The 56,570-nt window shown below is 58.7% G+C and carries 52 protein-coding genes, 2 tRNA genes and 3 rRNA genes (2 of these 57 only partly in view); 28 read left to right on the plus strand and 29 right to left on the minus strand.

Features of this window, described 5'->3' with window-relative positions:
* Window positions 1-57, minus strand: partial view of a hypothetical protein gene (locus LIX15_RS12995; RefSeq protein WP_227773608.1) — the start only. The gene continues 144 nt to the left of window position 1, outside the view; only the first 57 of its 201 coding nucleotides appear in the window; its start codon is at window positions 55-57; the stop codon falls past the left edge of the window.
* A gap of 137 nt (window positions 58-194) precedes the next feature.
* On the opposite strand from LIX15_RS12995, the gene LIX15_RS13000 reads away from it, so the two are divergent.
* The gene (locus tag LIX15_RS13000) at window positions 195-425 is read left to right on the plus strand and encodes a hypothetical protein (protein WP_227773609.1); all 231 of its coding nucleotides are present in this window, start codon (window positions 195-197) and stop codon (window positions 423-425) included.
* A gap of 27 nt (window positions 426-452) precedes the next feature.
* Here the strand turns inward: LIX15_RS13000 and LIX15_RS13005 are convergent, their stop codons facing one another.
* Complete coding sequence (locus LIX15_RS13005) at window positions 453-728, minus strand: helix-turn-helix domain-containing protein (protein WP_227773610.1); 276 nt, start codon at window positions 726-728, stop codon at window positions 453-455.
* Between the two features lie 119 nt (window positions 729-847).
* On the opposite strand from LIX15_RS13005, the gene LIX15_RS13010 reads away from it, so the two are divergent.
* Both LIX15_RS13010 and LIX15_RS13015 read left to right on the plus strand, forming a co-directional pair.
* Window positions 848-1,045: an HVO_2901 family zinc finger protein gene (locus LIX15_RS13010; RefSeq protein ID WP_227773611.1), complete on the plus strand. Its 198-nt coding sequence runs from the start codon at window positions 848-850 to the stop codon at window positions 1,043-1,045.
* A gap of 120 nt (window positions 1,046-1,165) precedes the next feature.
* Complete coding sequence (locus LIX15_RS13015) at window positions 1,166-1,606, plus strand: DUF7979 domain-containing protein (protein WP_227773612.1); 441 nt, start codon at window positions 1,166-1,168, stop codon at window positions 1,604-1,606.
* 19 nt (window positions 1,607-1,625) lie between these two features.
* Here LIX15_RS13015 and LIX15_RS13020 read toward each other — a convergent pair whose 3' ends face one another.
* Window positions 1,626-2,696, minus strand: coding sequence for a glutamate-cysteine ligase family protein (locus tag LIX15_RS13020; protein WP_227773613.1), 1,071 nt, complete (start codon window positions 2,694-2,696; stop codon window positions 1,626-1,628).
* Window positions 2,697-2,868: 172 nt separating this feature from the next.
* Window positions 2,869-4,701: an SLC13 family permease gene (locus LIX15_RS13025; protein ID WP_227773614.1), complete on the minus strand. Its 1,833-nt coding sequence runs from the start codon at window positions 4,699-4,701 to the stop codon at window positions 2,869-2,871.
* A gap of 360 nt (window positions 4,702-5,061) precedes the next feature.
* Between LIX15_RS13025 and LIX15_RS13030 the strand changes: the two genes are divergently transcribed.
* A complete protein-coding gene (locus tag LIX15_RS13030) occupies window positions 5,062-5,475 on the plus strand; it encodes a VOC family protein (protein WP_227773615.1) in 414 nt (137 codons plus the stop codon).
* Between the two features lie 151 nt (window positions 5,476-5,626).
* On the opposite strand, the gene LIX15_RS13035 is transcribed toward LIX15_RS13030, so the two are convergent.
* The 4 genes from LIX15_RS13035 to LIX15_RS13050 form a co-directional block, all read right to left on the minus strand.
* Complete coding sequence (locus tag LIX15_RS13035) at window positions 5,627-8,017, minus strand: Eco57I restriction-modification methylase domain-containing protein (RefSeq protein ID WP_227773616.1); 2,391 nt, start codon at window positions 8,015-8,017, stop codon at window positions 5,627-5,629.
* 94 nt (window positions 8,018-8,111) lie between these two features.
* Complete coding sequence (locus tag LIX15_RS13040) at window positions 8,112-8,384, minus strand: DUF7521 family protein (RefSeq protein WP_227773617.1); 273 nt, start codon at window positions 8,382-8,384, stop codon at window positions 8,112-8,114.
* Window positions 8,381-8,752, minus strand: a complete 372-nt coding sequence (locus LIX15_RS13045; protein WP_227773618.1) for a winged helix-turn-helix domain-containing protein — start codon at window positions 8,750-8,752, stop codon at window positions 8,381-8,383. The genes LIX15_RS13040 and LIX15_RS13045 overlap by 4 nt, the downstream gene beginning before the upstream one ends.
* A 120-nt stretch (window positions 8,753-8,872) precedes the next feature.
* Complete coding sequence (locus LIX15_RS13050) at window positions 8,873-11,548, minus strand: heavy metal translocating P-type ATPase (protein WP_227773619.1); 2,676 nt, start codon at window positions 11,546-11,548, stop codon at window positions 8,873-8,875.
* A gap of 170 nt (window positions 11,549-11,718) precedes the next feature.
* On the opposite strand from LIX15_RS13050, the gene LIX15_RS13055 reads away from it, so the two are divergent.
* The gene (locus LIX15_RS13055) at window positions 11,719-12,552 is read left to right on the plus strand and encodes a DUF7537 family lipoprotein (RefSeq protein WP_227773620.1); all 834 of its coding nucleotides are present in this window, start codon (window positions 11,719-11,721) and stop codon (window positions 12,550-12,552) included.
* 11 nt (window positions 12,553-12,563) lie between these two features.
* On the opposite strand, the gene LIX15_RS13060 is transcribed toward LIX15_RS13055, so the two are convergent.
* Window positions 12,564-12,956 carry an SPW repeat domain-containing protein gene (locus LIX15_RS13060; RefSeq protein ID WP_227773621.1) on the minus strand — a complete coding sequence of 131 codons (393 nt, stop codon included), beginning with the start codon at window positions 12,954-12,956 and terminating at the stop codon, window positions 12,564-12,566.
* Between the two features lie 133 nt (window positions 12,957-13,089).
* Here LIX15_RS13060 and LIX15_RS13065 point away from each other — a divergent pair, with 133 nt between their 5' ends.
* The gene (locus tag LIX15_RS13065) at window positions 13,090-13,584 is read left to right on the plus strand and encodes an acyl-CoA thioesterase (RefSeq protein ID WP_227773622.1); all 495 of its coding nucleotides are present in this window, start codon (window positions 13,090-13,092) and stop codon (window positions 13,582-13,584) included.
* A 36-nt stretch (window positions 13,585-13,620) separates the two neighbouring features.
* Here the strand turns inward: LIX15_RS13065 and LIX15_RS13070 are convergent, their stop codons facing one another.
* From LIX15_RS13070 to LIX15_RS13095, 6 genes are all read right to left on the minus strand, one after another.
* Window positions 13,621-14,616, minus strand: a complete 996-nt coding sequence (locus LIX15_RS13070) for a ribonucleotide-diphosphate reductase subunit beta (protein WP_227773623.1) — start codon at window positions 14,614-14,616, stop codon at window positions 13,621-13,623.
* Between the two features lie 30 nt (window positions 14,617-14,646).
* Window positions 14,647-17,148 carry a ribonucleoside-diphosphate reductase subunit alpha gene (locus LIX15_RS13075; RefSeq protein ID WP_227773624.1) on the minus strand — a complete coding sequence of 834 codons (2,502 nt, stop codon included), beginning with the start codon at window positions 17,146-17,148 and terminating at the stop codon, window positions 14,647-14,649.
* Complete coding sequence (nrdR, locus tag LIX15_RS13080) at window positions 17,145-17,639, minus strand: transcriptional regulator NrdR (protein WP_227776887.1); 495 nt, start codon at window positions 17,637-17,639, stop codon at window positions 17,145-17,147. The genes LIX15_RS13075 and nrdR overlap by 4 nt, the downstream gene beginning before the upstream one ends.
* 329 nt (window positions 17,640-17,968) lie before the next feature.
* Window positions 17,969-18,583, minus strand: a complete 615-nt coding sequence (locus LIX15_RS13085; RefSeq protein ID WP_227773625.1) for an SAM-dependent methyltransferase — start codon at window positions 18,581-18,583, stop codon at window positions 17,969-17,971.
* 189 nt (window positions 18,584-18,772) lie between these two features.
* Window positions 18,773-20,575, minus strand: coding sequence for a Rieske (2Fe-2S) protein (locus tag LIX15_RS13090; protein WP_227773626.1), 1,803 nt, complete (start codon window positions 20,573-20,575; stop codon window positions 18,773-18,775).
* A 63-nt stretch (window positions 20,576-20,638) separates the two neighbouring features.
* The gene (locus LIX15_RS13095) at window positions 20,639-21,235 is read right to left on the minus strand and encodes an AsnC family transcriptional regulator (RefSeq protein WP_227773627.1); all 597 of its coding nucleotides are present in this window, start codon (window positions 21,233-21,235) and stop codon (window positions 20,639-20,641) included.
* 203 nt (window positions 21,236-21,438) lie between these two features.
* Between LIX15_RS13095 and LIX15_RS13100 the strand changes: the two genes are divergently transcribed.
* Window positions 21,439-21,636, plus strand: coding sequence for a heavy-metal-associated domain-containing protein (locus LIX15_RS13100; protein ID WP_227773628.1), 198 nt, complete (start codon window positions 21,439-21,441; stop codon window positions 21,634-21,636).
* A gap of 66 nt (window positions 21,637-21,702) precedes the next feature.
* Here the strand turns inward: LIX15_RS13100 and LIX15_RS13105 are convergent, their stop codons facing one another.
* Window positions 21,703-22,203, minus strand: a complete 501-nt coding sequence (locus LIX15_RS13105) for a hypothetical protein (RefSeq protein WP_227773629.1) — start codon at window positions 22,201-22,203, stop codon at window positions 21,703-21,705.
* A 119-nt stretch (window positions 22,204-22,322) separates the two neighbouring features.
* Here LIX15_RS13105 and hemE point away from each other — a divergent pair, with 119 nt between their 5' ends.
* Complete coding sequence (hemE, locus tag LIX15_RS13110; protein WP_227773630.1) at window positions 22,323-23,327, plus strand: uroporphyrinogen decarboxylase; 1,005 nt, start codon at window positions 22,323-22,325, stop codon at window positions 23,325-23,327.
* 44 nt (window positions 23,328-23,371) lie between these two features.
* On the opposite strand, the gene LIX15_RS13115 is transcribed toward hemE, so the two are convergent.
* A complete protein-coding gene (locus LIX15_RS13115) occupies window positions 23,372-24,691 on the minus strand; it encodes a cytochrome P450 (protein WP_227773631.1) in 1,320 nt (439 codons plus the stop codon).
* Between the two features lie 84 nt (window positions 24,692-24,775).
* On the opposite strand from LIX15_RS13115, the gene LIX15_RS13120 reads away from it, so the two are divergent.
* Window positions 24,776-25,438, plus strand: coding sequence for a helix-turn-helix domain-containing protein (locus LIX15_RS13120; protein ID WP_227773632.1), 663 nt, complete (start codon window positions 24,776-24,778; stop codon window positions 25,436-25,438).
* Between the two features lie 98 nt (window positions 25,439-25,536).
* Here LIX15_RS13120 and hemG read toward each other — a convergent pair whose 3' ends face one another.
* The 3 genes from hemG to LIX15_RS13135 all read right to left on the minus strand — a co-directional run bounded on the left by hemG (window position 25,537) and on the right by LIX15_RS13135 (window position 28,311).
* Window positions 25,537-26,847, minus strand: a complete 1,311-nt coding sequence (gene hemG, locus LIX15_RS13125) for a protoporphyrinogen oxidase (RefSeq protein ID WP_227773633.1) — start codon at window positions 26,845-26,847, stop codon at window positions 25,537-25,539.
* Window positions 26,820-27,869 carry a ferrochelatase gene (hemH, locus tag LIX15_RS13130; RefSeq protein ID WP_227773634.1) on the minus strand — a complete coding sequence of 350 codons (1,050 nt, stop codon included), beginning with the start codon at window positions 27,867-27,869 and terminating at the stop codon, window positions 26,820-26,822. The genes hemG and hemH overlap by 28 nt, the downstream gene beginning before the upstream one ends.
* A gap of 121 nt (window positions 27,870-27,990) precedes the next feature.
* A complete protein-coding gene (locus LIX15_RS13135) occupies window positions 27,991-28,311 on the minus strand; it encodes a winged helix-turn-helix transcriptional regulator (RefSeq protein WP_227773635.1) in 321 nt (106 codons plus the stop codon).
* Between the two features lie 998 nt (window positions 28,312-29,309).
* Between LIX15_RS13135 and LIX15_RS13140 the strand changes: the two genes are divergently transcribed.
* The 5 genes from LIX15_RS13140 (at window position 29,310) to LIX15_RS13160 (ending at window position 35,947) form a co-directional block, all read left to right on the plus strand.
* Window positions 29,310-30,780: ribosomal RNA gene (locus LIX15_RS13140) — 16S ribosomal RNA — on the plus strand.
* Between the two features lie 437 nt (window positions 30,781-31,217).
* Window positions 31,218-34,135 (plus strand): 23S ribosomal RNA (locus tag LIX15_RS13145).
* 134 nt (window positions 34,136-34,269) lie between these two features.
* Window positions 34,270-34,391: ribosomal RNA gene (rrf, locus tag LIX15_RS13150) — 5S ribosomal RNA — on the plus strand.
* The 16S, 23S and 5S rRNA genes sit together here with 1 tRNA gene alongside, the layout of an rRNA operon.
* A gap of 119 nt (window positions 34,392-34,510) precedes the next feature.
* Window positions 34,511-34,586: transfer RNA gene (locus tag LIX15_RS13155), tRNA-Cys, on the plus strand.
* 539 nt (window positions 34,587-35,125) lie between these two features.
* On the plus strand, window positions 35,126-35,947 hold the full coding sequence (locus LIX15_RS13160; protein ID WP_227773636.1) for a DUF8231 family protein: 822 nt from the start codon (window positions 35,126-35,128) through the stop codon (window positions 35,945-35,947).
* 26 nt (window positions 35,948-35,973) lie between these two features.
* On the opposite strand, the gene LIX15_RS13165 is transcribed toward LIX15_RS13160, so the two are convergent.
* From LIX15_RS13165 to LIX15_RS13175, 3 genes are all read right to left on the minus strand, one after another.
* Entirely contained in the window at window positions 35,974-36,174 is a 201-nt protein-coding gene (locus LIX15_RS13165) for a DUF8123 family protein (RefSeq protein ID WP_227773637.1), read from the minus strand.
* Window positions 36,175-36,308: 134 nt separating this feature from the next.
* The gene (gene eif1A / locus LIX15_RS13170; RefSeq protein WP_049971906.1) at window positions 36,309-36,593 is read right to left on the minus strand and encodes a translation initiation factor eIF-1A; all 285 of its coding nucleotides are present in this window, start codon (window positions 36,591-36,593) and stop codon (window positions 36,309-36,311) included.
* Between the two features lie 363 nt (window positions 36,594-36,956).
* Window positions 36,957-37,030, minus strand: a tRNA-Lys gene (locus tag LIX15_RS13175).
* Between the two features lie 96 nt (window positions 37,031-37,126).
* Here LIX15_RS13175 and LIX15_RS13180 point away from each other — a divergent pair.
* Window positions 37,127-38,416, plus strand: a complete 1,290-nt coding sequence (locus LIX15_RS13180) for a M20/M25/M40 family metallo-hydrolase (RefSeq protein ID WP_227773638.1) — start codon at window positions 37,127-37,129, stop codon at window positions 38,414-38,416.
* 29 nt (window positions 38,417-38,445) lie between these two features.
* On the opposite strand, the gene LIX15_RS13185 is transcribed toward LIX15_RS13180, so the two are convergent.
* Window positions 38,446-39,111 (minus strand): DUF7119 family protein, encoded by a 666-nt coding sequence (locus LIX15_RS13185; RefSeq protein ID WP_227773639.1) that lies wholly within the window; start codon window positions 39,109-39,111, stop codon window positions 38,446-38,448.
* 1,158 nt (window positions 39,112-40,269) lie between these two features.
* On the opposite strand from LIX15_RS13185, the gene LIX15_RS13190 reads away from it, so the two are divergent.
* From LIX15_RS13190 to LIX15_RS13205, 4 genes are all read left to right on the plus strand, one after another.
* A complete protein-coding gene (locus tag LIX15_RS13190) occupies window positions 40,270-41,043 on the plus strand; it encodes a DUF7983 family protein (RefSeq protein ID WP_227773640.1) in 774 nt (257 codons plus the stop codon).
* Between the two features lie 117 nt (window positions 41,044-41,160).
* The gene (locus LIX15_RS13195; protein WP_227773641.1) at window positions 41,161-41,787 is read left to right on the plus strand and encodes a VOC family protein; all 627 of its coding nucleotides are present in this window, start codon (window positions 41,161-41,163) and stop codon (window positions 41,785-41,787) included.
* Between the two features lie 82 nt (window positions 41,788-41,869).
* Complete coding sequence (locus LIX15_RS13200; protein WP_227773642.1) at window positions 41,870-42,832, plus strand: oxidoreductase; 963 nt, start codon at window positions 41,870-41,872, stop codon at window positions 42,830-42,832.
* A 52-nt stretch (window positions 42,833-42,884) separates the two neighbouring features.
* The gene (locus LIX15_RS13205) at window positions 42,885-43,322 is read left to right on the plus strand and encodes a Rieske (2Fe-2S) protein (protein WP_227773643.1); all 438 of its coding nucleotides are present in this window, start codon (window positions 42,885-42,887) and stop codon (window positions 43,320-43,322) included.
* Here LIX15_RS13205 and LIX15_RS13210 read toward each other — a convergent pair.
* Window positions 43,305-44,417, minus strand: a complete 1,113-nt coding sequence (locus tag LIX15_RS13210; protein ID WP_227773644.1) for a M23 family metallopeptidase — start codon at window positions 44,415-44,417, stop codon at window positions 43,305-43,307. The two genes, LIX15_RS13205 and LIX15_RS13210, sit on opposite strands and share 18 nt — an antisense overlap.
* A gap of 64 nt (window positions 44,418-44,481) precedes the next feature.
* Here LIX15_RS13210 and LIX15_RS13215 point away from each other — a divergent pair, with 64 nt between their 5' ends.
* Window positions 44,482-45,018, plus strand: coding sequence for a hypothetical protein (locus LIX15_RS13215; protein ID WP_227773645.1), 537 nt, complete (start codon window positions 44,482-44,484; stop codon window positions 45,016-45,018).
* A 36-nt stretch (window positions 45,019-45,054) separates the two neighbouring features.
* On the opposite strand, the gene LIX15_RS13220 is transcribed toward LIX15_RS13215, so the two are convergent.
* Together LIX15_RS13220 and LIX15_RS13225 are read right to left on the minus strand one after the other, a co-directional pair.
* Window positions 45,055-45,912, minus strand: coding sequence for an RNA ligase family protein (locus LIX15_RS13220; RefSeq protein WP_227773646.1), 858 nt, complete (start codon window positions 45,910-45,912; stop codon window positions 45,055-45,057).
* On the minus strand, window positions 45,909-47,144 hold the full coding sequence (locus LIX15_RS13225) for an MBL fold metallo-hydrolase (RefSeq protein WP_227773647.1): 1,236 nt from the start codon (window positions 47,142-47,144) through the stop codon (window positions 45,909-45,911). The genes LIX15_RS13220 and LIX15_RS13225 overlap by 4 nt, the downstream gene beginning before the upstream one ends.
* A gap of 202 nt (window positions 47,145-47,346) precedes the next feature.
* Between LIX15_RS13225 and LIX15_RS13230 the strand changes: the two genes are divergently transcribed.
* On the plus strand, window positions 47,347-48,819 hold the full coding sequence (locus LIX15_RS13230) for an aldehyde dehydrogenase family protein (RefSeq protein ID WP_227773648.1): 1,473 nt from the start codon (window positions 47,347-47,349) through the stop codon (window positions 48,817-48,819).
* Between the two features lie 387 nt (window positions 48,820-49,206).
* A complete protein-coding gene (locus LIX15_RS13235) occupies window positions 49,207-49,620 on the plus strand; it encodes an RDD family protein (RefSeq protein ID WP_227773649.1) in 414 nt (137 codons plus the stop codon).
* 17 nt (window positions 49,621-49,637) lie between these two features.
* Here the strand turns inward: LIX15_RS13235 and LIX15_RS13240 are convergent, their stop codons facing one another.
* Entirely contained in the window at window positions 49,638-50,963 is a 1,326-nt protein-coding gene (locus tag LIX15_RS13240) for a metallophosphoesterase (protein WP_227776888.1), read from the minus strand.
* A gap of 145 nt (window positions 50,964-51,108) precedes the next feature.
* Here LIX15_RS13240 and LIX15_RS13245 point away from each other — a divergent pair, with 145 nt between their 5' ends.
* From LIX15_RS13245 to LIX15_RS13270, 6 genes are all read left to right on the plus strand, one after another.
* Window positions 51,109-51,513: a 30S ribosomal protein S6e gene (locus LIX15_RS13245; RefSeq protein WP_227773650.1), complete on the plus strand. Its 405-nt coding sequence runs from the start codon at window positions 51,109-51,111 to the stop codon at window positions 51,511-51,513.
* Between the two features lie 42 nt (window positions 51,514-51,555).
* On the plus strand, window positions 51,556-51,993 hold the full coding sequence (locus LIX15_RS13250; protein ID WP_227773651.1) for a DUF7112 family protein: 438 nt from the start codon (window positions 51,556-51,558) through the stop codon (window positions 51,991-51,993).
* Window positions 51,990-52,409 (plus strand): DUF5807 family protein, encoded by a 420-nt coding sequence (locus LIX15_RS13255; RefSeq protein ID WP_227773652.1) that lies wholly within the window; start codon window positions 51,990-51,992, stop codon window positions 52,407-52,409. The genes LIX15_RS13250 and LIX15_RS13255 overlap by 4 nt, the downstream gene beginning before the upstream one ends.
* Window positions 52,410-52,509: 100 nt before the next feature.
* Complete coding sequence (locus LIX15_RS13260) at window positions 52,510-53,934, plus strand: ATP-binding response regulator (protein WP_227773653.1); 1,425 nt, start codon at window positions 52,510-52,512, stop codon at window positions 53,932-53,934.
* A 66-nt stretch (window positions 53,935-54,000) separates the two neighbouring features.
* Window positions 54,001-54,264 (plus strand): hypothetical protein, encoded by a 264-nt coding sequence (locus LIX15_RS13265; protein ID WP_227773654.1) that lies wholly within the window; start codon window positions 54,001-54,003, stop codon window positions 54,262-54,264.
* Between the two features lie 354 nt (window positions 54,265-54,618).
* Complete coding sequence (locus tag LIX15_RS13270) at window positions 54,619-56,193, plus strand: hypothetical protein (protein ID WP_227773655.1); 1,575 nt, start codon at window positions 54,619-54,621, stop codon at window positions 56,191-56,193.
* Between the two features lie 94 nt (window positions 56,194-56,287).
* Here LIX15_RS13270 and LIX15_RS13275 read toward each other — a convergent pair whose 3' ends face one another.
* A protein-coding gene (locus LIX15_RS13275) for a hypothetical protein (protein WP_368410626.1) crosses the window boundary here: on the minus strand, window positions 56,288-56,570 show its 3' portion. Its footprint extends 80 nt past the window's final position; only the last 283 of its 363 coding nucleotides appear in the window; its start codon lies off the right edge, out of view — the gene reads right to left on this strand; the stop codon is at window positions 56,288-56,290.

Genomic DNA, 56,570 nt, shown 5'->3' on the forward strand with positions numbered 1-56,570 from the left:
GACGAACAACGCGCCGAACGCGGCGAAGAGGAGCGTTTTGACCCGCCGTGCGTTCATGTATTCGCGCACTGTCCCCCTTACTTCATTACCGTTTCCCTCCGTCGAACCTCACTCCCCCCAATTTCCCTCCTCGTCAAATACGCAACACACTTAAAATAAGAAATATTTTATAATTATTCTTCGTACCATCCGGTATGCGCTCCCGAACTATCCTTACTCTTGCCCGTGCAGTACTCGTCGGTCTGCTGTTGCTGGCGACGCCGGGTGTCGCGTTCTTCCTCATTGCGAACGCGCTCGCTTCCGAGGCGGGACTCGTCGGGTGGCTTCTCACGGTCGTCCTCCCACTCGCGCTGTTCGGGGTTGGTCTCTATCTGCTAACCGGCGACAGACCGAACTGGCTCTCCTCTGTCGGAAGACGGGCGTAGAAGAACTGTTATCTATCCGATTCGGAATTACACCGGCGTTTTTTCCAGACAGCTCACCTGTTCCCAATCGCGGCTGTCGTCCAATCGGTAGAGTCGCTGGCGAGCGTCCGGAATGTACACTTCTTCAGTGACGGCACCGACTTCCGTCAGATTTTCCAACGCGCTTCTGACCGTCCGCGCCGATAACCGCGACCGCTGGACGATTTCTTTCTGTGTGTGGGCACCGCTGTACTCTAACACTTTGAACACGAGCTTCGCGCTCGGCGGTAGGTCACACAGGCTTGTCAGGGTCTGCTTTTCCATGAATTGGACGACGAACGCCATCCACTAAACGGCTCGCTAACGCACAGGTAACCCGGTGTCACGAATGTCACCCGCCAAAAAGCGTAGGTTCTATCATTGAGGACTGTGAATGGGTAAGTATGCAGCCTGAACTTGCAAGTCGGGAGCACACAACTGACATCGACCGACTGTTCTGCCGCGAGTGTGGGGAGCGGTTCGAAGCGGATACGGCGACCGACGACGGCTGGCGGTATCGATGCCCGAACGAGGATTGTGACGGCTCTGGCATCCGTGAAGACCTCTATCCCGTAGAGGACGTACTGCCGTCGCACCGATAATCAATCGACTTTTCGTTTTCACGCTCCCGCGTTTTTGCCATCTATTTTCCTCCCGTTTCTTTCTCCGGCGGACGGATGGAAACCCTTTAAGTCACCGCACTGCACGAAAACGAACATCAGATGCGGTCCGACGGACTCGTCATTCAATTGCTCGCGACGCTCCTGCTCGTTGCCGGTTTCGTCCTCACCGGTTACGCACTCCTCCAGCCGCCGCAAAGCGCCACGACGTACACTCTCACCGTCGAACAGGTGAGCGAAAACGAACCGGGCGTGCGCTCTTCGTCGGTGCAGTACGGCGACCTTTCCGACGAGGCGCGGCTCGCGTTCGGACGCGCGAAGCTACAAGAGTCCTACGAGATGGAAGAAGAACTGCCCGACCAACTGCGAAACTCGTTCGTCATCGCCAGCGACCTCGTGTACCGAATCGAAATCGGCGAACGCGAACACATTACCGAGCGGATGGCGAGCCTATTCGGGGGAACCACGACCGCCCTCATCGGCGCGTTCGTCTTCGTTTCGTGGCTCGACGTGGTCAGCGGCTTCCGGTCGGAGTCGAACTGAGGCGGTTTCGGGGGATTTTTCACGTGCCGCCGGTCAGCATTTCCACATCGTTTTTGAACTCGTTCGCGTACTCGCGTCGGAGTCGAAGCGCCTCTTCGCGGGGAAGCGTCCATCCGTTTTCGATACGCTGTGAAATCGGATAGTAGCGCGACACGTCGAATCCCATGGTAGTCAGATAGTCCTGCACGCGGAGCGATGCGACGCCCTCCTTGATGGCTTCCTCACTGAGTTCGCGCAGTTCTGAGAACGGCGGTATCCCGATTTGCTCGGTTCGAACGCCGGTTTCCCCGATGGTTACGTCCTTGTACTCCGTCTGTTGGAGGAGGTTCGACATTTCGCTCACGAGCCGAATGATTTGGCTCGGAAGCGCGGTGTCCGGTGCACGCCATTCCACCGTAGGCGATTTGTGACGAAGTCGAACCGGAGTTAGCACCGTATCGTCGCGGTGGAAGTAGTTCCCGAACGTTTCCGGATCGATGCCGCTCTCCCGCGCGAGAACTTGTAGAGTGTGATACTGCTCGTCGATGCGGGCTTCCCACTGGTCTTCGTTTTCGACGTAGTCCCACAGGTCACGGTAGCGGGCGAACGTCGTGTGCGATTCGTAGCGATACACCGCGGCGCGGGACGAACATGCCACCCTGTTTCCGCTGATGTACGGCGAGGAACAGACGAGGGCGAGCGCCGGATCGAGTGCGGTGAGCAGATTCAGTTGCCGAACTACGTTGCCGCGGTCGAAATGGACGTGCGTGCCCGCACAGTTCATCGCGTACTCCATGTCGTCGCCGTACATACTCTTCAGTAATCGTCCGCGTTCGCTCGTAATTTCGAGCGATTCCCGTGTAAGTGGTGTTCCGAGTGGAACCAGTGACTGTCCCTTGTCTTCCGCCGCATCGGAGACGGTTCGAAGCGTTCGTCCGAACTCGCGGCGTAGTTCCTCCGTCCCCGAAACGGGCGGCGTCTGTATCTCTATCAACGGTGCGACGAACTCGGGTACGATGTACTCGCTTACGTCGAACAGTTCGTCCGTTTCGGTCGCCAGCTCACCCGATTCATCGATTACCCAGTATTCCGCTTCGACTCCGATTTTCATTTCCCAACCCCCGGTCGGTGACCGATAACCCATTCCCCCGCAACGCAAATCGAATGCCACCGAACGTTGTGCATAGTACGTCAGCCGAGGGCAAATAACTTACGCGAATTATTTCATCACGGATTCGGTTGCACGCTCTTCGACAAAATAATTTCTTTCCACCGGATTCGATTCAGAGCGGCCAAAACGCGGCGATACCGAGAACCGTCACGACCGACAGGAGCAGTTGGAGCGGCGCACCGATTCGAAAGTAATCCGTGAACTTGTACCCGCCCGGGCCGTAGACGAAGAGGTTCGTCTGGTAGCCGACCGGCCCGAGGAACGACGTCGAGGCGGCGAACGTCACCGCGAGGACGAACGCGAAGGGATTGGCGTCTATTCGGAGCGCCGCCTCGACGGCGACAGGAATCATCACGACGACGCTGGCGTTGTTGCTGATGACTTCGGTGATGAGACCGGTAGCAATGTAAAACACCCAGAGGACGACGATAACGGGGAGGAAATCCGCGCTGCTGGCGACGAGTCCGCCGAGGAGTTCCGCACCGCCCGACGCTTCGAGGGCGATGCCGAGCGGAATGACCCCCGCGAGCAGGAAGATGACGTTCCACTCCACCGAGTCGTACAGCTCGTGGGCTTTCAGCACGCCGGTTGCGACCATGGCCACCACGCCCGCCAGGGCGGTCACGAGAACCGGGTAGACGCCGAGCGCGGCGAGGAGGACAACGCCAGCGATGATGGCGAGAGCCGCGGGAATCTTCTCCGTTCGGTAGTCCGGGTCGGCGACTTCGTGTGCGACGATAAAATCCCGGTTCGCGGCGAGGCGGTCGATATTATCCGCCGATGCCTGCATGAGCAGCGTATCGCCGACGCGAATCCGAACCCGATCGAGCCGCTCGTGGATGAGTTCGCCGTGACTCCGGAAGGCGAGAACCGTCGCGCTGTAGTTTTGGCGGAACGTCGAACTCGAAAGCGTTTCCCCGACGAGTTCGGAACCGGACGGAATGACGACTTCGACGAGCGTTTGTTCTTCGCCGGGGTCGAACGTTTCGTCCGTCGGCGTGCCGACCAGCGTTAAATCATCGAGCGTCACGAGCGACCGAAGCGTCGAACGGTCGGTTCGAAGTTTCAGCACGTCGCCCGCGCGAATCGTTTTCTGGCCGATGGGTTCGATGAACGTCTCGTCGTCGCGGACGATTTGGACGATGTCGGCGTCGAAAATCGCCGCATCGATGGCTTCATCGGCGGTTTTCCCGACGAGCGCCGACCCCTCGTTGACGACGATTTCGGTCAGGTACTCTCCCATCTCGTACTCCTCGATGTAATCTTCCTCCGGCGGAACGCGCTCCGGCAGGAGTCGATGCCCCACGAGTAGCAGATAAAGGCTGCCGGTAACGAGGACGATGACACCGAGTCCGGTGAACTCGAACATGGAGAATGCGTGAAGTCGCGGATCGGGCGTCGTCGCGGCCAATCGCCCCGCCACGTTGCTGGCGAGGATGTTGGTGGAAGTGCCGATGAGGGTGAGCATCCCGCCGAGCATGGAGGCGTAGGAGAGCGGAATCAGCAGCTTCGAGGGTGACGTTTTCCCCTCGTGGGCGAGGTCGGTGATGACGGGAACCAAAATTGCGACGACCGGTGTGTTGTTCACGAATCCGGAGGCCGGTCCGGCGACGCCGATCGTGGCGAACAGCTGCTTTCTGAGGTCGGTGCCCGCGAAATCCGCCAGCTTGCTTCCGAACAGTTGGACGACTCCGGTTTGGCTCACTCCGGAACTCAGGATGAGCATCGCCAGCACGGTGATGGTCGCCTCGTTGGAAAAGCCGGAAATTCCCGTCGCCGGGTCGATGCCCGTCCACGGTTCCAGAACCATCAGCGTGACCATTATCAGAATTGCGGTCACATCGACGGGAAGGAGTTCGGTTGCGAAGAGAACGAGCGCGAGGAAGACGATAGCGAACACTACAAGCATGTCAGTTGTCACTCCGGCAACCCCGACCTGCAACATGGCTTGCTGTACGGATGGTTCCCTGATAACGGTTTTTTCTGTCGGTTGTAGCGTTCCACAAAGATAGATTTCCGAACAGTTTGACGCGTGAGCTTTGGAATCGGCGTTTTCGCTCGCCCACCGCGCTATCTATGAACGGAAAATCTGATAGATGCGATTGAATATACCGACACCACGCCCGTTTCACAATGAGATTGGTAGTGGCGAGAGGACGGTTGCAGTTGCAAACGGTAGGACATATTTAAATGAAATGGTATGATATGAATGGCGTGCTGAGCACAGAGATTGTAGGTAGCAAGGCGATATTGTGAACACAGCGGTATGGGGCATCCCTTTGGTAGTTCAATACAATCTCCTTGTATGAATTACAGTCACGGAAACCTGGACTGTGCCGGAAATCTGCACCACGTTGAACTGTGTACCACTAATCTGGAGGGATCGATTGGCTTTTGGGGATGGTTGTTGGGTGAATTGGGATACACGCCGAAGAACGACTGGGAGAATGGTCGTTCTTGGATTAAGGAGCCGACGTATATCGTCGTTAAACAAGCGGTCGACTCCGAACATCCATTCGACCGAGAGGCATCAGGATTGAATCACCTCGCGTTCCACGCCAGTTCTCGTGAGCAGGTTGATGAACTGACCACAGGTATTCGTGAGAGAGATGACTCGACGGTTCTCTATGAGGACCAACATCCCTACGCAGGTGGATATTATGCGCTCTATTGTGAAGACCCGGAAGGTGTCAAGGTAGAGATCGTCGGGCCAGAGTAAATCGACCGATACGCGCCCGCTATTCAGCACGCTATCAAATTATCACTGATTGAGCATTTCAACGAGGTCAAACGGGACTACACCAACAAAATCAGTATTTCCAGACAGATCTTCTCGAACTCGCTTTCGCTTTGCCTCACCGAATCTCCTCTCATCTCACCAACTCTTCTATCATCTCGATTTCATCGACCGAAAGCCCGTAGGCCCGATACACCAGTCGGTCGATGGCGGCATCAGTTCGGGCTATTTTTCGCTCCAACTCCTCCGCCCGCCGATTCGCCTCGATGAACTCGCGGGCGCTATCGGGTTCCGGAACGCGGAGTGATTTCAGTCTGTCGAGGGGGGAGATTGTTTTCGTCGCCCGATTGGTGAACCCCTCGCGCGCCGCAGCTTGAGGGACGTACCGCGCGAGCAGATCGCGCCGTTCCGTGTTCCCTTCGAACACCAACGCCGGAATCGGGTCGGTTTCCGTGAACCCCCACGAATCGGTTTCAGACGCCCTGTCGGCTCTATTTTCCGAACCGTCGTCGGGTCGGTATCGCGCCGTCGCAGAAATAACGAGTTCGCGACTCTCCTCACGAACAATTTTCTCCGCCACCGACACGGTTCCGAGTCGAAGGCCATCCCGCGTTTCGCTCGTTTCGGACAGCATCGAATCGGTTCCGGCTTTCTGCGCCAATTCGCCCAATCGCGGGCCGTCCCCGTCCGGCAATCGAATTTCGATGGTTTCTCTTTCGCGTCGAAGATCGCTCATTCGCGCCGCGAGCGCGACCAGCGTCTCCCGCTCGGGTTCGCCGATTTCTGCCGGAACCGGCAGTCGGCGCGCGAACATCGGTTTGAATCGCAGGTATCCTCCGCTGACGTGAGTGCCGCCGTACACCTGTTGGAACCAGCAGGTCGCCACCGACGAGTTGATGACTGCGAGGAGGTAGCGAATCGGCAGGTCGGAATCGGAACGAACGCTGTAGAGGGTGTTCAGGGCGTACAACCCCTCATCGTCGTAGGCCGCGACGGGGCGCTCGCTGATGTCCCGAAGGAGCAACTTTTCGGCCTCGAACACGTCCCGGTCGCGCAAACTACCGTACTCGCCGTCATCGATGAGGGAGGGGTCGAATCGAATCCACTTTCCGCCCCACTCCAATCCGTACCGCGAGACATCGCCGCCGCTCACGAGTCGTTCGCAGTCCGGGCGGGGAGTGTCAACGACGAGCTTGTCCCGCACGTTTCCAGTGTGGATTCCCTCGGTTTGGCTGACGTGCGAACCCAGTTCGTCGTTTTCGCGGCGGAGTCGTTCCGCAATCGAAACGAACGTCGGGTCGATTCCGACCGGAATCACTCGGCCGCCGAGTTCGTCCACGAACGACCGCGAGAGGTGGCTTTCGACGGCTCCTGTCCTTTCCGTCTTTCCGATTGTTTCGCCCTGTCGAATCCGAATCGACTCCGTCGGCCCGGCACCCGCCTCGACGGTGACGACGAGCGGATAGACGCTGACGTCCGCGAAGACGGACACCTCCGAGACGTCCAGCAGTTCGACCAGACGATGCCGGTCGAGCAGATGGTCGCGGAGGGTTCGTCCGTACCGCGCCGTCGTCCACTTGTTCGGGACGACGCAGGACACCCGCTCGCCGAGTTCGACCATTCGCTCCACGAACGGAACGTAGAGGTCGAACGCTCCTTTCACGGTGTCGAATTGCGATTTGAGCGCTGCTTTCCGTTCGTCCGAAATGTGCCGACTTCGGACGTAGGGGGGGTTGCCGACTACCGCATCGAAATCGTCCCTTTCGGCGTCGAACTGGCTCGCTCCGGGCCAGGTTGACAGCTCAGCCAGCGAATCGCCCACACGAAGATTTTCCGCGGGCCACAATCCGACTTCGAGCCACACCGCAGACCGGGCCAGCTCCACCGCCAGCGGGTCGATATCCACGCCGAAAACGCAGTTCTCGGCCACCGTTCTCCGCATCTCGTCCGATTCGTCGCCACGCAGTTCGGCCAGACGGTTGATTGCACAGGTCAGAAAATGGCCGCTTCCCATCGCCGGGTCGAGAACCGTCGCGTCCGGGTTTCCGGCGACTGCTCGTGACACGGCGTACTGAACCACGTTTTCGGGCGTGTAGTACGCGCCAACGGACGCCCGTTGCGTCGCGTCCTCCGTGAGTCGAACGTTCCCGTCGGAAACGGTCGGTTCGCAGTCGAGTAGTCGTTCGTAGATACCGCCGAGATGACGCGTTGTGAGTGTCTCGTATTCGATTTCTCCGAGAACGGATTCGAGTCTCGTCGCCGTCTCCGGCGGCAGCGACTCGAACAGGTTCCGCCGTTGTTCGAGTTCGTTTCCCTGCGCAAACGGCGGGTCGTCCCGTCCTCGCTCCGCGGAATAACCCGAAACGAGGGCGCGAAACACGCCGACGAGCGCGGCGTCGAACGCCTGTCGCGGGTCGATTTCCGCCTCGCGAAGCAAATCTCCCGTAACCAGTTCCAGGGCGCTCCGAACGCGTCCGCCGAATCGCTCCGCAGGTGGCCCGTCCGTGCCGCGGAGTTCGTCCATTGCTTCTACCTCACTCTGGGATCGGATAAGTTTTCACCCAGCTTACAAGGCTGATTCCACATAGGGCGGGGAACAGTACGGAACGAGCGGTCGCTCACTCCGCGTAGAGCGAGTAGGCGATCGCGGCGAAGCCGATCGCGGTGAGCGCGCTTTCGATGACGAGGACGAGGTTGCGGTCGATTTGGAACGCTTGGTCAGCGATTCCGGCGAGGAACGCGCCGAGGGTGACGATGCCGAACCCGATTGCCAGTAACCGAAGCGCTTGCGACCCGGTTCGGCGGTACGCCTTGAACGCGAAGTACGTTATCACCCCTCCGAGGGCGAGCGTGAGCGTTTTGAGCACGATGACGATTGGTGAGACGTTCATGTTTCCTTTCGTACCTCCGACCACAGCCGTTCGAGACGCTCGTCGGTCGTTCGCGGCGGGCGCTCTATCGTTACGTCGAACTCACAGTCGTCCGTCAGCGAGATGTTCACCGATTCGACGGCGAGTCGGTATCTGGACGTATGATGGCCATCTTCGCGGATTTTGGTCAACTCCCTGACGAGAGATGCCGCAGTGAGCATATCCAGTTTTCGGTAGAGCGTCGAGAGCGGAATGTCGGTTTCGTCGGCGAGTTCGCGCGCGGTCTGCGGGTCGTTTAACTCCATGATGATTCGTCGGCAGGCGGGGTCGTCGAGAGCTGCGAGTACGTCCTGCAACTCGGGCGCGTCGTCTGCCAAATCCCGCACCATTCGAATTCGTCTTCCGCGTCTCGATACATAATTGGTTCGACTACTGGCATCGTTTTCATTCTCCGAGAATCACCGAAAATCGAGTGACGATGCGGTGACCCACCCCGTCATTTCCGCTGTTCAGCGGCGAATGTCGAAGAGTTCGTAGTCGTGGTCGGGAACGTATCTCCTGAACAACAGGCTGTTTCCGAGCACGCTCACGCTGGAGAAGGCCATCGCGGCCGCCGCGAGCGCGGGCTGCAGGAGTCCGAGCGAGGCTAGCGGAATCATCGCCGTGTTGTATCCCAACGCCCAGAAGAGATTTTGCTTGATTTTCGAGAGCGTCCCCTCCGAGATGCGGATGGCTTTCACGACGTCCCGCAGGTCGTCCCGCATGAGCGTCACGTCCGCGGCTTCGATAGCCACGTCGGTTCCGCTTCCGATGGCGGTTCCGACGTATGCCGACGCGAGTGCGGGCGCGTCGTTCACGCCGTCGCCGACCATCATCGCTCGTTTGCCCTCCGACTGCACATCCTCGATGACGTCCGCTTTCTGGTCGGGTAAGACTTCGGCGCGGACGCTTCCGGGGTCGATTCCGACCCGCTCGGCCACTGCTTCGGCGGTTCGCTCGTTGTCGCCCGTGAGCATGAGTACGTCAAGTCCCCGCGCTTTGAGGTCGCTCACGGCCTCCCCTGCGCTCTCTTTTACCTCGTCGGCGTCCGCGACGACGCCGACGAGGTATCCGTCCGCGGCGACGAGCATGGCCGTCTTCCCCTCGTGTTCGAGGCGCTCCATCGCGTCGCTCGCGGGAGTCGGGTCGATTCCCTCGTCGCGCATGAGTTTCCGATTGCCGACGACGACCTCGCCGTGACTCGTCTTCGCGCGAACCCCGTGGCCGGGGACGTTTTCGAACGAACTCGGTTCCACGACTTCGATACCCCGCTCGCGCGCGCCGTCCACGATGGCGCGCGCGAGCGGGTGTTCGCTTCCGCGTTCCGCGCTGGCCGCCGCGGCGAGGACGAACTCCTCGGTGAGTTCATCCTCGGGTTCGAGTTCGTCCACCAGCGTTTCGGTTCCGCCATCGGTGGTTCTGTCTACGACTCCCCCATCAGTCGTCGGTTCGAGGGCGACCACATCGGTCAGGTGCATTTTGCCTTCGGTGAGGGTGCCGGTTTTGTCGAAGACGACCGTATCGGTGTCCCGCACGCGCTCAAGCACATCGCCACCTTTGAACAGGACGCCGGTTCGCGCACCGATTGCGGTGCCGACCATCGTGGCCGTCGGGGTCGCGAGTCCCAGCGCGCAGGGGCAGGCGATGAGCACCGCGCTGGCGAAGACGACGACGGCGAACTCGAATCCCGAGACGCTTCCCCCAGCTATTTCCGGGCCGCCCGCAACCGGACTCCAGAGCGGAAGCGCGTTCACGAATCCGGCGAGAACTTCGGGAAAGAGATACCAGACGGCGCCCCAGAACAGCGCGTTGGCGATGACCGCCGGAACGAAGTACGCGCTGATTCTGTCCGCGAGGTTCTGAATTTCGGGTTGGCGGGCTTGGGCATCTTTCACCATCTGGACGATTTGCTGGAGGGCGGTTTCGCCTCCGACCCTCGTCGCCCGAACCGTGAGCATTCCGTTTTCGTTGATGGTCGCGCCGATGACTTCGTCGCCGTCCTCTTTTTCGACCGGCACCGACTCGCCGGTTACCATCGACTCATCAACCGCGCTTTCGCCGTCCACGACGACGCCGTCGGTCGGAATCTTCTCGCCGGGACGGACGCGAAGTTGGTTGCCGACTTCGACCTCCTCCAGCGGTATTTCGCGCTCCTCCCCGTTTTCGACCACGATTGCGGTGTCGGCTTCCAGTTCGAGCAGTTCGCGCAGGGCGTCGCTGGTCCTGCCCTTCGAGCGCGCCTCCAACCAGTTGCCCATCGTGATGAATACGAGGATGAGCACCGCGCTGTCGAAGTAGGTGCCGCCGGGAACGAACGCGAGCATGACCGCGACGCTGTAGAGGTAGGCCGTGGTCGAACCCAGCGCGATGAGCACGTCCATGTTCGCCGTCCGGTTCTTGACGAGTGCCTTATACGAGTTCTCGTAGAACTCCTTGCCCAGGAGGATTTGGACGGGCGTTGCCAGCAGGAACTGGACGACCTGCATATCCACGCCGAACAGCGTCTCGCCGAGCAGTTCCGGGAAGAACAGGTGCTCGAACATGAAGGCGAGAAGCGGAAGCGCGAGGACGGCCCCGAACAGCGTCAGTCGGAACTGCTTGCGAATCTCGGCGTCGCGGGCCGCTTGGCGTGCGTCGCCCTCGCTCCCATTTTCACTGCCGTTTCCATCAGCAGTTTCAGTCTGCCCCTCTTCACGAACCGGGGCGTACCCTGCATCCTCGATGGCTGCATAGAAATCTGAAACGGTCGCCTTGGCGGGATTGTACTCGACGCTGGCCTCGTCGGTGGCGAAGTTGGCGTCGGCGCTGATGACGCCGGGTGCCGAGTTGAGGGCTGTCTCCACCGATTCCGAGCAGTTCGCACAGGACATGTCGGTGATTCCTACCGTCGTCGTCGCGCGAACCGGGTCGTAGCCAGCGTCCTCGACGGCCGCGTAGATTTCGGCCAGTGAGATCTCCTCGGGGTCGTACTCGACGTTGGCTTCGTCGGTGGCGAAATTGACGTTCGCCTCCTGTACCCCGTCGAGCGATTCGAGCGCCTCGGTGACTGTCCCCGAGCAGTTCGAACAACTCATCCCGCGGATGTCGAGGTGCATTTTTTGCGTCACGATTGTCTCCTTACGTTCGTCTAGGGGAGGCTTCTTCATTCACGTTGTCCTTTAGAAACGAGCGATTCGAGCCACAGAGACCTTGGATAATGAGATGAAAAACGAATCAAATCATGTCTCCGAATTCATTTCCTTGAAATTCGTTTTCCGTCGCGATTCGCTCCATCTATCCGTGGATTTTTAAGTCAATACGAAGTCAAATTTGACTGATGCGTCGCGCCCTCCTCGCAATCGCCCTCTCGCTGTTGCTCTCCACCGCCGGATGCAGTACGTTTCTCGGTATCGACGGTCGGAATCCAGATTCGAACCCAGCTACGACGACTACATCGCCTTCGAGTGAACTCGTGCCTGGTCTCTCCACGGACGGCCTGACGAATCGGTTCGACCTCGTCGATGCACACTCTCGCGTTTTGCAGGAGGATTCCTACACGATGCGAGTTCGTAGCGTCGGGAAACTCGATGGAAACGTTTCGTATCGGTACAACGCGACCGAACGCCGCGGAGAGAACGGTAGCCACCACGATTTCGCCGTCCGTCAGACGACGAACTCCTCGACGCGGATTCGTTCCTATCGAAAGGGTGTGTGGTCGAACGGCGACCTGAGACTCTCGATGCAGGAGAGAAACGACAACACGACGTACAGACGAGGTTCCGTCGGCCATCTGAACCCATCGCAAAATAATCCGCCCTTGTACTCCCAAAATCGTAATCAACTTCAGTCGCTTTTGCTGGCGTTCGACGTCACGAGCGTCAAGCGGATCGACGCCGACTCCGGAACGCCGCGGTATCGCGTCACGGCGTCCGAACTCGCGAATCGCGACGCACTTTCGCACTATCTCGAATCGGTGGCAAACGCTTCGCTCGTTTTCGTCGTGGATACGTGGGGACTGATTCATCAGTATCAGTTCGAAGCGACCGGAATGGCTGACGACCAACCTGCGCGAATCACGGAGTCGATGCGAATTTCGGACATCGGACGAACGACCGTCTCGCGGCCGTCGTGGTACGGACAGGCAATGGAAACAGGGAACAGTTCTCGGTGATAGGACGGATTTTACCGCCGACTCGCTTGCGCCTGCTCCGGCAGCGACGCGGTTCGCGCTTCTCGCATGACGCGCCCGCCGAGCGCCGCCAGCAGGACCCCGACAACTGCGTCGCCCCAGAGAGGAAGGGGCCCGGCGGTCGGAACGACGAAGGGCCGCGTCACCTGCCAGAGACCGAGAAGTCCGAGGAGGCCACCAGCCGCGATGCTCACCCGGCGGTTCCGCCACGAGCAGACGAGCCCGTAGAAAGCAAGGAGCAGGACGGCGACGCCGACGACCATGTCGTTCCAGAAGTTCGACGCGAACATCACCTCGTAGACGACGAACGGTGCGAGTAGTAACCACATACCGATTGGTATGCCCGCCAAAATCGTCCTTTTTCCTCCGCTTGAATTTCGACTCATACCGTTTCCCCCCTCATTGTCCTGTACCCCAGACGACCGTTCTGCCGATAAGTCGAACGGCTGTGTCAACAGTTCAACTTTCACTATTACAAATCTAGTTGTTTTATCCACACGGGTCGCGTAGACGCCGTCGATGCGCGAAACTGCGCCGCTTTCGGATTCGCATACCGTGATGAGTGAAATTCTGATGCCGAACGACGCGAACAACCTCGGTCGGGCACTCGGCGGCTCCGTTCTCCACTGGATGGACATCTGTGCCGCCATCGCGTCCCGTCGGTTTTCCCGACGGCAGGTCGTTACGGCGTCGATGGATCACGTCGATTTCCTCGGTCCCATCGACCTCGGCGACATCGTTACCGTCGAAGGGTACGTCTTCGAAACCGGGCGGACGAGCATGGATGCGTTGGTCAACGTCCGAGCGGAACGCCCGAGCGAGAACGAAACGCAGGATACCGCGACGTCGTTTTTCACGATGGTCGCGCTGGACGAAGACGAACGACCCGCGTCGGTTCCGGAGGTCTGCTGTCCGACCGACGAGCAAGAAACCTTCCGCGACGACGCCCTCCGGCGCCGTCACAAACGCAGGGAATCGTTGGAATCCGCGGATTCGCCCGAACCGTCGGTTTAAACGGGTCGAACCACAGATTCGCACTTTGACAGGTCGCTACGACCAGTCGAGCGACCCGCCGCTCTGATACTCCGTGACCTGGGTTTCGAAGAAGTTCTTTTCCTTGTTCAGGTCGGTTTGTTCGGACATCCACGGGAACGGATTGTTGGTTCCGTACCGTTCGGGGAGGTCAAGCTGTTCCAATCGGCGGTCGGCGATGTGTTCGACGTAGTCGGCGAACTGCTCGGCGCTCATGCCGAGTATCTCGTTCGGACACGCCTCGTACGCGTAGATTTTCTCCAATTCGACGGCTTCCGTAATGAGGTCGATGACCTCGCCGCCGAACTCGTCCGTCCAGATACCGGGATTCTCCGCTCGAATCTCGTTAATGAGGTCGATGCCGAATCCGAGGTGAAGCGATTCGTCGCGCATGATGTACTCGAACTGCTGGCCGATTCCGACCATCTTGTTCTGGCGTTTCAGACCGAGCATCATGGCGAATCCGGCGTAGAAGAAGATTCCCTCCATAATAACGTAGAACCCGACGAGGTCGCGGACGAACTCGCGAATATCCTCCTCCGTTTCGATGGTGAAATCGGGCCGATTGATGGCACGGGTGAGGTTCACGACGAACTCGTCTTTTTCCTCGATGGAGGGAACCCGTTCGTACATCCCGTAGAGGTGGTCGGGTTCGAAGCCGAGCGAATCACAGCAGTAGATGAACGTGTCCGTGTGAATCGCCTCCTCGTAGGCCTGTCGAAGGAGGTACTGCCTGCATTCGGGGGCGGTCACGTACTCGTACAGCGCGAGGACGATGTTGTTTGCGGTGAGCGATTCGGCGGTCGAGAAGAAACCGAGGTTCCACTCGATGAGTTGGCGTTCGGCGTCCGAGAGAGCGTCTCCGTTCCACTGGGAGACGTCGTCCTGCATCGGGATTTCCTGCGGTACCCAGTTGTTGTTGACGCCTGCTTCGTAGTACTCGCGCGCCCAGTCGTAGTTTATCGGCAGTATCTTGTTCGGGTCGTGTTCCGCGTTGTTGTTGATAATCGGCATGGGTTGTGTGCAAAATCGTTTCTTTTCGCTTTACTGGCAGGCGTCGCAGGTCGGATCGGAGACGGTACAGAGTTCATCGTCTCCGGTTTGTTGTTCGCCGGTTCGCCGCCCGCCGTCGGTTTCGGCCGATTCCGATTGCGGAGCGTTTCGATGCTGACTCTTTCCGTACTCGGCCATATCCAGCGTCGATTTCTCTATCTGGGACGCGCCGAGCGTCCGGAGGTAGTACGTCGTTTTCAGCCCCAACTGCCACGCGGTTTTATAGATGTCGTCGAGGAGCGTGCCGTCCGTCGATGGGAAAAAAACGTTGTGCGAAACCGACTGGTCAATCCACGTCTGGCGATGCGCGGTCAACCTGAGTTGGTGTCGCGGATCAATTTCGAACGCGCCGCGATACAACTCCTGTAGATCGTCCGGAACGGCGTCGATTTCTTGTACGGAACCGTCGTGGTACTTGATTCGGTCTATCATCTCCTCGTCCCAGAGGTCTTCTCGCTTGAGACGCTCAACGAGGTGGTCGTTGACGATGGTAAAGCCGCCCGACATGTTCGATTTCACAAAGAGGTTCGAGTACAGCGGTTCGATGGAGGGCGTCGTCCCGTTGATGGTCGAAACCGTGGCGGTCGGCGCGATAGCCATCGTGTTCGAATTTCGCATCCCGTGCTCCTCGACGTGTTCGCGCACGACGTACCAATCGAGCGTTTCCTCGCGGTCGGTCGGAATCGCTCGTCCGCGTTCGGATTCGAGCAAATCGACGGTGTCCTGCGGGAGCAGCCCGCGGTTCCACTTCGACCCCTCGTAGGAGGGGTACGTCCCGCGCTCGGCGGCGAGTTTCGAGGAGTTGAAAATCGCGTGATAGGAGACGAACTCCTGCCAGCGGTTCGCTTTTTCCACCGCCTTTTCCGAGTTCATCGGCACGTCTAGTTCCATCAGGGCGTCGTGGAAGCCCATTGTTCCGAGTCCGACCGGTCGGTGTTGCATGTTCGACTGTTCGGCCTGTTCGGTCGGGTAGAAACAGAGGTCGACGACGTTGTCCAGCATCCGCATCGCGGTTTCGATGGTTTCCGCGAGATGTTCGCGGTCGAGCATCGCGGGCGAGTCCGCCTGCTCGGTCTCCGCGGAACTCCGTTCCGCGCTCTCCCCGTCGGAGACGTGCGTGGCGAAGTTGACGCTCCCTAGATTACAGACTGCGTGTTCCTCCTCGCTCGTGTTTAGGGTAATCTCCGTACAGAGGTTCGAGGAGTGAACCGTCCCAACGTGGTCTTGCGGCGAACGGACGTTACATGGGTCTTTGAACGTTATCCACGGATGGCCCGTCTCGAACAGGCGGGTGAGCATCTTGCGCCACAGCTCTTGGGCGTCTACCTGCTCGTACTGCCGGAACTGCCCGTCTTCGGCCTTTCGTTCGTACTCCGAATACCGCTCCTCGAACGCTTCGCCAGATAGGTCGTGCAGGTCGGGCACCTCATCGGGACTGAACAGCGTCCACTCCTCGCCGTTTTCGACCCGCTTCATGAACAAATCCGGAATCCACGCCGCCGTGTTCATGTCCGGCGTGCGCCGACGCTCGTCGCCAGTGTTGCGTTTCAGGTCGATGAAGGCGGGGAAATCCATGTGCCAGCAGGCGAGGTAACCGCAGGACGCGCCGCGGCGTTTTCCGGAGCGGTTGATGGCCGCCGTCACGTCGTTGCTGATGCGGAGGAACGGCACGACGCCGGTCGATTCGACGCCCGTGGACTCGATGAGCGCGCCGCCCGCTCGGAGGTTCGTCCAATCGTTTCCGAGACCGCCGCTCCACTTCGACAGCATCGCGTGGTGCTTGTACGAGTCGAAGATGTGCTCTAAGTCGTCCTGCACCGTCGTCAGGTAGCACGAGGAGAGCTGTGGGTGGGTCGAACCGCTGTGAAAGAGCGTCGGCGTCGAGGGGGTGAACTCCAGTTTCGAAAGCACGTCGTAGAACTCCTTCGCCCGTCGCTGCGGGTCGTCTTCCTCGATTGCCAGTCCCATGGCGACGCGCATCCAGAACGCTTGGGGCAGTTCGAGATGCTCCCCGTTCTCCTCTGTTTTGAGAAAGTATCGCTGGTATAGTGTCTCTATCGCCATATATTCGAATTTCTCGTCGCGACTCGGTTCGAGATACTCCGCGAGTTCTTCGAGGTCGAACCGTTCGACGAGTCGGTCATCGAGCAGGTCGATTTCGACCGCACGCTCGAGATTGGCGACGAAAGTCGCGCGGTACTCGCGGTCGAGTTCGTAGCCCGTCAGGTCGTCGCCCATGACTTCGCGGTAGTAACGTTGCCGAAAGACGCCCGCCGCGATACGTTTGAACGCGGGTTCGCGCTCGACTCGTGCGGTGAGCGCCTGTAGAACGGCCTGATATATCTCGTCGGTCGATGCGCCGTCGTACAGCGAACGCTCGATTTCGGTCCGCAGGTCGTCGCGCTCGTCGTCTGAGAGGGTCGTTTCGTAGCCCGTGCGTGCTCGGTCGAGAATCGACCGGACGGTGGTCGTTGCAGTAGATTGGTGGCTCATGTATTATCGGATTGGTCGGTCGAATCGGACGCATCGAGTTCGGAATCGAGAACCGCGTCGAGTTCGCGGAGGAACTCCTCGGGTTCGGAGAAGGCCTTGTAAACCGAGACGAATCGGATGTACGCGACTTGGTCTACCTCGCGTAATCGCTCGGAGACGAGGTCGCCAACCAGGCTGGACGAGACGATACGGGTTTCGCGGGATTGCAGGTCGGATTCGACCGCTTCGACGAGATTCGTCACGTCCTCCTCGGTCACGCTGCGCTTCTCGACGGCGCGCTCGATACCAACGCGGAGTTTCTCGGCGCTGAACGATTCGATGCTTCCGTCGCGTTTCTTCACTTGGAGGGAGTCCCACTCCGGACGCTCGTAGGAGGTGAATCGGAACGAGCACCGTTGGCACTCGCGCCGTCGTCGCACCGACATTCCGTCGGCGCTCGTTTCGGTATCAATGACTCGCGTGCGCTCGTTCCCGCAGTCCGGGCAGTTCATAGTTGTCACTACGTGCCCTCCAGTGTTGTAACCCTATATGTGGGGTGTCGGTGCTTCAGCCGCAATATGTGGTGTCTGACTGTGCGCCCATAAAGGTTACCCAATCAACTTGGAATAGTACAATCACAGTTGTATTAGGTGGCACAACCGATATACACGTCTCTAAAATGAATTACGGATTTGGATTCTCGGCTCCCTCGAAATACTCAGTAGGTGATACGAATCGTGTACTGAATATCGAGGATACAGTCAGCGACGGACAGAGTTTGTTTCAAAGTGGAGTGGTTAAACACGTCGATAGATTGGAACTGGGTATCGGTCACCAACGCTCAGATTCGTTCGACAACCGAGAGTAAACCGGGGAACGAGGTTTCGTTCGTCTCGAACGCTACTTCCTGCGTTTCCAAGACGTTCCACTCCGTTGTGAAGGCGGAAGATACGTCGTTAGGAGTGAGGGGATTCGGCCCCCCATCCTCCGGGGCACCTTCAGCAAATCCGACGAGGAACACACGACCTCCCACCGAGACGATACCAGCAAGTTCGCGAGCGTAGTCTTCGCGCTGTTCGTTCTGGAACGCGTGGAACAAACCACTGTCCAGCACGATGTCGAACGTTCCGATGTCGGTGGGAACGTCCAGTGCGTCTGCGACCCGGAACGTCGCGTCGAGACCCCGTTTTTCGACCCTCTCCCGCGCTTGCTCGATTCCCTTTTTAGAGAAGTCTATGCCCACGGCTGTATGTCCCTCCGCTGCTGCCCAGAGTGCGTGCGTTCCGGTTCCGCATCCAACGTCAAGGACACGACCTGATAACCCATCACTTCCGACAGCGTTTACGAGAGCTGGCTGTGGCTTACCGGTGTTCCACGGAGAGACGGTCTCACTTTCGTACACCTCGTTCCACCACCTCGCTGGGTCATCCGTCTCGGATTCTGACTGGTTCGACATGGGTTGGTACTCAATCCAATCTTGGATAATAATTCTGTTGAAATGAAACGGACGCTGGTTGGCTGTGTTAATGCTCGTTTGTAGATTCTCCACGCACCTCCGTGTGGAATTGAAATGACGAACCCCGACACGAAGCGTCGAACGAAAAGTCGCTCGCTCGAATCGGCCTTCGTTCAAACCGACCTCCGTTCAGTTCGATTCGTGAATCTTCTCGCCGCGGTTCAGTCGGTCGGCGATGACGTAGGTTTGTTCCGCCTCCCGGCGCGTCGGGAAATGGGCCGCCATGTAACGGGCCAGCGAAATCAGCGCCAACTCCTTTTCCTCCCCGTCCTCGCGCAGGTCGAACTGCGCGAAAGAGGCTTCCAGGTTCTGGAGCGTGTGGAATCCGGCGTCCTCGCGGAGGAGAGCCTGCCCGAGCGTTTCTTTCAGGGCAGCGGGGTCGCCGTCCGCCGAGAAATGCTCCGCGACGATTGCACCGGCGGCGTTGACGTTCCCCTCCTCGTCGAACGTTTCCAGCAGCTCCTCGCGGAGGGCGTCGGGGTCGGCGTCCGACGTATCGATGCTCGGCACGGGCGTCGGGGGGGTGTTCAGGAATCGGTCGAGGTAGACGCTCATCGCGCCCGCGAGGACGCCGCGATAGAGCGCGGTCGAACTCGTTCGCTTCGCGGCCCGCTGAACCGCGTTATTATAGGTGAGCGTGTGGTGGACGGTGTTCCAATCGCTGAACTCGTTCGCCGTGCCGAACTGGGCGACCCGCATCAGGGACACGAAAGAAACCCTGTCCGCCAGTTCCTCGCAGGTCGCACCCGCCCTGATTGCGTCCTTGAGGGCGTCGAGGATGGCGTGCGGGTCGTCGGAAAGAAGCGTTTCCGTGAAGTCGTCCGGTTCGTCCCACGTTTCCTCTCCTTCTTCCTTGCTCTTCCTTTCCGCCTTTCCTGCTTCGACCAACTCGCCGAGTTGGTCGAAGCAATCGAACAGCAGTTCCGCGAGGTCTATCGGCTGTGTCCACGAGGAGAGTTCCTCGCTCCGTCGGGCGTCGGTGAGCCGCGGGATAACACTCGGCAGGACGGTTTCCGCGCGTTCCCAACCGACGTGGTCCAACAGTTCGAGCGCTTTGTTGATGAAATCGAAGCTGTGTCCGGCGTCGAGATAGAGGTGGTCGGTCGCCGCGGCGTACAGGATTTCCGCGACCTGTTCCGGGTCGAGGGTGGCAATCGCGGTTTGTAAACAGCGTTCCGCGCCGTCACGGTCGCGCACTTCGACGCAGTCGCGGAACCACTTTCCGAGTCGGTTCGCCGACACGGCCTCCGTCTCGAACGACGGTTGGTCGAACCGCGGCGATTCGCCCTGACAGTCCGACGCGACGTGTCGTAGGCCGGTGTAGAGCGCCCGCGGTCGGTCGTCGTCCCGGAGGTCGGGGAGGACGTTCGCCATGCAGGAGTGAATCGTCAAGCCCGAACTCCACCCCTGCTCGCGGTAGCGGGCGCCGAACTCGGCCCCGATTCGAAGCGGTTCCGCGTCCGGGACGCCGGCGTTCGAAAGGCCGATGACCGATTTCGCCACGACGAGGCGAAGGTTCTCTTCGAGGCCGGTTTCGAGGCGCTCCTTCCAATGGTCTTCCGGCGATTCCTCGCGCTTCGGCGTGAGGTTCACGTAGATGTCGCCGTCGCGCTCCTCCGTTGGAAACGCCTGCACGTCGTCTGCCCACGGGTCGAAGGTGTCCCCGCAGGAGAGTTCGAACCGGGCGTGGTGCCAGTGGCAGGTCAAAATTCCGTCCTCCACGCTCCCTTCGGTCAGCGGAAATCCCATATGCGGACAGCGATTGTCCACCGCGCGAAATTCGCCTTCGTGGTAGAACAGGGCCAGTCCCCGTCCGTTTCGGTTTACCAGCAGTCGGCCTTCCTCTTTGAGTTTGTCGGCGTCCGCGACATGGACGAAGGTTCCGTTTGAGTCGCTCGATTTCGTCGATTCGCTCGCTTCGTCTGTGGCCATGGGTGATAGATAGTCACACGGCACCAAAACGGTTCGCTGAAACGAATTATTGTATCTTTTACGTCAATTCGTCGCGCCCTCCTGCAGGCGTTCGTATCGGTCGGCGAACTGCGTCTTGCAGGACGAACAACAGAAGTGATAGAGTTCGTTCTCGATTCGAGTTGATTCGCCCTCGGTTGTGACGGTGTTTCCGCACTCCACGCAGTCCGGCGCGAACTCCATGGTTCCGGGTTGTGGGTTCCACTCGTCGTCCACGAGCAGTTGCACGTCGTACTCTCGAACTGCATCCTCGCCGATGGCGTCCGAGAGCAGCGTTTCGATTGCTCGCTCCTGTAGGTTCGCCTTGCAGACAATGTGGGCGTCGGCAGTGACGAAGACGTGTTCGACGCCGTCGAACGACGCGAGTGACTCCCGAATGTCGCTGACGTGGCCGGGTTTGGCGTTGACGGTGACGAGGAGAGACAGTCCGTCGGTGAGGATGTCGTGGTTCAAATCCGTGGTGAACCGGCGGACGACCCCAATTTCTTGCAGTCGCTCGACGCGGTCGGAGACGGTCGGCGGTGACAGACCGACGGTTTCGGCGATTTCGTTGTACGGACGGCGAGCGTCCTCTACCAGCAACCGGATTATCTCCCGGTCGGTGTCGTCGAGTTGTCGCATTACACCCCCTTTAGAGTGGTAGAATAAAAACAGTTTTCGTTATCACGCGTCGATGACGGATTGACTTGTGTATTTCTACCTATCGAAGCAATTTCCACTTATTTAATAAATGAATTATCCATCGTTAGAAACCAGCGTTAAATACTCCGGACGGTACCACGCCTTTCGAAACTGAAAAAAGCCACGAGAAAAGAGCAGCGTGTATGACAACCACTATTCAAGTGAATGGGATGAACTGCGGCCACTGCGAGCAGAGCGTCGTCGAGGCGCTGGAAGACCTGTCCGGCGTTTCCGACGCGAGCGCCGATCACGAAGCGGGAACGGCCACCGTCGAAGGCGACACAGATACCGACGAACTCGTCGCGACCGTCAAGGACGCTGGCTACGACGCGTCGACATAACGCTCCTCGACGTCCATTCCACCTTCCCCGAATTTCGAATTTTCGAATATCCGGAACGAAGGCGGTTCACTCGCGTCGATACTCGTCCAGCCACGGTGGCGGGCGGCGGTTTTTCGCCCATTCGAAGAGGTGGCGCTTTTCGTTGGCGTAGTACAGGCGGTACGCGTCCACGTAGTCGTCGGTCCTCCAATCGCCGACCACCTGCGGCGGGTCGCCGGGATTGCCCGTCCAATCGAGCGCCGCGATTCGGTCGTCGTTCAGTCGGCGGACGCCTGCCCACGAACCGTGATATTCGTCCAGTCCGTGATTCCACCGGTATCGCCACTCTTCGTGAGCGCACGCCGTGTATTCCCGAAGATACTCCCAATTTTCGAGCGCCCGGGCGGCCCACTGCGTTAGCGGGTGCTTCGAATGGGTGAACGACAGTCCTTCTTCGTCGTACCCGCGAAGCTGTACCGCGGTCGTCAGCACCATCGAACATTCGAAGACGCTACTCGTGACGTGACTATTGACCAACCACCGCGCCGTCTGTTCGAGATTTCTGTCGAGCCAGAACGCGTTAACCACGGGGGACGACTACGCAACGCACGGAATTACGTCCACCGGTCGATGGTCTTTCCAGCGACCGGTTACTCGTCCCTGCGGGCCTTCGAAACGCTTAGACGCCGTCCGACCAATCTCGTCCCATGAGCGACCTGTTGGTTCGTGCGGCACGCGGCGAACGCACCGAGCGCCCACCGGTTTGGCTGATGCGACAGGCCGGCCGGTACATCCCCGAGTACCGCGACATCCGCGAACAGTACAGTTTCAAGGAGGCAATCAAAACGCCGGAAGTCGCGGAGCGAATCACGTTGCTTCCGTGGGAACTGTTTGAACCCGACGGACTGGTCATGTTCTCGGACATCCTCACCGTCCTCGAACCGCTCGGCTTCGACTATCACATTGAAAGCGGGGTCGGCCCCGTCGTCTCGAATCCGGTCACGAGTCCCGACGACGTGCCGACGGAATCCGCCGACGTGGCCAGCGAAATCGACTACGTCGGGAAACTACTTACCCGCCTTCAGGACAGCGTCGGCGACCAATCCAGCATCATCGGTTTCGCTGGCGGGCCGTACACCCTCGCGTCCTACGTCGTCGGCGACGAACCGACCTCCCGAAAATCGATTCGCCGATTCCGAGCAAACCATCCCGACGCCTTCCGTGACCTGCTCGAGGCGTTCACCGACGTCGTTTGCGAGTACGTCGAGTATCAGGTCGAACACGGCGCGGATGTCGTCCAACTCTTCGACACGTGGGCGGGTGTACTGACGCCGGACGACTACCGCGAGTTCATCCTGCCGCTTCACCAGCGAATTTTCGGCGCTATCGACGTGCCTTCCATCGTCTTCGCGCGTCACCCCGGCGGCAAACTCGACCTGCTTCGAGAGTCCGGTGCCGACGTGGTCGGATTAGACTGGACGATAGATATGGCCGACGCTCGCGCCGAACTGGGAGCTACACCGGTTCAAGGTAATCTCGACCCGTCGTACTTGCTCTCCGACCCTAAATTCATCCGGGAGAGAACCCACGAAGTCATCGAGAAAGCGGGCGATTCGGGGCACATCCTGAACCTCGGGCACGGAATCGACCGAACGACACCCGTCGAAAACGCGAAAGCGTTCGTCGATGCCGCGAAGGAAATCGACCGCTAACGCTCAATTTTACGTCGAATTTCGGGTTCTCGGCTCCGAATTTTTCATTTCATCCGACTCCGCAGTTCGACTTCCACGGGGGTCGCAGGTGCGAGCGTCATCGCCGCGACCAAATCCAACTTCCTCGGCGAGATGGTTCGAACCCGAAACCGTTTGACCAGGCTCGCCATAATCAGCCTCGCTTCCAGCAGTGCAAACCGGCGGCCGATACACTGGCGCTGGCCGCCGCCGAATGGGAAATACGCGTAGTCCGGTCGGTTTTTGTCGGCCGTCCACCGCGCTGGCCGGAATGATTCCGGGTCGTCGTAGAATTTCCTCCGACGATGCGTCGCCCACTGCGAACAGAGGACGAGCGCCCCTTCCGGAATCTCGTAGCCTCCGACGATGTCGTCCCTGATTGCCTCGCGCATCAGAAGGGAGACCGGCGGATAGAGTCGCACCGCTTCCCGAATCGTGCGGTCGGTTCGCGGGAGATCGTCGCCGATAGTAGCCAACCCGTCGAGTTGGCTGACTTCCTCCGCAACCCGCGCCTGTTCGTCGCGGTGGTTCCCGAGAAGGTAGAGCGTGTAGGTGAGCGCGAGCGCCGTCGTCTCGTGTCCGGCGATGAGGAACGTTATCAACTGATCACGAATTTCTGTATTGGACATCTTCGACTCGACGAGCGCCGAAAGGAGGTCTCTCCGTTCTTCCGTTTTTCCGCCGTCGTCTCGCGTTCGGCGCGATTCGATGAGTTCGACGACGAACGATTCGAGCCGCGAAACCGCCCGCAGGTAGCGGCGATTTCGCGGCGTTGGCACCCAATCGGGAATGTGAACCGGAATTCGTGGATCGGGTTCGAATCGTTCCGTGACGGCGATGGCCGTCTCCCGAACTTCCGTCGCTTCCCGGAGGTCGGTGTCGAACAGCACCAACCCCAGTATGTCGAGGGTTAACTCCGGCAGTGATTCGGTGAGGACGAGCGAATCGCGGTTCTCCCATCGGTTCAAGTACTCCTCGGTTCGCTCCGTCATTACGTCCGTGTACTTCGCAATTTGACCGGGATAGAACGCCGGTTGGATGCGTTCGTATTGTTCTTTCCAGCGGTCGCCTTCGCTGATGAGGATACCGTCGCCGAGAAGGCCTTCTAGCTCCTTGCGCTGGAACTCGCCCTTGCAGTAATTTTCGTGATTGTGAACCAGCACGTGCTCGATTGCTGTGGGGTTCGCGAGCAGGACGACGTCGTAGCCGGGCATGGAAAGCGAGACGACTCCGCCGTGGCTTTCGACGGTTCGTTCCACAAATCCGAGCGGATCGCGGGTGTATCCGTAGGCGTGGCCGACGAGCGGTAATCCATCGGGTGACGGCGCTTCACGAGCGTCTGTCATGGCTGGAGATACTCACGGCGGCCAATCGAATCTCGCGCCGAGTATGGACGGCTGTTTATATATGGAGCCGACACAACCCTCCCGATGAAACGCGCTCGCCTTCGAATTCACCCTCCGATGGAACTGACCAATGCCGTCCACCGCGCGGTTCAATCGACACCCGAACTCGGCACCGCGGTTCTGCTGTCTGGCGGTATCGACCCGACCGACCCGACGGAGTTGTTTTCCATCGCTGGCGACGAGGCGGCGATTCGGTCGGCGTTTGCCGCCCGCGACGGGATTCGGTCGTTCGACGTGACGACCGTCGAAGACGGTTTGACCTACGTGTACGTCCGCGAAGCCGAACAGGAAATGGTCGATCAACGGCGATTTCAGGACGTGTTCACCGAGGACACGCTAGTCGCTACGCTCCCGATACAGTTCCACCACGAGGGATACGTCGAATTTACGCTCGTCGGCACGAGCACCGACCTCCAACGGGCCGTGAGGATGGCGGGAGATCTCGCGGACGTGACCGTGCTGTCCATCGGCGACGGATGGATTGGAAATTCGGGACGCCAGCAACTCACCGACCGTCAGCGGGACGCTCTCCGCACGGCCGCCGAGATGGGATACTACGAGAACCCGCGGCGAGCTACGCAGGACGAGGTTGCTGTCGTTCTCGATATCGCTCCCAGTACGGTCGCGGAACACCTCCGAAAGGCCGAATCGACACTCGTGTCGGACGCGCTCGGAATCGACGGCTAGTTCATCTGAATCACCGACCGGAATTGGTTTCGCTTTACCTCATAAATCTACGCCGACCTTTCTTGCGGTCCGTTTCTCTTTTTGGAGGTCTGTCTTTACTACTCCCTATCTGCTGGCCGAGTCGCGTGCGACTCGGCTAGCGTCGTCGCCAACCCCTTGGCCTCCCGAATCCGACTCGGAACACCCATTCTGGCGGTGTAGTTCGTTGCAAGATGGATTCCGTCGGGCGTTTCGAGTCTGTCCAGCGCGTTCCACGAAGCGTCGTAGGCCGGGAATCCACGGCCGAGGCGTGCGACGCTCACCACATCCGCATCGGCGTCCATCACGTCGTTGAACTCGGTTCGGGCGGTTTCGCCGAGTGTTTGGTCGCTTTCCTCGACCAGTTTGGGGTTTTTCATCCCGCCGAGGAACACCGTATAAACTCCGTCCCTGTCGAACATGCTCGCATTCCACGAAACGCCGAGGGTTTCGAGTCCCTCGTCGTGGCGTACCTGATAGCCGAATCCTTCCCTGTCGCAGTCGGCACGGAGGTGAACCAGCGCGAGGGGATTGTAGTTGAGTTCGGTGAGGCTCTCCGCCGAATCGGTGAGATTTTCGAGGAGGTCGGCGCTCGCTTCTGCGGCGGTAGTGAGGACGACATCGTCCACGGCGAACTCTGCTCCGTCGGTTTCGAGTACGTAGCCGTCGTCCGACTGTCGGATTTCGCTGATTGCGGTTTCGAGGTGGACGTTTTCGGCGTGCGCGTCGGAGAGCGCTTCCGGGAGTCGCTGAATACCCTCCTCGAACGAAATCGCGGGCGCGGACGTTCCGCCCGCCATCGCACGCTTGAGAACCGGGGTGAGCAGATCGCCGTACTTTTGCTCCATCAGGAGAACGCCGGAGAGTGCGTGCTTGACGGGCATCTGTTCGGGTTCCGACCCGTAAATGCCGCCGAACAGCGGGCCGATGAGATTTCGGTAGGCTTCCTCGCCGAACTTTCGAGTGAACAGTTCCGCGGCGGTTTCATCGGGGTCTGCCGGGTCGGTTTGTGGCTCTTTCAGCACGTCGAGTTTGCCGCGCCACGAGAGGAGGTCGGTTTTGCCGAATTCCTCGATTGAGAAGGGTGCTCGCCGGAGTTTCCCGTTGGCGTAGACGAACAGTTTCGTTTCTCCAGCTTCGATGACTTCGTCGTCCATTCCGAGGTCGGTGATGAGTTCGTCTACCGGTTCGGTTCTGCGAAGTCGCTGTGGTCCCCATTCCAGCAGATGGCCGTCGACCCGATCGCTTCGGATGACGCCGCCGGGTTCCGAATCGGCTTCGAGAACGACATACTCTATGTCCGCCTTTTCGAGGTGATGGGCGAGCGCGAGGCCCGTGATGCCCGCTCCGACGATACCGACCGTCATCGGTCGAACGGGGCGTTCAGGCACATCGTGCCCGGCGTGTCCTTACACTGGCATTGTCGGAACTGATAGTAGGAGGGGTCGAAATCCGCGACGAACGGTTCCACGAGGTCGGCGAGAACACCGGAAAACCGCTCGTCGTCGTGCGGAACCGGAACCCGGTAGAAGTCCAGGCCGATCGCTTCGGCCTCCTCGCGGAGTTCGTCGTCCAACTCCGACAGCGTCTCGCTCTGTTCGTGCATGAAGCTAATCGGTTCGACGACGACGCGCTCTGCGTCCACTTCGGTGACCGCGTCTTCGACCTCGGGTTCCGTCCACGGAATTTTTCGGTTGCCGTGATTCTGGAAGCCGAGAGAGTAAGATTCAACGCCGAGTTCGCTCGCCATCACGGTACAGAACTCGTCCACGTAGGTGTCGTATCGACTGCCTTCGTCCAGATAGTGGGTCGGCGTTCCGTGTGCCGAAAAGACCAGTTCCGTGTCGTCGGCCGCGATGTTGAGCCCCTGCTCGTCGGCGTACCGCCGGATGTTGCTCGCCCGGATTCGATTGTAGGTCGGATGTTTGTGCCAGCCCGTAACCTCGTGAATCGGCACGTCCCAGTCCAGTCCGACGACGGCATCAGTCAGCTCTTCGAGTGAAGCGACCGTGGTGGATGCACCACAGAGTGGATAAATTGGGAGACCGACGAGTTCGTCTACGCCGTCTTCGTGGGCCTGTTCCACTGCGTCGGCGATGAACGGTTCCGTGAACTGCATGCCGACGTAGGTCTTCGCGTCGAGGTTCCGCTCGTCGAGTTCGGCCTGCAGCGCGTCGGTCTGCGCCTTCGCCTGCGGGTCGAGAGGGGAGCCGCCGATTTTCTCGTACTCCTCGATGAGGCTCGACACGCGGCGTTCGGCGAGCTGTCGGGAACGCTCGCGCGCTTCCGCTTCGGTGGTGTCGCCTTCCAAATCGGCGTTGTTCATGAAGATGCGCTCCAGATAATCGAGAACGTTGTCTCGCGTCGGTTCCGCCGGTTCCCCGAAGTTGAGTACAACGACGCCGGTTGTCATAATCGGTTCTCAGGACGGATGCGCCGAATAGTTGTCGTTTGCGGAACGAGAATCGTTTCCACGGTGTGCCTTGTTCACTGCCGGAAGCGACCGTCTACTGTTGCATGTTGTTGATGGCGAACTAAAGCCACTCCGCAGCCCACGTTCCGATTTCCTCGAAAACGGGGGCGAGTGAACGACCCTTGTCACTCAAACTGTAGTAGGTCGCAATCGGTGCGTCGGCTTCGGTCCTGCGGCTGACGAAGCCCATCTCGCCGAGGTCGTCCAGCACGCGCGACAGTGTCCGAGAACTCGCTCCCGTGGAGCGTTTGAGTTCGTTGAACCGTTTTTCACCCTCTTGGAGGTCGTGGAGGACGACGAGCCGCCACTGCGACCCGATTTGCTCGAACGATTCGACGACGCAACAGACGTTTTTCTCGTGGTCTGCCGATGTTGATGACATTCAAATACTCCAATTACGGCTATGTCCGCGAATCTATATATTGGTTCGGGCTCGAATCAGGTTGCGAAATGATACTACATTCTCTCGATTCTCGGATTCGTGGCTTTGTACTCCTCATTGAGGCGCGTCCGGGTTGTCGTCCGCCACCATCGTTGTTTGCCTGATAATATATGATTGTTTTCTGGTCATTCGTCGTAACTATTCTCGGACAAAATCAGTTTTCGAACCTTAATAAAGAAAAATTCGTGAACCAATTTGTTCTCGATGAAGAACGTTATAGAGTACTTTCGCACGCGTATGTGCCCATTACGAACGAAATACGGTGGCCGTTATTGTACGATTACTGAGTGTGACGTGTCGAGACTTCCCAAAGAACATCTCGTTCGACGGCCTTAAATGTATACCTGCCATTCGTACAAATGCGAAGGTCGCACGGTGTTCTCCACCGGGTGGCCGCTCGACTCCCACGCCTCGTGGCTGAAAGTCGGAGTCGGGCGAAAGAAAACCCAATCCAACGCCCTTAAGTGTATGGGGGCATTCGGATGTAATGTCGACGGCGTCCCACGGTTCGGGACGACCAAAACACATCCAATCCGGTGCCTTTAAGTAACCAAGGCGATTCGGATTGGATGTGACACGCGCCCTCGGCGACACTCGCCAAGGGCGAGCGAAATCCGACGCCCTTAAATACAACAGGGGCCTCGGATATGAACGCGAAGAAAGACTCAACACGCGATCTGCGAGGCGTTCAAACCGTCTCGCAATCTCGGACAACAAAGGTTCGAAGGGTTTAATACCCTTCCTCGCCTTTCATCAAGTCCGAAGAAAATGAGGATTCCACCCCTGCGGTCAGCCGTACACGATGGAATCTGATGTTAGCCTTGGTAGTTCGGTGACACCTTGTCGGTTTACCGATGTGGTGTCTCGAACGTGTGATATGTGATACACTCTCTTCTGAGAGTGTCTCCGCCTAACATGCTGGACATTCGTCCAGCGGCATTCTGGTTGATCCTGCCAGAGGCCATTGCTATTGGAGTTCGATTTAGCCATGCTAGTTGCACGAGCTTAGACTCGTAGCGGAAAGCTCAGTAACACGTGATCAAACTGCCCTATAGACTGGAATAACCTCGGGAAACTGAGGCTAATACCAGATAACGCTCCTACGTTTGAACACCGGGAGCTGGAAACGCTCCGGCGCTATAGGATGTGATTGCGGCCGATTAGGTAGACGGTGGGGTAACGGCCCACCGTGCCGATAATCGGTACGGGTTGTGAGAGCAAGAGCCCGGAGATGGATTCTGAGACAAGAATCCAGGCCCTACGGGGCGCAGCAGGCGCGAAAACTTTACACTGCACGACAGTGCGATAAGGGAACTCCAAGTGCGAGGGCATATAGTCCTCGCTTTTGTGTATCGTAAGGTGGTACACGAATAAGAGCTGGGCAAGACCGGTGCCAGCCGCCGCGGTAATACCGGCAGCTCAAGTGATGGCCAATATTATTGGGCCTAAAGCGTCCGTAGCCTGCCAGACAGGTCCGTCGGGAAATCTGCTCGCTCAACGAGCAGGCGTCCGGCGGAAACCAGCTGGCTTGGGGCCGGAAGACCCAAGGGGTACGTCTGGGGTAGGAGTGAAATCCTGTAATCCTAGACGGACCACCGATCGCGAAAGCACCTTGGGAGGACGGACCCGACGGTGAGGGACGAAAGCTAGGGTCACGAACCGGATTAGATACCCGGGTAGTCCTAGCTGTAAACGATGCTCGCTAGGTGTGGCACAGGCTACGAGCCTGTGCTGTGCCACAGTGAAGACGTAAGCGAGCCGCCTGGGAAGTACGTCTGCAAGGATGAAACTTAAAGGAATTGGCGGGGGAGCACTACAACCGGAGGAGCCTGCGGTTTAATTGGACTCAACGCCGGACATCTCACCAGCACCGACAATAGCTGTGACGGTCAGTTTGATGAGCTTACTAGAGCTTTTGAGAGGAGGTGCATGGCCGCCGTCAGCTCGTACCGTGAGGCATCCTGTTAAGTCAGGCAACGAGCGAGATCCGCGTCCGTAATTGCCAGCAGCACCCTTGTGGTGGCTGGGTACATTACGGAGACTGCCGCTGCTAAAGCGGAGGAAGGAACGGGCAACGGTAGGTCAGCATGCCCCGAATGTGCTGGGCTACACGCGGGCTACAATGGCCGAGACAATGGGTTGCAACCCCGAGAGGGGGCGCTAATCTCCGAAACTCGGTCGTAGTTCGGATTGAGGGCTGAAACTCGCCCTCATGAAGCTGGATTCGGTAGTAATCGCGCTTCAGCAGAGCGCGGTGAATACGTCCCTGCTCCTTGCACACACCGCCCGTCAAAGCACCCGAGTGAGGTCCGGATGAGGCCATCAGGCGATGGTCGAATCTGGGCTTCGCAAGGGGGCTTAAGTCGTAACAAGGTAGCCGTAGGGGAATCTGCGGCTGGATCACCTCCTAACGACCGGGATTGGGTCGACGACCCAACCCACCTTAACCCGTCAGTTTTTACTGACGGATGGCAACTCACTTCGAGAAACCACTCGTCTCCCGACGAGGCACCTTTGAACTACCAAGGCTGTTCCACGCCCTCAACAGAGGGTAGCTTCCGCTCGTTGGAGAGCGCTGCTGTTCCGCAGCAGAACTCGGGTTCGACTCCCGTGGGGAGCCGTTCCGTGGATTGGTTCGAATCGCGTCCCTTAAGTATAAGGGGGCGAAATGAACCAATCCCTACAACCGATGCACCAACCCGTGAAAACGTGGTTGGGAAGGGTTCGACGCACGCACTCAGCGACCACTGTGTCGTGCGATGACAACCGTATGTACGTGCAATCCAGGCGTCCACTGGACTCACACACGTGTGAGTTATTACAGTGAATCCAATCCAATTATTATTATTACGTGGCTACTGTGCCACTTGGTGAATGGCTCGGCTCAAGCGCCGACGAAGGACGTGCCAAGCTGCGAAAAGCTGCAGGGAGTCGCACGGAGACTAAGAACTGCAGATTTCCGAATGGGAATCCCCACCGCAATTGCTTCGCGCAATGGGGAACGCCGAGAACTGAAACATCTCAGTATCGGCAGGAAAAGAAAGCAAACGCGATGTCGCTAGTAACGGCGAGTGAACCCGACACAGTCCAAACCGAAGCCTTCGGGCAATGTGGTGTATGGACTGACAATCATCAGTCGAACCTCTATCAGAAGTCTTCTGGAACGGAGCATGAAACAGGGTGACAATCCCGTACGATAGACCAGTACGCTGTGCGTCAGTTCCCGAGTAGCAGGGGTCGGAAATCCCTTGTGAATATCGCGGGCATCGACCGCGAAGACTCAATACGTCTTGAGACCGATAGCGAACAAGTAGCGTGAGCGAACGCTGAAAAGCACCTCGAAAAGAGAGGTGAAATAGGGCCTGAAATCAAGTGGCGATGGAGCGACAGGGCATACAAGGCCCAACAGAAAACGAACCGGGTGCAAACCCCCAGTAGGAACTGTTGGGAGCCGATGTTCTGTCGTACGTTTTGAAAAACGAGCCAGGGAGTGTATCATAATGGCGAGCCTAACCCGAGTATCGGGGCAGGCACAGGGAAACCAATACGACCGCAGCGCTTTGCGCGAGGGTCACCGTCTTCAAGGGCGGGGAGTCATTGGGGTACGACCCGAAACCGGATGATCTACGCATGGGCAAGGCGAAGCGTGGCGAAAGCCACGTGGAGGCCTGCTAGAGTTGGTGTCCTACAATACCCTCTCGTGACCTATGTGTAGGGGTGAAAGGCCCATCGAATCCGGCAACAGCTGGTTCCAACCGAAACATGTCGAAGCATGACCTCCGTAGAGATAGTCCGTGAGGTAGAGCGACCGATTGGGAACGCCGCCTCCGAGAGGAGTCGGCCTCCCTGTCAAACTCCAAACTTACGGACGTTGTTGACGCGGGGAATCCGGTGCGCGGGGTAAGCCTGTGTACCGTGAGGGAGACAACCCAGAGCTGGGTTAAGGTCCCCAAATGTGAGCTAAGTGCGATTGAAGGTGGTCGCAAGCCCTAAACAGCCGGGAGGTGAGCTTAGAAGCAGCTACCCTCTAAGAATAGCGTAACAGCTTACCGGCCGAGGTTTGCGGCGCCGAAAATGATCGGGGCTCAAGTTCACTACCGAGACCTAGCGGCACTCTTGATCGAGTGATCCAGTAGGTTGGCATTCTGAATGGGTGGAAGTGCGGGCGAGAGTTCGTATGGACCGTTCAGTATAGAAAATCCTGGCCATAGTAGCAGCGTTAGTCGGGTGTGAACCCCGACGACCTAACGAGTAAGGGTTCCTCAGCAATGCTTATCAGCTGAGGGTTAGCCGATCCTAAGTCCCATCGCAATTCGAGTGGGACAACAGGGAAACTGGTTAATATTCCAGTGCTAACACCATTCAAAGTCGACGCCTCAGGAAACATCAAGCCGGGCTTTCGCCCGGTCGAATCATCAAAATCCGTGGAAGCCGTAATGGCAGGAAGCGGATGAATGTTGAGATAGCGCAAGTTGATGGTACCCGGGGCCCGTGAAAAGACGAGTGTGTTAATCGTACCGAGATCCGACACAGGTACTCTGGCGGTGAAAGCCAAGGTCTGTCGGGATCAACCGACGTTAGGGAATTCGGCAAGTTAGTCCCGTAAGTTCGCGATAAGGGATGCCTGCCCTGTATAAGGGCAGGCCGCAGTGACTCGGACGCTCCAACTGTCTAGTAACAACATAGGTGACCGCAAATCCGTAAGGACTCGTACGGTCACTGAATCCTGCCCAGTGCGGGTATCTGAACACCCAGTACAATGGGACGAAGGACCCGTTAACGGCGGGGGTAACTATGACCCTCTTAAGGTAGCGTAGTACCTTGCCGCTTCAGTAGCGGCTTGCATGAATGGATCAATGAGAGCGTCACTGTCCCAACGTTGGGCCCGGTGAACTGTACGTTCCAGTGCGGAGTCTGGAGACCCCCAAGGGGAAGCGAAGACCCTATAGAGCTTTACTGCAGGCTGTCGCTGGGACACGGTCGCTACTGTGCAGCATAGGTAGGAGCCATTACACAGGTACCCGCGCTAGCGGGCCACCGAGGCATCAGTGAAATACTACCCGGTAGTGACTGTGACCCTCACTCCTGGCGGAGGACACCGGTAGCCAGGCAGTTTGACTGGGGCGGTACGCGCTCGAAAAGATATCGAGCGCGCCCCAAGATTTCCTCACCCGAGTCGGAGACTCGGAGAAGAGCGCAAGAGCATAAGGAAGTCTGACAGTGTCCTACACAACGAGGGACGCTGACGCGAAAGCGTGGTCTAGCGAACCAATGAGCCTGCTTGATGCGGGCCATTGATGACAGAAAAGCTACCTTAGGGATAACAGAGTCGTCACCGGCAAGAGCACATATCGACCCGGTGGCTTGCTACCTCGATGTCGGTTCCCTCCATCCTGCCCGTGCAGAATCGGGCAAGGGTGAGGTTGTTCGCCTATTAAAGGAGGTCGTGAGCTGGGTTTAGACCGTCGTGAGACAGGTCGGCTGCTATCTATTGGGGGTGTTACGGTATCTGACGGGAACGTTCGTATAGTACGAGAGGAACTACGAATGGGTGCCACTGGTGTACCAGTCGTTCGAAAGAGCGCGTGCTGGGCAGCCACGCACCACGGGGTAAGAGCTGAATGCATCTAAGCTCGAAACCCACCTGGAAAAGAGATACCACCTGAGACCACTCGTAAAAGACGAGTTCGATAGGCTCGGGATGTACGCGCCGAGGCAACGAGGCGTTCAGTCCGCGAGAACTAACAGGTCAATGCCACACAATCATACCGCATATTGGAATTCACACGCACACGCGTGTGAGTCCAGGCGCAAACTGGATTGCACACACTACATACGGTTCAAATGAACCATCAACGATTGGTATCCACGTCACGGTTCGATTCCGTGAGTTGACGTTAAGGCGGCCACAGCGACAGGGCCACACCCGTACCCATCCCGAACACGGTAGTTAAGCCTGTCTGCGTTTCGATCAGTACTGGAGTGCGCGAGCCTCTGGGAAATTCGATTCGCCGCCTCCCACTCATACTCTCATTCATTACCCATCGACGAGCAGCAGCTCTCGGTGGGTTTTCGCTATTTATATCAGCCCACCAGAGACCGCTATACTTAAACCACCAGAATACAAAGGGGTGACTGCGCCAAGGTGGCAGAGTCCGGCCGAACGCAGCGGCCTGCAGAGCCGCCCATCGCCGGTTCAAATCCGGCCCTTGGCTTTTCATTTTGGTCAAATGTAGAGCGTCGCATTCGTAAATTGATTGGGTGGTGTTGCTCATCACGTTGTATCTGGCAAACGGTGCTATTCGTGAGCACTGAGTTTCGGACTGACAGCTTGCTCGCGCCCAATATGATACGAAAACGACTGTTTGTACACCGTTGATACTACTCTGAGTAATATTCACGCCGATGTTCGCACCCCATATCTGACACAAAAATCGGCACCTTGTAACAACCGAATGACTACTCATTTCGCATGTTGGTGACGGATTCACAAACGGAGCCTTGTGCCAAAACTGACCGGCAGCGCTCGAAACGAACACGTTTTCTATTTTTCGTACTGGTTGCCGGTGTGATTTCATCGGTGGCAGTATCGGTTTGCGTCTCGCTGTATCTACGAAATCGACACCGATGGCGCGTTTTCGACCGTGCAGTGCGCGCAAACGTGCGTGAGGATGGATGAAAGGTGTGAGAGCTGAATGACGAGCCGTGTCGATAAAAAGTAACCATTATGCATAACGCGAACTGGTGCTAAGGTATGCAACGAAGAGCAGCGGGCGTTTACATCACCGTCTTTCTCGTTATCGCTGCCGGAGCGTACTCACTCATCGGAGTCGCTCAGGAGCCGACGGTTTCGGTCGAAAACCCCGATCAGACCCTCTCGAACCAAGGACAGAAATTCAGCATCGACGGGCGACAGTACAACGTCACGTCCCTTAGCGGCGGTTCCGCGGAAGTCGCGTGGACGAACCAGTCCGCAACCTACTCGGCTGAGTTAGAAAACAACTCTACGGTGGAGCAGGACAACACCACGTTCCGGCTCCTCATTCCGAACCAGTCGAACCCGAACCAGGCCACACTCAACGAGGTCCAGAACTTGAGCGAGGACACACAAACGATTGAGCAGGGTAACGAAACCTACGTCGTGGTCAACGGAAGTAACAACGACAGCGCCAACAAGTCGCTCGTTCCGGTAGACGAATACAAACGCCAGCAGTTCGGCGAACCGGAGACGCGAACGCTCCAACAAGGAAACAACTTCCAATACCAGAACAACTCGACGACGATAGCGAACATCTCTACGGAGTCCGTGCTCCTCCAGTGGGAAGCACCGAAAACGACGACGACCTCGCTTTCGAGCGGTGAAACGGCCGATCTCGGGCCGAACAATCAAACCTTTGTCGCCCACGGGCAGGGCGGAAACGTCGTCCTTTCGTCGAACGTGGACGCGTACAACGACCAGAATGCAGAAATCAGCCACTTCCACGAGCGCATCGCGGGTCTCTGGGGGATTTCCATCCTGAGTTTCCTCGCGGCACTGCTGTTGGCCATGTTCGCCTTCCTGCCGTTCAAAGGGTAATCGAACGTCAACTAAAAATTTGCTTTTTACGCCCGGGAAACCCACGCTAGCGCCGCGCCAATGCCGATTGCGGAGAGCGCTCCGAATATCTGGCCAATCATGATGAGAGCGCTTCCGGATTTGCTCGCCCACGGTGTGCCGACGAGTGTTGCGATTCCGATGAGGACGAGCAGCGTCCCCATGACGATGCCGAGCGGTTCGAGTGGATCCGAGACGAATCGGTTCATATCGGTGTTCTGTGTTCGGCTAACGTATAACACCTACTGAACGAAGTCGTGGTTCGTGCGAAACTGAGTTCGGATGGCTCTCGGCGATGAGTTCGATAAGGATAGTATAGGTGTCTGCTCTCGGCCGTAGAGTATTACTGGATGTGGCCTTCGCGCCGAAGCTGGTCTGCGTCCTGTCCCGTGTAGCGCCATTCGATGTTGGCTTTTTCATCTTGCCAGTCCCATGGTTCGACGAGGACGACGTCGCCTTCGTTAATCCACGTTCGGTATTTCATTCGACCGGGAATCCGTCCCATTCGTTCTTTTCCGTCCTCACAACGGACGCGAACGTGGTTCCCGCCGTTGTGTTCTGTTACGACGCCGAACATCTCGTCGCTGTTAGGCATTCGGAGATTTCGACGTTCTGTTTCTTCACTCACATCCAGTAATGGTACCGGACATGGTTAAGTGATGGGATGCTATGGATACCATTTACCACGGGGACGGAATCGACTTTCGAGGGTCTTTTTGCGCCGTTTATGACATGATGGGGGTTAAAAAGAGTGAATGTGAATCCCTTTCGAACAGTACTACTCGCGAGCAAATCCGTGACGGAAAACAAACGGGTAGGAGTTTGAACTACGTTTCCACTGACCACTCTCGCGGCGAGCTACTTCGTGAGCCGCGAGAAGTACGGTCTGGAAGGGATTTGAACAACGTCCAAGAACCTGCGCACGCGCAGAACCTTGGTCTAATTCAAATCCCTTGAGCCGTTTTACTCTTCATGTTTGCTCGTTGTAAAACGGGCTGGAAGGGATTTGAACCCCTGGCCGTCTGGTTAAAAGCCAGACGCTCTGCCTAACTGAGCTACCAGCCCTCATCCAGTCGTGGGAGTTGCGACGGTTAAACGTTTACCATTCTCTTCCGGTATCGGGTCGATAAGGTTTACATTCCGGCCTGCCTCTGTCGAATCATGACAAGGTTTGCCGATGCACAGGGTGACGAACTTCGGACATTTATCGAACGACTCTGCTCGTTTGACACGACTGGTGGGCGAGAAGGTTCCGCACAGGAATGGCTCGCCGACCAGCTCACCGATTTGGGGTTCGAGACCTACGAGTGGACCGCCGACGCCGAGCGGTTGGCCAAACATCCGTCGTTTCCCGACGATCCGGCGGACATCGAACATACGGAGGCCAGCGCTGGCGGACCGAGTCTCGCGGAGCGCCCCAGCGTTGGCGGGGTACTCGAATTCGGAAACCCGGACGACGGGCCGACACTCGTCCTGAACGGCCACATTGACGTGGTTCCGGCTACGCACGAATCGTGGGACTCGAACCCCTTCGAACCGACGTGGGACGATTCGGGGGACAATTTCACCGCTCGCGGTTCGGTGGACATGAAATCCGGTGTCGTGTCTTGCATCTTCGCGGCGAAACATCTCGCGGAAACCGCTGACGGGGAACTCGACGGTAGAATCGTCGTCGAGAGCGTCGTCGGCGAAGAAGAAGGTGGACTCGGCGCGGCGGCGGCCGCGCTCTCCAACCCGTATCCGTTCGAGCGCGACGCGGCAATTGTCGCCGAACCGACCGACCTCACGCCGATTATCGCCACCGAGGGAAGCGTCATGAAGCGACTTCATCTCACTGGACGCTCGGCTCACGCGGCAACGCGCTGGCGCGGTGAGAGTGTCCTACCGCACTTCGAGCGAATCCGAGAGGCGTTTTACGACCTCGAATCCGAACGCGGCGAGTCGGTGACGCATCCGTTGTACGAGGAGTTCCCCGTCCCGTGGCCCATCGTCATCGGCACGGTCGAAGCGGGTACGTGGTCGTCCACCACCCCAGCGAATCTGACCGCCGAAATGCGCCTCGGCGTTGCCCCCGGTGAGACGGTCGATGAAGTCGAGGCCGCCTACGAGGAACGACTGGCCGAAGTGGTCGAAGAAAGCGAATGGCTGTCCGAACACCCGCCCACGTTCGAACGCTTTTCCATCCAGTTTGAGGCCGCGGAGACGGATGCAGACGAACCCGTGGTCGGTGCGCTCCAGTCTGCGATGGCCGACTACGACCTCGATACGACCCTCCGCGGGGCAACCTATGGCGCGGATTCCCGTCATTTCGTCGACGCGGAGATTCCGACCGTCATATTCGGCCCCGGAACCATCGAGCAGGCGCACTTTCCGAATGAGACGATTCACTGGCCGGACGTGGAGACTGCTGGTACAGTACTAGTTGACGCGGCCCGCGAGTTCCTCGGATAAATAGCAGTTACGTCCTTTCCTCTCGCGTCTCACTCCAGTTCGCGTTCCAGCGCGCGCGCGACCATCGTTTCCGGTTCTTCCCCTGCCAGCGCGGCCTGCCGTCTGAGCTCCCGGTACACCTCCGGCGGAAGCGAGAGTGTCACCTCTCCCGGCGTCACTCCGTGACGGCTCAGCGCGCGCTCGGGCGTCGTTCCGTCGTTGATTTCGCTGACGATTGCCCGAACGTCCCGAACTGTCAGTGAATTGTCGAGGATGGCCCACGCGAGCTGGTACCGGGCGTCCCCGCCCACTCGCGCGACGTGTTTCGCTGCGGTCGGCGCGATTTTCCCCAGCGCGACGTGGCGGCGAATCGACCGCGGCAAGTCGTGAACCCGCGCCCATTTGCGGATAAAGGCCACCGTCGTTTCGCCGCCCGCCTCCTCCGCGGCACCTTTGTACGACCCGACGCCCCGAACCAGTGCGGCGCAGGCCGCGGCCCCGCGGAGCATGTAGACGCTGTCCTCGCTCCCGGCGCTTTCGTCCGCGAACGCCCGGACGGTTTCGGCCGCCTCCGCGACGCTTTCCGGGTCATTGGGGTCGAACGCTTTGGCTTGATTCGCGTGTTCGCCGGTAATCGTCTTGTCGCCGCGGATGACGGGTTCACCGACCGGCGATTCGCGGTCTGCTGGCGGTTCCCTCCCGAAGCCGTCAGTCATTGCTTGTCGATTGTCCCGACGGGGCAAAAAGGAATTGCTCGGTCAATTTTTTGTGTGGAGATCGTTCGTGGTGATTATCCGTCGTCGTTCGGCCGATGTATGTGGCATTTTCGAGCATTTCAGTCTCCACCGATTCCATCCGGGTCGGTAGCAGTTGCCGACTTCAAAATAACCACCCCGCAACCGCAGTCTTTCCCGTCAGCACGGGACCGCGCTCGGCGTTCGCTATCGAGGCGACTGCGTCGCCTTGTTCCCCTCGCGCGAATCGCGCTGGCGCAGCCGCAAGGATGCGTAATCAAGCGACGTGGCGCGCGCTGGTGCGGAACCGAAGACTTTACGCCTGAAACACCGCCTTGAGGCCGCACAAAGGATGGACGCTGGAACGAACGCGCGTGAGTGAAGCACGCAGTCGGTTGGGGAGGCGTGTGGGCCCGCGCGGTGCGGTTGCGGTTTCGTTGGAGGCGTGACGTCCTCGCGGCAGATGTGATTTAGTGATTTTGTGACTCTATTGAAATCATCAATTATCGATAGGTGCCTGGAGTCGTGCTGAATAGAGATGGTGTCTCGTTCATGTGTGAAATCAGTAATTTCTCGTAATTATTGTCTGTTGTGTCTGTATGTCCCAGAGTACCCTCCCTTCAATAAGCCTCTCAAAAATCCATCCCGGCTATGCTAGCTCGATTATCTTTGTCACTCTCCCCCATCAGTCACATAATTGGTGTGAATTTCATCTCCCATTTAGTTCCGTCAGAGTTCACAGCCATCTACTTGACGACCGTTACAATCACAGCTTCGGCATTTTTCGGGCGTTCTACTATTTGATTCAGATGGATAGCAGGCCGACACAGAGGACCTCTGTTTATTTACTGCACGAGTTAGCGGATATAGTCGATCAAGAGAAACTCGATCAACTCGGTGAGTGATGCGCGCCCTGTCGTCAGCACATCACTCCTAACTGCTACCGAGGGTTTCAACAGAGCCGCTCTCGTCTACTAACCGAGTTGGGACTACTTAGCGACGGGTTCTGGATCACGAACTACCACCGAACCCCACGGTCACTGGCGCAATTTTATATGCCAAGCCGCCAAAATTCCGGTTGAGACGGGGGCGACGGTCGCACTGCCAAACAACGAACCGCGAGAAGCCACAAACAGACACATGCGAGACGAAGAGTACGACCCGACGACGTGCCCGGCAGCGGGCTGTGACTACGAAAACGCAATCCGATCAGTTGCCGCGCACATCAGCACGACGGACGACGACCGCCACTCGTGGGACAACCTCGTCTTCGAGGGTGCCAAAGATTTTGTCGTCCGAGAAAAGCGCAGACAGCAGGATGGGGCGACCGACGGCTCGAATAGTCCAAACATCTCGTCCGCGAAACCGAGATCTCCCGAAAATGAGCCAATCGATACTCCCGACCCCGACGAAATCCCGCAGCTTGACCTCGAATTCGCCCGGGACGCGCTCGTCCTGCTCGACCTCGCCCGTCGGTACGACGTGGACTCGCTGGTGGAGCTGGACACCTCCCGACTGGTGAACCTCTACACCCTGCTATCCGACGTGGGCAGAGGGGCCGATGACGCCCGAAAGGAGGTTCGTAACGTGCTTCTCGACGTTCTGCAGGACGACCGGCAAATCTCGTCCGATTTCGGTTCGGTGAAGCGGTACACCACTCAACGACGGAATCAGCGGGACGAACACGTGATTCGCGCCGAACTGGAACGAGCCGGAATCGACCCCGACGCGGCGAGAAGTTTCGACACGAAAAAGCTCAAACAGTTGGCGGAAGAGCGCGGACTGGACGAATCCGCCGTCTTCGACCGCGAGGAACGGACCTACGTGAAAAAATCGGGAGCAGATGGGGACGGACGCAGGCGGGCGTTCGAGGAACTCGACCCGGAAATTCGGTCGTTAGGCGAGGAGTGGTAGAGCATAACACTGGCGGGCGAGGTTTCTCCCTCCCACTGGCATCGATGTCACGTGGTGTCGTCGCTGTCCGCGAGAGTATATTGCCGTTCAGTTCGAATCTCTGGATACGACCGAATCATGTCCCACGAGAACTCGAACGGGGAAATTCCCGTTACGGCAGACCGACCGGAAGGCGCGCTTCACCTCAGCGGAACCGACCACGTCACCCTCATCGGCAGTAACGAAGAGGATACGGTCGCGTTCTACCGCGACATTCTCGGGATGCCGCTCATCCTCCGCCAGCCGAACCTCGACGCGCCGAACGTCACGCACTTGTTCTTCGACACCGGCGACGGACGAGTTATTACCTTCTTCGTCGAGGAAGGGCGACGGTCCAACCCCGCGCCACAGCGAACCGGAATCGGTGCGGTTCACCACCTCGCGTTCCGGTTCGAACCGGAACGCTTGGAGGAGATCAAGGAAGGACTCGAAGCGAACGGCCACCGATACAACGTCTTCGACCGGAGCATCTTCTATTCGCTCTACACCAGCGACCACAACGGACTGACCCTCGAACTAACGACTGATAAGTTCGACATTCCGGACGACAGACGCGCCGAGGTGCTCGCCACTGCCCAGCGATTGCGCGAGGAGGACGGGTCGGAGTACGCCAAGGCGGAGCACCTCGAAGCCGCGCTGGAAGAACTCGGTATTCCGGTCGAACCCGTGGAACTCCCCGACGCACCGACGGGCGCGGGTGTGTAAGCTGAACCGAAAACGTCCCCCAATTTCATATCGGCTTCGTCGGGCGGTGGCTTTCTGTACCGTGCGACCGTACACCAGTTCCATGACCGATACCGGATGGACTGCTGAACAAATGTCAGACATGACCGGACAAACCGTGGTCGTCACGGGTGCGAACAGCGGCCTCGGTTACGAGGTAACTCGCGCCCTCGCTCGAAACGGTGCAACCGTCGTGATGGCCTGCCGACGGACGAACCACGCGAAGACGGTCAAAGGAAAGATTCTCACGGAACTCCCCGACGCGACTCTCGACGTTCGCGAACTCGACCTCGCAGACCGGGAGTCCATCCGCTCGTTCGCCGAGGATTTCGAGGCCGGATACGACGGCCTGCACGTCCTCTGTAACAACGCGGGCGTGATGGCGATTCCCCGACGGGAAACCGAGGACGGTTTCGAACTGCAGTTCGGCGTCAACCATCTCGGCCACTTCGCGCTGACGGCCCTCCTGTTCGACCGACTGCTCGAAACCCCCGAAGAAACGCGCGTCGTGACCCAGAGCAGCGGTCTCCACGAGCGCGGGGATATTAATTTCGAGGATTTGCACGGCGAGCGGGAGTACGACAAATGGGACGCGTACGCCCAGAGCAAACTGGCGAACGTCCTGTTCGCCTACGAACTCGACCGGCGATTGGACGACGCGGGCATCGACGACGTGTTGAGCCTCGCCTGCCATCCGGGTTACGCGAGTACGAACCTCCAGCGGCGCGGCCCGGAACAGGACGGCTCACGGCTTCGACTGTGGATGGCTCACCTCGCGAACGCCGTCATCGCCCAGAGCGCGGAACGCGGTGCGCTTCCCATGCTTTACGCGGCAACTGCCGAAGATGTCGTGGGCGGAGAGTACGTCGGTCCCGGCGGATTGATGAACATGCGCGGACTGCCCGAAGTCCAACCGTCCAGCGACCGGTCGTACGACGAACGAATGGCCGACCGCCTCTGGACGGTTTCGGAAGATATGACCGGAATCTCCTACGATTTTGCGCACGCGAAAGCCGCGGACGACTAACGTCCCAGTCCGGAGAAGTACAGTTTAACTATCACGCAGACGACGACTGTGCATGGTCGCCACGGACGATGCCGCGCAGTTGACGACTGTCGATGCGCTCCCCGAAAACGAATCGTTTCTGTTCACCGTCCTCGAACGCGACGGGTCGAAGGAGGAAGTGGTGCTAGTCAACGGCGGCGACTGTATCGCCGCGTGGCGAAACTTCTGCCAGCACGAAACCGACCAACGACTCGACCGCGGGTTCGGGGCCGCGATGCGCGACGGAGAAATCATCTGTCCGAAACACGGGTCGATGTTCGACGCCTGCTCCGGCCACTGCGACAACGGAGAGGCGAACGGTTCGACCCTGATTTCGGTCGATGTGACGGTCGAAGCTGGGAATATTTATCTAACCGATAGAACGTGCGAGTTCCTGCACGAGGGCGGCATCGAAGAAGATACCGACGAGGACGAGGGCATGCCCTCGTCCTCGTCACACTTGACGTTCTGAAATTCGGGTTCCTGACGATTCAGCCGCCGTCACGCGCTGTCCCTCACGGATCGAGGTGCGAGTTCCTCGTCTCTCACCGTCGGCTTCTCGCCCTTTTTCGCCCTCGATTTCGACGTTGTCGAACGTAATCGGCAGTCCCGCCGAAAAGAAGAAACTCGGCCGGTCTTGGAGTTGGAAATGCAGATGCGGTTCCGTCGAGTTGCCGGAGTGGCCACAGCGACCGATTTGCTCGCCTCGTTCGACTTTTTCTCCTTCCTCGACCGTGACGCTCCCCGCCTGTAAATGCGCGAGGACGCTGTACTCGTTTTCTGCGTGGCGAATCGTCGCGTAGTTCCCCCGCAAGTCGCGTTGCAGCGGATCTAACAGTCCGCGAAAATACGGCGAATCTCGGTGGCCGTCTTTCGTATCGACGACGGTTCCGTCCGCCGGAGCGAGCATCGGTTCGCCGTAACAGAAGTACTCCTCCGCGGTGGCACCGCTCCCCTCGTGGGTGCGTCCATCGTCTTCCGTAATGACGAAGTCGTAGGCGTATCGCTGTGAAATGATGCCCCACGAGTGAGAATCCTCCTTCTTGACGCCGCCGTTGACGACCATCCAGGTTCCGGAGAAGGGCAGTGTGAGGTCGGTTCGCTGGTCGAATCGTTCCGGTGCCGGCGGCCGACCTAGATACGTGGAAAGAACGAGGACGTAGCCGACGAGTTGTCCAATCGACTGCGCGAGGATGAACGGGTTGACCATCACGAGAAGGTTGCTCGCCAGAAAGCGTCCCCGCCAGCGCCAATCGGCGTCGAACTCCACCGCCGATTCCTCGTCTGAGGTCGGAAGCAACAGACTGACCAACGGCCAGAGGCCGAACAGCCAGAACAGCATAAATATGCGAAGCGGTTCGAGCGAGTCAACGAAATAGCTCGGGATTCCCAGCACTCCGAGATAGCTCACCGTAATCGGGTCGATTCGTCGGAGCGACGAACGAAGCGAATGGAGGGCGTCCGCAATCATTTCGACCGAAACTTTCGGTTCCGCTCCGATAACTGTTTTCAGACCGTTCGGGTTGCCGTGACCTCCCGATACAGCAGTTACGACTCGGCGTAGCACTAACGCGGAACCTCTCAGAACGGTTCCGCAGAGTCTTATCGTTTCAGCGGTCGAACCGTTCTGTATGGCACTCGTTGACGAACAGTTGGTCGATGACATCGCCAAACACGACCGATACTACCGAATCGAGGATTTCGTGACGTATCTCGAACGCCACCTTCGCGACGAAACGGGCGTTCCGCTTCCGGTTATCCACGCATACGCCGACGCGCTCGGCTACGAACGAGAGCGAACGGAGGAACTGCTGGAGGGACGCATCGTCGATTCGATGACGTGGGTTGCGGACGACGTCTTCTATCGGATCGGAGACGGAATCAGCGTCTATCCGCTTTCGTGGCACGAACGATTGGACGGGTCGCTCGAGTTGGCCGAGTACGTGCGAGTGATGCTGGACGGCCGAGAGGCGGCTGGCGAGGAGATTCCGGAGGGAGAACGAGGAATCGCGCAAACGGACGTCCTGACCGCGTTGGAAATCATGGCCGACGTGGACAGAAAGGAAGGCGAAAAGCTGCTCCGAGAACAACGTCATCACGGTGATATCGTCATCTACGCGTACCAAAATCCGGAGGATATCGTCAGACTGCCGGAGACGGAACGGTAAGACGAAGCGGAATCGGGAACCGATTCCGCTCCGTTTTCACCGACGGTTCGACACGAATCGCTGGGCGAGCGACGCCAGTTCCGATCGAAACGCCTGCAGGTCGATATCGTTCGTTTCATCGAACAGGTGTGCGTGTTCCTCACGGACGATCGTTTCGAACGTTCGCTCGAACAGTGCGTCCACCGTAACCGCCTGCTGATTCGCTTCGAGGGTACTCGCGGTTCGCTCGAAACGACGGTCGGTCGCGTACGCTCGGGCTACCGCCTCCGGTGATTTGTTGCTCGTTTTCGGGCCGTTTCTCCCTGCAAAACCGGTATCGGTGTCGAAATCGGAATCGAGCAGTTTGGCCCGGTCGCCGGTTTTGTTCCGGAGGACGACGCCCTTCGCTGGGCCGTCGTACCAGTTCGACCGCGGAATCTCGTAGTCGTGTGGGTCGAAATCAACCGCTCGAACTTCCTTTTCGAACGCGTTCACGTGATTCAGACCGAGACGTCGATAAATCGCCTCAACCCGATCGGGCGAGAGAAATCGTTCGCTGCTATCCGACCAGATATCGAATCCCAAAAACGACGGCGTTCGACTCCATTCGTAATCGATGATGTGTCGGTGCATCGCTTCGCCGAAGAAGACGACCGATTCGACGTTTTCGACCGCCGAGCGGAGCGCCGACCGGTCGAAATTCTCGCGGATGTGCCGAACGGCGTGCTGGTAGGGCGTCGGAACCGCGTCGGCGTCGTGGACGCGGTTCCGGTCGCCGAACCGTAGCAGTCCCGACTCTCGTAACTGAAATCGGAGGTGCGCGCCGTCCACCTTCTCCTGAATCCAGAGGTGACCGCCGCCGAACATCGATTTCGGCGCGTCGTCGGGGGTCGCTATCGGCGGATAGCGTTTCATGAACTCACCCACCCTTCCCCAACTTTCGGCGCGCTCGCCACGTAACCGTCCTCCCGCAGCTCCTCGGCGAACGCCTCGCATCTGTCGCCGTGATTGACGAGCACCGTCGAATCGCGATACGACTCCAGAAAGTCGCGGAGGCCATCTCGGTCTGCGTGGGCCGAGAAGTCGTATGACTCCACCTGCGCGCTGACGGGCATCACTCGTCCGTCGATTTCGCCGCGGCCCGAATCCAGCAGTTCCCTGCCGGGTGTCCCTTCGACCTGATAGCCCGTCATCGCGATTTTGTTCGTCGGATTAGCGCGGATTTCCGGAATGTAGGTCATCGCGGGGCCGCCCGAGAGCATCCCGGAGGTCGTCACGATAACCGTGTTTTTCCGGGCGATTCGTTTTCGCTGACCGTTTTTGCCCGTCACGAATCGCGCGTTCGAAATGGCGCGTTTGAGGGCTTTCTCGTCCCGGACGAACTCGGAATTTCGTCGAAGCATCCGCGTCACTTCTTTGCCCATCCCATCGACGTAGCAGTCGATGTCGTGGGCTTCGCAGACCAGTAGCATCTCCTGTGTCCGTCCGATGGCGAAGGCCGGAACGACGACGCTTCCGCCCTCCCAGAGCGTCGTTTTCACGCTTTCCTCGAATCGCGCTTCGACCTCCTTTCGCCGGTCGTGTTCGACGTCGGAGTAGGTGCTTTCGCAGATGACGACGTCCGCGTCGGGTCGCGCCGTGGTTCCCGACAACAGTCGCTGATTGCCGGTGTGGAAATCCGCGGTGTAGAGCAGCCTCGTCTCGCCGTCGTCCACGAGGACGTGCGCGCTTCCGGGGATGTGCCCCGCGTCGAAGAACGCGATTTCGTGACCCGCCGTTTCGAAGGGTTCGCGGTAGCCGTGCGGAACCGACACCTGCCTGAGTCGCTTCAGGTCGGCCTCGGTGAACGGACAGTCGTAGCTCCCGCCGTGGAGTTTCAGCGTGTCGCGTGCGAGCAGGTGGGCCAACTCGCGGGTCGGCGGCGTCCAGTGAATCGGCGGGCGGTCGTCGCCGGAAAGAAGGGAAGGAAGCACCCCGACGTGGTCTAAATGGCCGTGCGAGACGACGACGGCGTCGGGGTTCACGTTCCCGACGGGAAACTGCGGCGGGTTCCCCGTCAACATCCCGTAATCGAGCAAAAGGGAGTCGTTGACGAGAATCGCGCTTCGCCCGACTTCGCGCGCCCCGCCGAGAAACTGAATATTCATTGCTGGACAGTATTCGTTGGAGGCCTTTTCGTTCGTCGGTTCGCTCCAGCCGGATGGTTTTGACGTCCGCTTTCGGTGCGACACGCGTTGGGAAGGCAGTCGAATTGGTGCGCGAGCGAACGATGTGACACGACCGACGTAATCGCTACAACCCCGCCGCTTTCCCACTCTTTATCGGTGTCAAGACCGGAGTCGAAAATGAATGTCGGACAGAGACTTCACCGCAGACGGAGACTGGAATGCGCTCTACATCGATGGCGAATGGGTCGAGGGTGGCGACCGAGACGAAATCGAAGTGACGAACCCAGCGACGCAGGAACTGATTACGACGGTTCCGGCGGGAACAGAAGAGGACGTAAATCGCGCCTACGAGGTCGCTGCGGAGGCACAGGACGAGTGGGCCGACCAACCGCCGCAGAAACGAATCGACGTCATCGAATCGGCGGTCGATTTGCTGGACGAACACCGAAACGACATCCTCGGGGCGCTCGCAACCGAATCCGGAAGCGCGAACATGAAGGCGTTCGCGGAGTGGCAGACCGCCCGCGGAATCACCCAGCAGGCGGCGGAGTTCCCCTTCCGTGTCGGCGGCGACCTTAAAGGCTCGATGATTCCCGGCAAGGAAAACCAGGTCAAACGCATCCCGATGGGCGTCGTCGGCGTCATCTCGCCGTGGAACTTCCCGTTCAACCTCTCGATACGCGCCGTCGCCCCAGCGTTGGCGCTCGGAAACGCAGTCGTGTTGAAGCCCGCTTCGCCCACTCCCGTCACCGGTGGCCTGCTTATCGCAAAACTGTTCGAGGAGGCCGGGCTCCCCGACGGACTGCTCAACGTCGTCACCGGGAAAGGGTCGGACATCGGCGACGAAATGGCGTCTCACCCCGAACTCGACGTGATGGCGTTCACCGGTTCGACTGAGGTCGGCAAACGAGTCGCCAGCCTCGCCGCCGAAAACCTCGCCCTCCCGGCGATGGAACTCGGCGGAAACAACCCCCACGTCGTCACCGAGGACGCCGATATCGACGCGGCAATCGATAGCGCAGTGTTTGGTTCCTTCCTCCACCAAGGACAGGTCTGTATCTCCATCAACCGTCACCTCGTTCACGAGGACGTGTACGACGAGTACGTCGAGAAGTTGACCGAGCGCGCCGAGGAACTGCCAATCGGCGACCCGACCGACCGCGACAACGTTATCGGCCCGATTATCGACGAGGGCCAGCGCGACCAGATTCTCGACTACATCGAATCGACGGTGGAAGAGGGCGCGACCCTCGAAACCGGCGGCCACCACGAAGGCCTGTTCGTCGCGCCGACTGTCCTCTCCGGCGCGACGAACGACATGGCCGCCGCGTGCAACGAAACGTTCGGGCCGACCGCGCCGGTTATCCCGTTTGCCTCCGACGAGGAGGCTATCGAACTCGCTAACGACACCGAGTACGGCCTCGCCGCCTCGATTCACGCAGGCGACCTCGGACGGGCGCAAGACCTCGCCGACGCAATCGACGCTGGAATGGTGCACATCAACGACCAGCCCATCAACGAGGAGCCCCACGTTCCGTTCGGCGGCGTGAAAGGCTCCGGTATCGGTCGGTACGACGGCGACGCCATCGTGAACGAACTCACGCAGGAGAAGTGGATTTCTGTTCAGCGCGAACAGCGGCGCTATCCCTTCTAGGGCGGAACTTCCTGACCTGTTGTTTCTTTCCCCCTTTGTCGCTTCACTCGGTGGTAGCGTACCGACCGTGCAGAAAGCCCTCGGTTCTCGACTCTCACGACCCCCGCTGCGCGCTTCGAGTACGCCCTTCGGTCGCACTTTTCAGTGCTTGCGGGGTCGGGGTCGCCGGGAACGCTCGCCCTTTCAGTCCACCAGGATGTCGATGGACGAACCGGCGTTTCCGGCGGCTGTGTAGCCAGCGACGCTCGCGGTCGTTTTGCCGGTCGGCTACCGTGCAAAGCCGGTTCTCCTGACGCTCCTTTCGGTTGCTTTCCGGTCGAGTAACGAAAGGTAGTTGAATCCGACACAACAGAAAACTTATCCCGGTCGTCTCGGACGCTGATGCCAATGCCAGAACCAGTGATGGGAACGGAGGAAGACGTGATTCTCAGCCGCGTCGTCGCGCTGATACTGGACGAAATCATCGCGCTCGTCTGCGCTTTGCTGGTCGGCGGAGTGGTCGGCGGTCTCCTGGGTTCGAGCGCCCTCGCGATATTCTTGGTTCTCGCCATTCTGCTCGGCTATCACGTCGTCCTCGAAGGACTGTACGGCCAGACCCTCGGCAAACGGTTGCTCGGAATCATCGTCGTCAAGAAGAACGGCGACCCGTGTTCGATGGGCGCGTCAGTCGTCCGAAACGTGCTTCGAATCATCGACGCGCTTTTCCACTACGCCCTCGCGCTCGTCGTCATGCTCGTCAACGACGACCGGCAACGAATCGGTGATATCGCCGCCGACACCGTGGTCGTCCGCGCGCGATAGCCAGTCTCTGTCGGCTTTTACTCCTTCGACGCCGATTCGACCACCGTTTTTTCCGACCCCTCGATAACCGTTCGGTCAGGGATTTCCGGGTCGGATTTCGGTCTGCGCGAAAGCAGTCGTTGCAGCAGCGTGAGTTCGTTCGGCGCGTCCTTCTGGATGGTGTGGTACTCCACGAGTACGTTACCGTCCTCCTCGCCGACTCGGAAGTAGTTCAGCCGAAACGAGGGGTAGTACACCGGCGGGAGAAGCCCGACCCACGTTGGGGTTCGGTGCAGTCGCTTGAGCCACGTTCCGGTGTTGATGATGACGCGTTCGCCGACGTTCGTGAGCGAGACGCGATGGGTGTGGCCGTAGATGTACGCCGCAACGTCGGGATATTCTTCGAACACGTTCTGTGCGGCTTCGACGTAGGGCTTGTCTGGTTGTTCGGTTGGTTTATCCGACCTGACAAGGTCGAACCGTTCCAGGGTTTTCCGAACGTCACGGACGAAAAAGTAAAGCGGAATCGAAATGACGAACAGAAGGCTGACGACCACGAGGTTGATGAGAAAGACGAACTCGATGATACTGCCGACTAAGCCCAACTCCCGGAGTATCTCCGCGGTCGCCCTCGTCGCCGCGTTCGCCCCGAACAAACCACTATCCCCGACGACGAGAACGACCAGATAAATGAGACTCACGTTGAACAACAGCAGAAACGGCAGTGCGGCGTAGCGGAGCAAGGGACTCATTTCGCGGTAAAAGTAGTTCGACGCTATCCAGTCCGGTATCTCTTCGAGCGGCGTCAGCGATTGGATGTCTTTCAACCAGTTGTACCTCCCCCGACCCGAAAGCTGTCCGGCCTTGCTGGTGATGTGGCGATTGATGAAATAGCCGAGCGGGTTCGCCCGCGGATTGCCGAACTCGGGCATCCGGTTGTGCGAATCCTGCTGCATCCCGTGTTCTATCCAGATCTTTCGGTCGGCGACGGTTCTGACCAACGAGAGGGTCGGGTCGAGTTCGACGTTGAACTCCCGTAGTCGCTCCATGTATTCGGAATAGCCCGCAAGCTCGGCGTCGTGATTGCCCGGGATGAGCGTGATGGTGATGCTCTCACCCGTCTTGCGGAACTGCTCGAACAGTTTCGGGTGGTGGTCCACGAGTTCGTCGAACTTCTCTATCCCGTTCGTTTCGGTGAACTCCCAGAGTCCGAAGGCGTCACCGAGGATTATTAGTTCGGCGTCCTCGTCCGCCGATTCGAGCGTTCGAAGGAACTCGACGAACTCGGTTTCGAACTCGCACTCTTGTAACTGCTCGTCGCCCCCCACGTGAAGGTCGCTGACGAAGTAGTAGACGTCGGCCATGCTCCCCGCAAGGAACACGCCGTCCCACTCGAAAGGGGTTTCGGCGAACGTTGCCGTTCGTAGCGCTGTTTCGGCCACCAGCACGTCGCACGAGCACGGAGCCAAAATCGTATTCCTTTTACGGAGCGACCGTCATCGTTTCCGTATGGCAAACTTTCAGGTCGTCGTTGCGGACCCCGATTCCGGAGCGGCCCATCAGCGCGAAGTTGACGGACAAGACGCGAACCGATTCCTCGGCAAATCCATCGGCGAGGACGTAGACGGCGACGCCGTCGGCCTCGACGGCTACACGGTCGAAATCACGGGCGGTTCCGATAACGCTGGCCGACCGATGCGCGGCGACGTTAACGGCCCGAATCTCAAGGACGTGCTTCTCGAAGGCGGTACTGGCTACAACCCGAAACGAGACGGCGAACGACGCCGTATCTCCGTTCGCGGCAAGGAAGTCAGCGAGTCGGTCGCCCAGCTGAACGTCTCGATTTCGGAGCGCGGCGACCAGTCCGTTGACGAACTGTACGGCGAGGGCGACGACGAAGAAGACGACGAGTAATCCGTCGGAGCACTCAAACACCTACACTGTCTTTTCACCACCATGACCCAGCGGGTTTCTAGCGAGACGACCGAAACAGTTCGGGCGACGATGGCACAAGCGGGTGCGACGAACCGCCCACGAATCGAAATTCCGGCTGAGGAAGCGGACGCGTTTCCGGCGGACGAAATCGTCCGGTTCGTCGCGGATGAATCCGAGTATCGCGCACGAATCGAGCGCCCCCTGACCGGAGACGGTCGCCTGATTCGCGGCCTGTACGACACGCCGCGAATCGCCCGGAATCCGGGCGAGGGCGAGAACCGACTCACCGAATGGTTCGCCGAGAGCAACCGCCAGTTCGGCGGATCGGTTCTCGTTGACGTGGTCGAGGACGGATTCAAGTACGGCATTCGCCACCCCGGCGAACGCGCCGTCTACGAGGCGACCGAAGCGCCGAACGAGAGTCTCGCCGACATCGCTCAGCAGGTGGACGACCAATGAGCACGGACGAACGCGCAGAATTTTTGGCGGGCGAGCGCACAGACGACGTGGCGCTCTTTCTCGCGGATTCGTTCGTTTCGAACGAGTCGATTGCCGACTACGGCGAGTCGGTTCCCGGCGGGACGCTCCTCGTCGTTTCGGGGGACACGGGCAGAAGCGTCTTCCAGAAGGCGACCGATATGGAGGCGATGGGGTTCGCCAAACAGGCGATGGGAACCGAAGGGAAAATCGCGGCTGACCTCTCCGAAGCCGACTGTCCCGACGGCGACCACGACGTGGAGTTCATCTTCGCGTTCGCGGAAGAACAGAACGAGGACGTCGGCGGACTCTACGGCGAAGGTGACGTGATTCACGCCTACGCCTACTGTGCGTGTGGAACCGCGTTTTCGCACAAATGGGTTGCTGGCGAACGATAACCGAACCGTGATTCGTCGTTTTAACCTGATTTCCAATCTTGGCGCGTGAAATGAATAAGGTAAATATATATCTTACGGCCGCTTTTGAAACAATGACTACATGCCGGGTGTAGAGGATATATCGACGAGAAGGAATCTACCAATCGGGATTCGCGTTCTCCACGTTGACGCTGACGATGACGTTCTGCACGCATCCCGGGAAGCGCTCGAACGCGAAAACGACATCGAGGCGGTCGTTCCCGTTACGAGCAACGAAGACGCTATCGACTATCTCGCTGCGCATCGTGCGGACGTCGACTGCGTCGTCAGCGACTACGACCTGGAATGGGGTTCCGGATTGAAACTGCTCGACACCGTCAGAGAGCGGTGGCCGAACCTCCCGTTCATCGTCTTTACCGGCAACGGAAGCGAAGACGTGGCGAGCAGAGCCATGTCCTGCGGCGCGACCAACTATCTGCAAAAGGGAACGACGGACACCAGATTTCTCTCCCTCATCTCGCAAATCCGGCAGGCAGTTTCCCACCGCCGAACGGAAAGGGAGGTTCGTCGCGGCTTTCGAGCGATAGAGATGACCAACGAAGGTATCGCCTTGCTCACCAACTCCTTCGATTTTAACTACGTCAACGAGGCCTACGCGGAACTGTTCGGCTACGACCAAGAAACCCTCATCGGCCTCGGGTGGACCGAGACGATATCCGACGAATCCGTCGAGCGTTTGCACTCCGATATCGTTCCGGCGGTCGATTCACAGGGGGAATGGACGGGCGAAATCACCGGGCAGCATCACGACGGCAGTACGCTCACCCTGACCTTTTCCATCTCGACCGTCGCGGAAAACGAGTACGTCTGTGCCGTCCGCGACGTAACCGACCGAAAGGAGCGCGAAGAAGAACTCATACGAGAAAACGAACGCTTGGACGAGTTCGCGAGCAAGGTTTCACACGACCTCCGCAGTCCGTTGAGCATCATCTACGGTTATCTCGACGTCGCTCGGAAGACGGGCAAAAAGGAGCATTTCGACGAAATCGAGCGCGCCGCAGACCGCATCGAGGCCATCATTTCCGACCTGTTGGAACTCGCCCGAGAGGGGCAGAAGGAACTCAACCGCGAAGTTATCCATCTCCACGACTTCGCCGAACACATCTGGAACGGCATCGAGAGCGAGGAAGCGACGCTCTATCTCGGCTTCACCGACGTTCGAATCGTCGCGGACTACGACCGCCTGACCGAACTGTTCGCCAACCTCTTTCGAAACGCGGTCGAACACGGCGGCAACGACGTTGTCATCTCGGTCGGAACCACTACGGACGGGTTTTACATCGAAGACGACGGTGCCGGAATTCCAGAAACACAGCACCAGAACGTCCTTAAATCGGGCTATTCGACCGCCGACAGCACCGGACTCGGACTGAGTATCGTCAAGGAAATCGCCGATTCGCACGGGTGGACGATGGGTATCGAGGAGGGAACCGACGGCGGTGCGCGCTTTCGTTTTTCCGGCGTCGAATGCGCACAAGAGCAGTGAGTCGGTCGTCAGTTGGATTTCCTCAGCGTCGATACCGATTTTACCTCCGATGTCGTCTGTTCACCCATGACGACGCGCGTACCCACCTCCGACTGGGACGCAATCTCCGACAACCTTCACCGATTCGCCCCGAACGTCGATAGACACGAGGCGAAACTCATCGCTAGAATGGGGGTTGCTCGATTCACCATCACCCGAGACGGACACGTTACGGCGGGAATGCCACTGCACGATTTCGATGGGCGAGCCGATTCTCTTGTCTTCGACCACAGCGCCGGTGCGATTCGAATCGAGCGCGCCGGGGTGACCTACGTGTTCCGCAGGCCGTAGCACCGTGGCTCGATCTGGTGTTGGTAGTGCGTAATCAGTTCCTTCTTCACTTTTCCCGTTATTCACGGCGGTGTAGGAGTAGCATTTTGCCACAATCGACATCAATTTTCTCCGAAATCACTGGGTTCATCGACCTACCGTCATTCGTTTCTCCGGTTCGAACGGTATATTTTCACGCCTCTATCAATTATAATATAACGGAAAGCTAACAAGTTCGATATCGTACTGTTTCAAACTATGTATTACCGCGCTAATGATTTCACCTAGCGCCGTTGTAGGTAGTCTCTACTGCGTAATTATTCCGGTCAAGTAGCTCATAACGAAGTGTGAGACGGTCTTCCATCATATCGTCGCATGCCAAAAAACAACGACCAGAAAAGCAAGCTTAAGCGAAGAGGATATTTGAAAGGCATCGCCGCCGCCGGACTCGGAGCGGGAACCGTGCTTTCCGCCTCGTCGGCCGCTACGACGGACGCGGACGGGCAGAACGTTTACCTCCTGTTCGGCGTCGACACCGAAGAGGACCTCGAATCGTGGCTCGAAAATCAGAACGGAGACGCGAAGTCGAGCTCGCAGGATTCCTCGTCGGAAGTCATCCAGTATCAGGACGTCGACCAGCTAAACGTCAATCAGCAGGAAAACGCCGTCGCAATCTCCATAGACGGTGGGCAAGCGGACGCGATTCAGCGCGCCTATCAGACCAACGCGAACACGCAGGACGGTGACGCACAGTCGATCAACGCGAAAAAGGAAGACAAAGAACACACGTTCAAGGGCGTCAAAGACGCTTACATCATCTTCGCGGGCGATACGGATTCGCGCGAATTCTCGGGATGGGTGGTCAGCGACCACACGTACAAGAGCGAACAGACCGCCAACGCCGAGATAGACCAGGAGCAGGAAGTCGACCAGGTCAACTACAACAGCCAGAGTACGGCCGTCGCGATAGCGGAAGGCGGCAGTTACGCCCGCTCCTTCCAGCGGAGTTATCAGCGGAACCAGAACGCGCAGGAAGCCGCAGCCTTGGCGCTGAACATCGCCGATGGTCACAACCATGGCCACAAGAAGAAGCACAAACACAATCATAAGAAACAGCACAAACACAAGCACAAAAAGCAACACAAACACGGTCACGACCACGATCAAGACGCCAACTCGTCAGTCGAACAGTGGCAAGATGTCGACCAGCTGAACGTCAACGAACAGGGCGTCGCCGTCGCCATCTCGGTAGGCGAGGACAGCATCGCCAAGGCGTGGCAGGTGAGTATTCAGCTCAACATCAACGAGCAGGTTGCGAACGCTGCGGCCATCAACTTCGACCCGCAGTCGGTCGAAGAGGCGGCCGCATCCGCCCGAATGCAGGGTGACTTCTCGGACTCGAACGTGAAACGAATGGACAACGACGGGCAGCAGTCGAACGCACAAGGCTCGTCCGCGACCGTCAGCCAGTTCCAGAACGTCAGCCAGCAGAACATCAACCTGCAGAACGCAGCCGTCGCCGTCGCTCTGAACAGGAGCGATTCGTACGCGACGCAGTCTAGTCACCAGGCAAACTTCAACGCGCAAATCGCCGAGGCGACCGCGGCTAACATCGACGTCGGAAAGTGGATGGGTAACGGAGTGTTGAACGGTCAGGACGCCAAGGGTGACGGTTCGTGGGCGGTTAGCTACGACAACGGTGGCAGCCAGTCCAATCAACAAACCGCCCTCGCCGACATCGAGCAGGCGCAGTACGTCGAGCAGTTGAACGTCAACGAGCAGTACAGCGCAGTCGCGTACGCCGAGGACGACGGCACCGCAATCGCGGAACAGCTCAACTACCAGGTCAACCGGAACGAGCAAGTCGCCGAAGCGGAGGCGGGCAACGGGAACTCCGGCGGCAGCAACGACGGTGGGAAAAACAAACAGAGAGAACAGAACTCCTGCTAACGACTCGATAGTCGAGTCAGGGACGAAATTTCCGTCGAAAGCGAACCCTCTCGCCGCCCAACGCGGCCACAAACTCGCCATCGGCATCGTATTTTTACCGGCTATATTCGTGATTCGAGCGACGGTATTCCGGTTTCACTCCGTCGTCAGTCATTCGGAACACCGCTTCGCCGTCCGTGAGATTCGGCGCGTTGGCTAATCGGACGATTCGCTCGTCCTTTTTCGAACGTTGCAAGTGCGACCAGCACGCGGACGCGTGTCTCGGTCCATTTCCGCCGACCGGTCTGGTCGGCTCCCCGAAGAACGCGTCCGAATTCGACTGCACCTGATTCGTGACGACGGCTGGGCGTTGTGACGGGCCGCGACACGTCCGGGGT

The organism is Haladaptatus pallidirubidus (genome assembly GCF_020700235.1).
GTDB lineage: Archaea > Halobacteriota > Halobacteria > Halobacteriales > Haladaptataceae > Haladaptatus > Haladaptatus pallidirubidus.

Excerpts from the sequence above, each read along its gene's own strand:
- LIX15_RS13000 (WP_227773609.1), top strand. The coding sequence starts at position 195 with ATGCGCTCCCGAACTATCCTTACTCTTGCCCGTGCAGTACTCGTCGGT.
- LIX15_RS13005 (WP_227773610.1), bottom strand. The coding sequence starts at position 728 with ATGGAAAAGCAGACCCTGACAAGCCTGTGTGACCTACCGCCGAGCGCG.
- LIX15_RS13010 (WP_227773611.1), top strand. The coding sequence starts at position 848 with ATGCAGCCTGAACTTGCAAGTCGGGAGCACACAACTGACATCGACCGA.
- LIX15_RS13015 (WP_227773612.1), top strand. The coding sequence starts at position 1,166 with ATGCGGTCCGACGGACTCGTCATTCAATTGCTCGCGACGCTCCTGCTC.
- LIX15_RS13020 (WP_227773613.1), bottom strand. The coding sequence starts at position 2,696 with ATGAAAATCGGAGTCGAAGCGGAATACTGGGTAATCGATGAATCGGGT.
- LIX15_RS13025 (WP_227773614.1), bottom strand. The coding sequence starts at position 4,701 with ATGTTGCAGGTCGGGGTTGCCGGAGTGACAACTGACATGCTTGTAGTG.
- LIX15_RS13030 (WP_227773615.1), top strand. The coding sequence starts at position 5,062 with ATGAATTACAGTCACGGAAACCTGGACTGTGCCGGAAATCTGCACCAC.
- LIX15_RS13035 (WP_227773616.1), bottom strand. The coding sequence starts at position 8,017 with ATGGACGAACTCCGCGGCACGGACGGGCCACCTGCGGAGCGATTCGGC.
- LIX15_RS13040 (WP_227773617.1), bottom strand. The coding sequence starts at position 8,384 with ATGAACGTCTCACCAATCGTCATCGTGCTCAAAACGCTCACGCTCGCC.
- LIX15_RS13045 (WP_227773618.1), bottom strand. The coding sequence starts at position 8,752 with ATGGTGCGGGATTTGGCAGACGACGCGCCCGAGTTGCAGGACGTACTC.
- LIX15_RS13050 (WP_227773619.1), bottom strand. The coding sequence starts at position 11,548 with ATGAAGAAGCCTCCCCTAGACGAACGTAAGGAGACAATCGTGACGCAA.
- LIX15_RS13055 (WP_227773620.1), top strand. The coding sequence starts at position 11,719 with ATGCGTCGCGCCCTCCTCGCAATCGCCCTCTCGCTGTTGCTCTCCACC.
- LIX15_RS13060 (WP_227773621.1), bottom strand. The coding sequence starts at position 12,956 with ATGAGTCGAAATTCAAGCGGAGGAAAAAGGACGATTTTGGCGGGCATA.
- LIX15_RS13065 (WP_227773622.1), top strand. The coding sequence starts at position 13,090 with ATGCGCGAAACTGCGCCGCTTTCGGATTCGCATACCGTGATGAGTGAA.
- LIX15_RS13070 (WP_227773623.1), bottom strand. The coding sequence starts at position 14,616 with ATGCCGATTATCAACAACAACGCGGAACACGACCCGAACAAGATACTG.
- LIX15_RS13075 (WP_227773624.1), bottom strand. The coding sequence starts at position 17,148 with ATGAGCCACCAATCTACTGCAACGACCACCGTCCGGTCGATTCTCGAC.
- nrdR (WP_227776887.1), bottom strand. The coding sequence starts at position 17,639 with ATGAACTGCCCGGACTGCGGGAACGAGCGCACGCGAGTCATTGATACC.
- LIX15_RS13085 (WP_227773625.1), bottom strand. The coding sequence starts at position 18,583 with ATGTCGAACCAGTCAGAATCCGAGACGGATGACCCAGCGAGGTGGTGG.
- LIX15_RS13090 (WP_227773626.1), bottom strand. The coding sequence starts at position 20,575 with ATGGCCACAGACGAAGCGAGCGAATCGACGAAATCGAGCGACTCAAAC.
- LIX15_RS13095 (WP_227773627.1), bottom strand. The coding sequence starts at position 21,235 with ATGCGACAACTCGACGACACCGACCGGGAGATAATCCGGTTGCTGGTA.
- LIX15_RS13100 (WP_227773628.1), top strand. The coding sequence starts at position 21,439 with ATGACAACCACTATTCAAGTGAATGGGATGAACTGCGGCCACTGCGAG.
- hemE (WP_227773630.1), top strand. The coding sequence starts at position 22,323 with ATGAGCGACCTGTTGGTTCGTGCGGCACGCGGCGAACGCACCGAGCGC.
- LIX15_RS13115 (WP_227773631.1), bottom strand. The coding sequence starts at position 24,691 with ATGACAGACGCTCGTGAAGCGCCGTCACCCGATGGATTACCGCTCGTC.
- LIX15_RS13120 (WP_227773632.1), top strand. The coding sequence starts at position 24,776 with ATGAAACGCGCTCGCCTTCGAATTCACCCTCCGATGGAACTGACCAAT.
- hemH (WP_227773634.1), bottom strand. The coding sequence starts at position 27,869 with ATGACAACCGGCGTCGTTGTACTCAACTTCGGGGAACCGGCGGAACCG.
- LIX15_RS13135 (WP_227773635.1), bottom strand. The coding sequence starts at position 28,311 with ATGTCATCAACATCGGCAGACCACGAGAAAAACGTCTGTTGCGTCGTC.
- LIX15_RS13160 (WP_227773636.1), top strand. The coding sequence starts at position 35,126 with ATGCAACGAAGAGCAGCGGGCGTTTACATCACCGTCTTTCTCGTTATC.
- LIX15_RS13165 (WP_227773637.1), bottom strand. The coding sequence starts at position 36,174 with ATGAACCGATTCGTCTCGGATCCACTCGAACCGCTCGGCATCGTCATG.
- LIX15_RS13180 (WP_227773638.1), top strand. The coding sequence starts at position 37,127 with ATGACAAGGTTTGCCGATGCACAGGGTGACGAACTTCGGACATTTATC.
- LIX15_RS13185 (WP_227773639.1), bottom strand. The coding sequence starts at position 39,111 with ATGACTGACGGCTTCGGGAGGGAACCGCCAGCAGACCGCGAATCGCCG.
- LIX15_RS13190 (WP_227773640.1), top strand. The coding sequence starts at position 40,270 with ATGCGAGACGAAGAGTACGACCCGACGACGTGCCCGGCAGCGGGCTGT.
- LIX15_RS13195 (WP_227773641.1), top strand. The coding sequence starts at position 41,161 with ATGTCCCACGAGAACTCGAACGGGGAAATTCCCGTTACGGCAGACCGA.
- LIX15_RS13200 (WP_227773642.1), top strand. The coding sequence starts at position 41,870 with ATGACCGATACCGGATGGACTGCTGAACAAATGTCAGACATGACCGGA.
- LIX15_RS13205 (WP_227773643.1), top strand. The coding sequence starts at position 42,885 with ATGGTCGCCACGGACGATGCCGCGCAGTTGACGACTGTCGATGCGCTC.
- LIX15_RS13215 (WP_227773645.1), top strand. The coding sequence starts at position 44,482 with ATGGCACTCGTTGACGAACAGTTGGTCGATGACATCGCCAAACACGAC.
- LIX15_RS13220 (WP_227773646.1), bottom strand. The coding sequence starts at position 45,912 with ATGAAACGCTATCCGCCGATAGCGACCCCCGACGACGCGCCGAAATCG.
- LIX15_RS13225 (WP_227773647.1), bottom strand. The coding sequence starts at position 47,144 with ATGAATATTCAGTTTCTCGGCGGGGCGCGCGAAGTCGGGCGAAGCGCG.
- LIX15_RS13230 (WP_227773648.1), top strand. The coding sequence starts at position 47,347 with ATGTCGGACAGAGACTTCACCGCAGACGGAGACTGGAATGCGCTCTAC.
- LIX15_RS13235 (WP_227773649.1), top strand. The coding sequence starts at position 49,207 with ATGCCAGAACCAGTGATGGGAACGGAGGAAGACGTGATTCTCAGCCGC.
- LIX15_RS13240 (WP_227776888.1), bottom strand. The coding sequence starts at position 50,963 with ATGGCCGACGTCTACTACTTCGTCAGCGACCTTCACGTGGGGGGCGAC.
- LIX15_RS13245 (WP_227773650.1), top strand. The coding sequence starts at position 51,109 with ATGGCAAACTTTCAGGTCGTCGTTGCGGACCCCGATTCCGGAGCGGCC.
- LIX15_RS13250 (WP_227773651.1), top strand. The coding sequence starts at position 51,556 with ATGACCCAGCGGGTTTCTAGCGAGACGACCGAAACAGTTCGGGCGACG.
- LIX15_RS13255 (WP_227773652.1), top strand. The coding sequence starts at position 51,990 with ATGAGCACGGACGAACGCGCAGAATTTTTGGCGGGCGAGCGCACAGAC.
- LIX15_RS13260 (WP_227773653.1), top strand. The coding sequence starts at position 52,510 with ATGCCGGGTGTAGAGGATATATCGACGAGAAGGAATCTACCAATCGGG.
- LIX15_RS13265 (WP_227773654.1), top strand. The coding sequence starts at position 54,001 with ATGACGACGCGCGTACCCACCTCCGACTGGGACGCAATCTCCGACAAC.
- LIX15_RS13270 (WP_227773655.1), top strand. The coding sequence starts at position 54,619 with ATGCCAAAAAACAACGACCAGAAAAGCAAGCTTAAGCGAAGAGGATAT.